The organism is Pseudomonas sp. GW822-FHT06D10, from assembly GCF_058799535.1.
In genome coordinates this window covers 167,824-222,574 of the sequence record NZ_JBXALN010000007.1, presented here as the reverse complement: position 1 = coordinate 222,574, position 54,751 = coordinate 167,824, and the positions used below count along the sequence as shown (strand labels likewise).

The following is a 54,751-nucleotide window of genomic DNA, read 5'->3' as shown; positions in this document are numbered from 1 at the left end:
GGGATGGTCGGCAGATGGTCAGTTGTGGCCAGCCCTGCAGTTTCAGCGCTTCTTCCATTTCACCTTTGACCCGGTTGTAGAAGATCGACGACTTGGGGTCGGCGCCCAGGGCGCTGATCACGATCAGGTGCCGTGCGCCCAGCTCCCGCGCGCGTTTGCCGAAGGCCACCACCATGTCCAGGTCCACCGCACGAAAAGCGGCTTCGGAACCGGCCTGCTTGAGGGTGGTACCCAGGCAGCAGAAGGCGATTTCCACTTTGCCGCTGAGTTGCGGCAGGAATACGGCGGGGTCGCCGACCGGGTTTTCCAGGCGTGGGTGTTCGCTCAGTGGGCGTCTGCTGGGTGCCAGAACACGGATAATGGTGGGCTCGTTGAGCAGACGATCGAGCAGTTGCTCCCCGGTCAGGCCGGAGGCGCCGGCGAGCAGGATATGCTGAGGCGTCAAGTACATGGTCATTCCCCCTTGATACTGTTTCAGCTTAGTTGCTCTGTGCTTCCTTGCTGCTTATAGAGACACTCTGCAGGGCCTTTCGTGCCTGCTGTTTGCGCAATTGTTGCCAATGGGCAATGACGCCTCTGGGCGCCCAGATCTGCGGTTCCGACGCTTCGAAGCCGTCTGCCTGCTCACGCTCGGCAACTATGCCCCGGGCCAGCTTGAATGCATGCTCAAGGTCGTCGGTCTGGTTCAGCGCCTGGGCGAACAGGGCATCGCCAAAGTAGGTGAAGTCGGCCTCTTCCGAGCAGCCGAAGGACACCCGGTCTGCCTGGGATGCGGTCATGATCAGGGTTCGCTCATCCTTGAGGGCCGGAATGAAGCCGCCGGAGTAGCAGGAAGAGATGACGATGATCTTGTCGCGGTTCTTCAGCGGGGCCAGGGCGGTGGCCAGTTCATCGGCGGGCAGGTCTGCCAGCTCCAGGCGCGGCTGGTCCAGCACCAGTTCGTGGGCGCTGGTGCCGTGGCTGGTGAGGTAGATGAACACCAGGTCTTCCGGGCCGCTGCGTTCGGCCAGGGTCTGGGCGGCGCGGCGCAGGTTTTCCCGGGTGGCCATGGGCCGGTTCATCAGGTGGTCGCGGTGATTGACCAGGCGGATCTGGCCGTAGGCGCCGAAGCGACTGGCGAGCATGTTGCTGACATAGTCGGCCTCGCGCAGGAACACGCTCTGCTTGCCGTCGCCGGCCAGAGTCAGGCTGTAGAGTTCGATGGCCGGGGTGGAGGCGGGCACCGTATCGAGGGCTTCCTTGAGCAAGCGGCCCTGGACCAGCAGCGCAGTTTCCAGCGGGTCTGGCAGTAGCTTGCCATCGGCGTCGCGAACCCGCAGGCCGTTGTTCCACACACCGCTTTGCACGCTGCCATCGCGCAGTACCAGCACGCCGTGGCCTTGGTAGTTGTCACTGTCGAAGCCGCCAACGTAGAAGCTGCCATCGCTGAGGTTGAGCCGCCCCTCACCGCTGAAGCGCCAGTCGCTGAAGGTGCCGACATAGTGGCTGCCGTCGGCGCCGGTCAGTTCGCCCTTGCCACTCAGGGCGCCTTCCTTGAACTGGCCGATCCAGACGTCGCCGTCGGAGTTTTCGTAGCGGCCCTTGCCGTTGAGCTGGTTGTGCTTGAAGCCGCCGACGTAGATGTCGCCTTCGGCACTGTTGAAGGTGCCGTTGCCTTCCAGCTGGCCGTTGACGAAGTTGCCGGTGAACTGGTTGCCGCTGGCGTCGCTGCGCTGGCCTTCGCCATTGGGCTTGCCCTTGGCGAACTGGCCCTGGTACTGGCTGCCGTCGTCCAGTTCCAGGCGCCCGAGGCCCGAATACAGGTCGGCCTTGAATTCGCCGCGGTAGGTCATGCCGTCTTCTTTGAGGGTGCCTTCGCCATCCCGGCGGCCGAGCTTGAAGCCGCCGCTGTAGCTGCTGTCCTTGGTGGTCAGCGTGCCCTGACCATGGAACAGCCCTTGCTGGAACTGGCCGCGATAGACCTCGCCGTTGCTGCCGTGCCATTCCCCCTGGCCATGCCACTGGCCCTTGTCGAACTGGCCGGCGTACCAACTGCCGTTGGGGTAGTCGATGCGCCCTTGTCCCTGGAGCAGGCCATTGACCAGGTCGCCTCGATAGCGCCCGCCGTCCGGCAGGCGGGCATCGGGCGGCAACAGCGATTCGCCGTCGCCACAGGCACTGAGCAATAGGGTCAAAACCAGGGGTGCAAGTGGGCGCATAACGGGTTCCGGATAATTAGGGGACCGAGTATGCCGCAGCGGTGTGTCTTATATATAGAGAGGTTGAGCGAAACAGCGTGAGCTGTTTCGCATCGGAGGGATTTCAGACGAAACAGAGCGACAGCGGCTCGGCGATATAGGCCGGTTTTTCCTGGCCGTCGATTTCCAGGGTGGCGGTCGCCTTGAGCAGCCACTGACCGGGTTTCTTTTCGGTGACTTCAGTCAGGTCGACCTTGAGCCGCACCTTGGAATTGACTGGCACCGGCTGGATGAAACGCACGCTGTCCAGGCCGTAGTTGACCACCATCTTCAGGCCCTGGGGCAGCACGAGGATGTCTTCCATCAGTTTGGGGATCAGCGACAGGGTCAGGAAACCGTGGGCAATGGTGCTGCCGAACGGGGTCTGTGCGGCCTTGACCGGATCCACGTGGATGAACTGGAAGTCACCGGTCGCCTCGGCGAAGAGGTTGATGCGCTCCTGGTCGATGGTGAGCCATGGGGAACGTCCGAGTTCCTTCCCGACATAATCTTTGAGCTCTGCAACAGGAACATGGGGCATTGAGACTCTCCTTGGATCAACGATTTATTAGTATTCGACGTTGTGTGGTGCGCTCTGAAACTTCCACTTTAGATCATCATGGCGATCCTTCCCGGTAAACATCCATGCTTTTGGCGAATGCCGGTTCATAGCACCTGCGTGCTTATAATGCGCGACGGGATCTGGCTGGAGAGGCGGTATGTTGTTACGCGGTTTGACATGGCTGGTGCTGTTCCAATTGCTCGGAACGGCGCTCAATCACCTGCTGTTGCCCGTGCTTCCCGGGCCCATCATCGGCCTGTTGCTGCTGCTGGTTTTCCTGGTGGTGCGCGGTGAAGTGGGCGAGCCGCTGAATCTCGCGGCTGGCAGCCTGCTGCGTTACCTGCCGCTGCTGCTGGTGCCGCCTGCGGTGGGGGTCATGGTCTATGCCCGGGACATCGCCGCGGACTTCTGGGCCATTACCGGCGCGCTGGTGTTGTCCCTGGTGATCTCGATGGCTTTTGTCGGCGTGCTGATGCAGCGCCTGGTCAAGCGCCAGGGCCGGCAGGAGGACAGTCAATGATCTTCGATTGGCAGGGGGCCTGGGCCGCGGTGATCCATCACCCGCTGTTTGGCATCGGCATCACGCTGGGTGCCTATCAACTGGTGCTGGCGGCGTTCGAGAAGACCCGCTGGATGTTCCTGCAGCCGGTGCTGGTGTCCATGCTACTGGTGATCGGCGTGCTGCTCGGCTGCGGCCTGAGCTATGCCGAGTACCGCAAGAGCACCGAAATCCTGAGCATTCTGCTGGGCCCGGCGACGGTAGCCCTGGCGGTGCCGCTGTACCTCAACCTGCGACGGATCCGCCAATTGTTCTGGCCGATATTGGCTACGCTGGTGGTGGGCGGCGTCGTGGCTACCAGCCTGGGCGTACTGCTGGGATGGTGGTTTGGTGCCGAGCACATGATCCTAATGACCATGGCGCCCAAGTCGGTGACCTCGCCCATTGCCATGCTGGTGGCCGAGCAGATTGGTGGCGTGGCGGCGTTGGCGGCGGTCTTCGTGCTGATTACCGGAGTGATCGGAGCGATATTTGGCCCGGGCCTGCTCAACCGTTTGGGGGTGCATGGCCCGGAAGCGCGAGGCATGGCCCTGGGCATGACCGCCCACGCAGTGGGCACCTCGGTGGCCTTGCAGGAAAGTGAGGAGTGCGGCGCCTTTGCGGCGCTGGCGATGAGTCTGATGGGCGTGGCCACGGCGGTGTTGCTGCCGTTGGCGGTGTCGTTGCTGGTTTAAGGAAGGAAGTATGAACCTGGCGCTTTTTCCTCTGAATACCGTGCTGTTTCCCGATTGCATTCTCGATCTGCAGATTTTCGAGGCGCGTTATCTCGACATGATCGGGCGCTGCATGAAGCAGGGCTGCGGGTTTGGGGTGGTGTGCATCCTTGAAGGGGAGGAGGTCGGTACGGCCGCCCAGGGCTATGCGCAAATTGGCTGTGAAGCCTTGATCACCGACTTCCACCAGCAGGACAACGGGCTGCTGGGAATCAGGGTCAAGGGCGGTCGGCGTTTTCGCATTCTGCAAAGCGAAGTGCAGAAAGACCAACTGACGGTGGCCCGGGTGCAATGGCTGGAAGAGGCCCCCGAGCAGCCGTTGCAGGATGAGGATGCGGACCTGATTGCGCTGCTCAAGGCCTTGGCCGAGCATCCGATGGTCGAGGCCCTGGATATGGGGGTCGAGGCTACGGGGCAGCTGTCACTGGCCAATCAGTTGGCCTACCTGCTGCCTTTTTCCGAACAGGACAAGGTCGACCTGCTGCAACTGGATGACCCGCAGCAGCGTCTGGATGCCATCCAGCAGTTGCTGGACGAGCTGCAAGGCGAACTCTTCGCCTGAGCCGCAGCCTGTAGTGACGGCCGCAGCTTGCCTCTGGCGCCTTTAATAGGCGTACCGCAGCAGGGCGTGAGGCAAGTGCCGTGTCGCCATGTATCCGCACATCAACAGCATGACCGGCAGTAGTAGCCACCAGGCCCTGGCCGGCATCGGCTTGAGCGGGCCTTGCCATTGGCTCAGGGACAGGCTGGCGGCGCAGACACAGGCCGCGAGTATGGCGCCGGCGAGAATGTCGGTTGGCCAATGGGCCCCCAGATAGACCCGGGACAAGGCAATGGAGGCCGCCGGCAGGCAGCCCAGCAACAGCCAGGTCAGGCGCATGCGGGGTGGCTGGCCACGGCCGGCCAGAACTGCCAGGGTCAAGAACAGGGCGAAAGAGCCGGAAGAGTGACCGCTGGGCATGCTGAAACTGGTGAGAGGCTCGCTCAGCACTTCAGGGCGTACCCGTGCGAAGAACCATTTGCTGCCGGTGTTGGCCAGGGCAGTACACAGCAGGGTCGCTCCGGCGAACGCGGCCTGGCGCCATTGGCGCAGGGCCAGGAGCAGCAGGGTCAGCACTGCGCTGAGGATGAACATGGCGCGGAACTCGCCGATCTGGGTGACCATGACCATGATCTTGTCCAGAGCCGGGTCCCGGTGCTCCTGTACCAGGGCGATCAGGCCCTGGTCGAACTGCGTCAGGTACGGATAGCCGATGAACAGCCCTGCCAGAATCAGCAGGCTCAGGCCGGACATCAACAGGGTTGCCCGGCGATGACGCCGCAGGCTGCTGTTGACACTCAGGCCGACAAGCACCACCAGGCTGCCAATGACGATGCCCGCCTGGGGCCAGAAGCCTTCGGGCAGGGGCAGGCGAATCGCCGCACCCGTGGCCCAGCCCGGCAGCAGATAGGCCAACGACCAGCCCGCCGCCGCCAGCAGGCTGACAGCGAGGAAGCGTGGGAACGGCATGTCGAACATTCCAGCCACCATCGGCAGCATTGGCCGTAGCGGGCCGATGAAGCGGCCCACCAGCAGGCTGGCGATGCCATAGCGCTGGAAGTAGCTTTCCGCACCGCTGATCCATTCAGGGTGGTGACGAAGGCCGGGCAAGCGGCGAATGCCTTGGTGGAAATGCCGTCCCAGCAGATAGGACATCACGTCCCCCAGCAATCCGCCGGCAGCACCCAGGAGCAGGGTTTCCCCCAGTGACAGGGCGCCATTGCCGGCCAGTACCGCAATCGCGAACAGCAGGACCGTGCCCGGCACGATCAGGCCCACGATCGCCAGGCATTCCATGCAGGCCACGATGAACACTGCGACTGCCAGCCATTGGGGGTTGCTGGTTAGCCAGGCGGTCACGCTGTCGAGCCATGGGCCCATAAATTCAACTCCGTTGTTGTTTTTTGCAGAGGTGGGACGGTGGCGTCAGCCGAGCACCAGGTAGTCGCGCCCTTCGACCTGGCCGCGACGCATTGGGTTGCGCGTGCAGTAGGGGGCGTAGGCGGCATCGACAAAGCGATACATCAGGTGTTCGTCACGCCCATGGGGGATGCCCAGGCGGGTGGTCTGGAGGATGTGTGGCACGGCGGCGCCCACATCTTCGACGAAGAGGATCTCGTGATCGAAGCGTTTCGCATCCCAGACCGGAACCTTCAGGCCCAGGGCCTTGCACAGCAGGGTCTGGCCGGCGCAGAGCTTTTGCGCGGGGCGCGGCCGGCCACTGGCGTCCGGATTGTTAAGCAGCATCTGCGCCAGGCTGGCAGGGCCGGAGACTTCATCGACCCAGGGATAGGCGGACTTGATCAGTACGGCATTGCCAGGGCCCCGGGCGCTGAAGTTCAGGGAGTCGCCGCCGCGGGCGTAGTACATATAGATGTGGCCGCCGTCCAGAAACAAAGCCTTACGCTTTTCTGTGTAGCCGAGGGAGGCGTGGCTGCCTTTTTCCTCGCAGTAATAGGCTTCGGTTTCGATAATGCGCGCGGACAGCCACAGATCGCCGACTTTATGGCGGATGACTTTGCCCAACAGTTCGCGGGCCAAAAGCTCGGCATCACGGTCGAAAAAGCCGTCCGGCAGGGCTTTTGGCAGTTTTGCAGAGGTCAGAATGGACATGGTGGCGAAGGGTTATGGCGGAAAAGGTGACGCAATGGTAACAACTCCAGGCTTAATTCAGGCTGAACGCTGGGTATTTGCACTCCATTTCGACCATCCGCCCGTGACCGCTGTCCGTGGGCCGGCGCGACAGCTATAATCAGCCGCTTTCCTCTTTGCCAAGACCACACCAGACCATGACTGAGTCCGTTCTTGACTACATGACCCGCCTGGGTCGCGCTGCCCGCCAGGCTTCCCGGGTGATCGCCCGTGCCACCACCGCGCAAAAGAATCGTGCGCTGCTGGCGGCTGCCGATGCGTTGGACGCGGCACGACCGGAACTGACTGCGGCCAACGAGCAGGACCTGGCCAACGGCCGGGCCAATGGTCTGGAGCCGGCTCTGCTGGATCGCCTGGCGCTGACCCCGGCGCGTATCGACGAAATGATCGAAGGCCTGCGTCAGGTGGCCAAGCTGCCTGACCCCATCGGTGAAATCCGCGACATGCGCTACCTGCCGTCGGGTATTCAGGTGGGCAAGATGCGCGTGCCCCTGGGGGTGATCGGCATCATCTACGAGTCGCGCCCGAACGTGACCATCGATGCGGCCAGCCTGTGCCTGAAGTCGGGTAACGCCACCATCCTGCGCGGCGGTTCCGAGGCGATCCATTCCAACCGCGCCATCGCCACCTGCATTCAGCAGGGCCTGGCGGCGGCCGACCTGCCGCCTCACGTGGTGCAGGTAGTGGAAACCACCGACCGCGCTGCGGTTGGAGCGCTGATCACCATGCCCGAGTTCGTCGACGTGATCGTGCCCCGTGGCGGCAAGAGCCTGATCGAGCGGGTCAGCCGTGACGCCAAGGTGCCGGTGATCAAGCACCTGGACGGCGTCTGCCACGTGTATATCGATGTCGCGGCGGACTTGGACAAGGCCATTCGCATTGCCGACAACGCCAAGACCCAGCGCTATGCACCGTGCAACACCATGGAAACCCTGCTGGTTCATTCCGCCATTGCCGAGCGCGTATTGCCGCCATTGGCCGCGATCTACCGCGACAAGGGCGTCGAGCTGCGTGGCTGTGCGCAAACCCGCGCACTCCTCGGTGCCGGTGTGTTGGAAGCCACCGAAGAAGACTGGCGCACCGAGTACACCGCGCCGATCCTCTCGATCCGCGTGCTGGACAATCTGGAGCAGGCCATCGAGCACATCAATACCTATGGCTCGCACCACACCGACTCGATCGTCACCGAAAACTTCAGTGACGCCCGGCGCTTCCTTAACGAGGTGGATTCCAGTTCGGTCATGGTCAATGCCTCGACGCGCTTTGCCGACGGCTTCGAGTACGGCCTGGGCGCGGAGATCGGCATTTCCACCGACAAGCTGCACGCCCGTGGCCCGGTTGGGCTGGAAGGGCTGACCAGCGAGAAGTACGTAGTCTTTGGCGACGGTCACGTGCGTACTTGATGGGCAAACGTATCGGTCTGCTGGGCGGCACCTTCGATCCAGTGCATATCGGCCACTTGCGTGGCGCGCTGGAGGTGGCGGAATCCATGCAACTCGATGAGCTGCGCCTGGTACCCAGTGCCAGGCCGCCCCATCGGGATACACCGCAGGTGTCGGCTCTCGATCGTCTGGCGATGGTCGAGTGTGCGGTGGCGGGCGTTTCACCCCTGGTGGTGGACGACCGTGAGCTGAAACGGGACAAGCCGTCCTACACCATCGACACCCTGGAACAGATGCGGGCCGAGCTGGCCGCAGATGACCAGTTGTTTCTGTTACTGGGCTGGGACGCGTTTTGCGGCCTGCCCACCTGGCATCGTTGGGAAGAGTTACTCCAGCATTGCCACATCCTGGTGCTGCAACGCCCGGATGCCGACAGCGAACCGCCGGATGCCTTGCGCAACCTGCTGGCAGCGCGTTCGGTGAGCGACCCTTTGGCCCTGCAAGGGCCTGGGGGACACATTGCATTCGTCTGGCAGACGCCGCTCGCGGTGTCCGCCACCCAGATCCGTCAACTGCTGGCCAGCAGTAAGTCGGTACGTTTCCTGGTGCCTGACGCGGTCCTGGCCTATATCGATGCACACGGGCTTTACCGTGCGCCGAACTGAAGGAGCGCTGCCGGCCTGTGCTGAGCGGCGTTCCAAACATACGAGCTAAACGAGTTTTATATGACTAACCAAGTAATGAAAGGCGAAGATCTGGTCAAGGTGGCTGTCGCCGCGCTGGAAGACGTCAAGGCCCAGGACGTCCTGGTGATCGATGTTCGCGACAAGCAGAGCATCACTGACTACATGATCATCGCTACCGGTACCTCCAACCGCCAGATCGGCGCGATGCTGGAAAAGGTCCGTGAAATGGTCAAGGCCCAGGGCGTGCGCCCATTGGGTGAAGAAGGCAAGGGCGACAGTGACTGGGTGCTGCTGGACCTGGACGACGTGATCGTGCACATGATGACCGCCTCGGCTCGTCAGTTCTACGACCTGGAGCGTCTGTGGCAGGGCGCCGAGCAGAGCCGCGCGGCCGATGGCAAGCACCACAGCCCGGAGCATGGCCACGAGCACTTCACCAAGCTCAACAAAGACCAGCAATAAGGGACGGCTGTGCGCCTGCGTCTGATCGCTGTCGGTTCACGCATGCCCAAGTGGGTGGAAGAGGGTTGGCACGAGTATGCCAAGCGTCTGCCATCCGAGCTGGCGTTGGAACTGGTGGAAATTCCGCTCAATACCCGGGGCAAGAACGCCGACGTGGCTCGCTTCATCCGTCAGGAGGGCGAGGCCATGCTGGCCAAGGTCGGGCATAACGAGCGCATCGTCACCCTCGAGGTGCATGGCAAACCCTGGAGCACCGAGCAACTGGCGGTGGAACTGGATCGCTGGCGTCTCGATTCGCGCACCGTGAATTTCATGGTCGGCGGTCCGGAAGGGCTGGCGCCGGAGGTCTGTGCGCGGGCGGATCAGCGCTGGTCGCTGTCGCCGCTGACCTTGCCGCACCCGCTGGTGCGGATTCTCATCGGTGAACAGCTGTATCGCGCCTGGACCGTGCTGTCCGGGCACCCTTACCACAAGTAGCCCGCGCCCCTCATGTCCCAGCCGATCCGCATCAAGGACCACGAAAAAGACGCCCGTCTGGTGCGTGGCCGTGTCGTGTTCGGCGCCATCATGGTGGTTTGCCTGATCGGTGTGCTGATTGCCCGGCTGTATTACCTGCAGGTGATCCAGTACGACTATCACTCCACCCTTTCGGAGAACAACCGGGTCCACGTGCAGCCGATTCCACCGACTCGCGGGTTGATTTTCGACCGCAATGGCGTGGTGGTGGCGGACAACCGGCCCAGCTTCAGCCTGAGCATGACCCGCGAGCGCTCTGGCGACTGGCAGCAGGTGCTCGACGTGATCGTCGAGGTGCTGGAGCTGACTCCGGAAGACCGGGTGCTGTTTGAAAAGCGCATGAAGCAGGGGCGTCGGCCTTTCGAGCCGGTGCCGATCCTGTTCGAGCTGACGGAAGAGCAGATCGCCCGGATCGCGGTGAACCAGTTCCGCCTGCCCGGTGTGGAAGTGGTGGCCCAGTTGGTCCGGCATTACCCCCAGGGCGCGCATTTTGCGCACTCCGTGGGCTATATGGGGCGGATCAACGAGAAAGAGCTCAAGTCCCTCGATCCGGTGAACTACAGCGGCACCCACCATATCGGCAAGACCGGCATCGAGCGCTTCTACGAGCCTGAGCTGCACGGACAGGTGGGTTACGAAGAGGTCGAGACCAATGCCCGTGGCCGGGTGCTGCGGGTGCTCAAGCGCACCGACCCGATTCCCGGCAAGGACATTGTCCTGAGCCTGGACATCAAGTTGCAGGAAGCCGCGGAACTGGCCCTGGGCGGGCGCCGTGGCGCGGTGGTAGCCCTGGATCCGAGTACCGGTGAAGTGCTGGCGATGGTCAGCCAGCCTAGCTTCGACCCCAACCTGTTCGTCACCGGCATCAGCTTCAAGGCCTATGCCGAGCTGCGCGATTCCATCGACCGGCCGCTGTTCAACCGGGTGCTGCGGGGCCTCTATCCGCCGGGTTCGACCATCAAGCCGGCGGTGGCCATTGCCGGGCTGGATGCCGGTGTGGTCACGGCTTCGACCCGGGTCTACGACCCGGGCTACTACCAGTTGCCCAACTACGACCACAAGTACCGCAACTGGAACCGTACCGGTGACGGTTATGTCGACCTGGATACCGCGATCATGCGGTCCAACGACACCTATTTCTACGACCTGGCCCACAAGCTGGGGATCGACCGGCTGTCCGCCTACATGAGCAAGTTCGGTATCGGCCAGAAGGTCTCTTTGGACATGTTCGAGGAGTCGCCGGGCTTGATGCCGACCCGCGAATGGAAGCGCGCCACCCGGCGCCAGGCCTGGTTCCCGGGGGAGACCCTGATTCTCGGGATCGGCCAGGGATACATGCAGTCCACGCCGTTGCAACTGGCCCAGGCCACCGCCCTGGTCGCCAGCAAGGGCAAGTGGAACCGGCCGCACCTGGCCAAAAGCATCGAGGGCGAGAAGCCGGTGGATCACAACCCGATGCCGGACATTGTCCTGCGTGACCCCTCGGACTGGACGAAGGTCAACCATGGCATGCAGCAGGTGATGCACGGTGCCCGGGGCACCGCGCGCAAGGCTGCGGCCGGTTCGCCGTACCGGATTGCCGGCAAGAGTGGTACCGCCCAGGTGGTGGCGATCAAGCAGGGCGAGAAGTACGACCGCTCCAAGGTCCAGGAACGGCATCGTGACCACGCCTTGTTCGTCGGCTTCGCGCCGGCGGAAAACCCCAAGATCGTGGTCTCGGTCATGGTCGAGAACGGTGAGTCGGGCTCCGGCGTCGCGGCACCGGTAGTGCGTCAGGTGATGGATGCCTGGCTTCTCGGCCAGGACGGCCAGCTCAAGCCCGAGTTCGCCAGCCCTATCAGCGCGGAGGCTACGGCCCGTGAAGAGTAATTTTGACCGCATCCTCTCCAGTGAGGATGTGATGCGCCGTCGCGCGACGCTGTTGCAGCGCCTGCATATCGATGGCCCGCTGCTGGTGCTGCTGCTGACCCTGGCTGCCGGCAGCCTGTTCGTGCTGTATTCCGCCAGCGGCAAGAGTTGGGACCTGCTGGCCAAACAGGCCACTTCATTCGGTATCGGCCTGGTGTCGATGATCGTCATCGCTCAGTTCGAGCCGCGCTTCATGGCCCGCTGGGTGCCGCTGGGCTACGTGTTCGGCGTGGTGCTGCTGGTGGTGGTAGATGTCATGGGCCACAACGCCATGGGAGCGACCCGCTGGATCAACATCCCCGGGGTGATCCGCTTCCAGCCATCGGAGTTCATGAAGATCATCATGCCGGCGACCATCGCCTGGTACCTGTCCAAGCGCACCCTGCCACCCCATCTCAAGCATGTGGGGATCAGCCTGGTGCTGATTGGCATTCCGTTCATCCTGATCGTGCGCCAGCCTGACCTGGGTACGGCCTTGCTGATCCTGGCCGGCGGCACCTTCGTGCTGTTCATGGGCGGCCTGCGCTGGCGCTGGATCCTCAGCGTGCTGGCGGCTGCGGTTCCCGTGGCCATCGCCATGTGGTTCTTCATCATGCACGACTACCAGAAGCAGCGGATCCTGACGTTCCTCGACCCGGAGAGCGATCCGCTGGGCACCGGCTGGAACATCATCCAGTCCAAGGCCGCCATCGGCTCCGGTGGGGTGTTCGGCAAGGGCTGGCTGCTGGGCACCCAGTCGCACCTGGACTTTTTGCCGGAGAGCCACACCGACTTCATTATCGCTGTCATGGGCGAGGAGTTCGGCCTGGTGGGCATCTGTGCGCTGCTGCTGATCTACCTGCTGCTGATCGGGCGCGGGCTGGTGATCACCGCCCAGGCCCAGACACTGTTTGGCAAATTGCTCGCGGGCAGCCTGACCATGACGTTTTTTGTTTACGTTTTCGTCAACATCGGTATGGTCAGTGGCTTGTTGCCGGTCGTAGGGGTGCCGTTGCCGTTCATTAGCTACGGAGGAACTTCGCTGGTGACGCTACTGTCAGCGTTTGGGGTTTTGATGTCGATCCATACCCATCGCAAGTGGATCGCGCAGGTTTGATTAAGGTGAAGAATTCAATGCAAGCAATGCGTGGCTGGGCCGCTCGGCATGCGCCGTGGGTCGGTCTGGTAAGCATCCTTGGTGCAGCGCAGCCCGCGTTCGCCGGTGATTACGAAGGTTCGCCCCAGGTGGCCGAATTCGTGGGCGAAATGACTCGGGACTATGGTTTTGCCGGGGAGCAGCTGATGGCTGTGTTCCGCGAGGCCGAGCGCAAGCAGTCGATTCTTGACGCCATTTCGCGGCCCGCCGAGCGGGTCAAGCAGTGGAAGGAATACCGGCCGATGTTCATCACCGACGCGCGCATTGCCCGCGGTGTGGATTTCTGGCGCCAGCATGAAGCGGTGCTGGCCCGCGCCGAGCAGGAATATGGCGTACCGGCCCAGGTAATTGTCTCGATCATCGGCGTTGAAACCTTTTTCGGTCGAAATACCGGGAATTACCGGGTGATCGACGCATTGTCCACCCTGGGGTTCGATTATCCGCCCCGTGCCGAGTTCTTCCGCAAGGAACTGCGCGAGTTTCTGTTGCTGGCGCGTGAGGAGCAGGTCGATCCATTGAGCCTCAAGGGTTCCTACGCCGGAGCCATGGGCCTACCACAGTTCATGCCCAGCAGCTTTCGGGCTTATGCGGTGGACTTCGACGGTGACGGCCACATCAATATCTGGACCAACCCCGATGATGCCATCGGCAGTGTGGCCAGCTATTTCAAACGCCACGGCTGGGTGGCCGGCGAACCGGTGGTCAGTCGCGCCGATGTGCGTGGCGATCGGGTAGATGAAGGCTTGACCACCGGGATCGAACCGACGAAAACCGTCGGGGAGTTGCGGGCCCTGGGCTGGTCGAGTCATGATGCGCTGCGCGATGATATGCCGGTCACCGCTTTCCGTCTGGAAGGTGACAATGGCCCGGAATACTGGATGGGCCTGAAGAATTTTTACGCGATCACTCGCTATAACCGCAGCGTGATGTACGCCATGGCCGTACATCAGTTGTCTGAACAGCTGGTCCAAGCACGGGGCGTCAAGTAATGCTGGCAATGCCAATTCGCAAACCCCTGAAGCTGGTGGCTTTTGCCGCGTTGTCCTTGCTGGTGGTCAGTTGCTCGACGAGTCGCTCGCCGCAGCAGAAATCTTCCACCGCTGTGCGTTCCATGCCGGGCCTGGACGTCAACCGCGCCCACAAGGATGGCGCACCGTGGTGGGATGTCGACGTTTCGCGCATCCCCGATGCGACCCCGACCCTGCATACCGGCCCCTACAAGGCCAACCCCTACACGGTACTGGGCAAGACCTATTTCCCCATCCAGGAATCGAAGAACTACGTGGCCTCCGGCACGGCGTCCTGGTATGGCACCAAGTTCCACGGCCAGAACACCGCCAATGGCGAGGTCTATGACCTGTACGGCATGAGTGCCGCGCACAAGACCCTGCCGTTGCCCAGTTACGTGAAGGTCACCAACCTGGACAACAATCGCAGCGTGATCCTGCGGGTCAACGACCGTGGGCCGTTCTATTCCGACCGGATCATCGACCTTTCCTACGCCGCGGCCAAGAAGCTCGGCTATGCCGAGACCGGCACCGCCCGGGTCAAGGTCGAGGGCATCGATCCGCAGCAATGGTGGGCTCAGCGTGGCCGTCCGGCGCCGCTGATGCTCAACGAGCCGCAAGTGGCGCAGAATAGCGCGCCGGTGGTCACGGCCTCGGCCGGCACTGTCGAGCAATGGACCCCGCCGCCCCAGCAGCACGCGGCGGCTGTGGTTCCCGTACAAGTGAAAAACACGGCAGCAGCTTCTGGCCAGTATCTGCAGGTGGGCGCCTTCGCCAACCCTGACGCTGCCGAGCTGTTGAGGTCGAAATTGAGTGGCATGGTGAGCGCCCCGGTGTTCATCAGCTCGATCGTCCGCAATCAACAGACGCTGCATCGGGTCCGCCTGGGGCCATTCGGCACGCCGGGTGAGGCCCAGCAAGCGCAGAACAGCGTACGCCTGGCGAACCTTGGGCAGGCCAGCGTGGTCTCTGCCGAGTAAGAATACTGAAGATTGAAGATCCGCTTGCGGTATTGGGGGGTGGGTCCTGGTTGTTGGCTCGTCGAACAACAAAAGCCCGGCAAGGGTCAGTGAGTGAACAACTGCACACGCGACAGCCCTTTAGAAGGCTGTCTGAAATAGTTTTGCCCGCAAGGGCAAGTTTCCATTAGCAACTTCGAGAGACGGATGAACATCACCACCTTTGCCAAACGCCTGTGCCTGCTTGTCCCGCTGATCATCACGCCCGCCGCCTGGGCGGTCGAAGCGATGCCGTCGCCACCGCAACTGGCCGCCAAATCCTATGTGCTCATGGACGCCAGCAGCGGTAACGTGCTGGTGGAGAACAATGGTGACCAGCGCCTGCCGCCGGCCAGCCTGACCAAGCTGATGACCGCCTACATCGCGACCCTGGAAATCCGTCGCGGCCAGATCGGCGAGAACGATCCGGTGACCGTCAGCGAGAACGCCTGGCGTACCGGCGGCTCGCGGATGTTCATCAAGGTGGGTTCGCAAGTCACCGTCAGCGACCTGCTGCACGGCATCATCATCCAGTCGGGCAACGACGCCAGCGTCGCGGTTTCCGAGCATATCGCCGGTAGCGAAGACGCGTTCGCCGACATGATGAACAAGACGGCTACCGACCTGGGCATGAGCAACAGCCACTTCATGAACCCTACCGGCCTGCCGAACCCAGAGCACTACTCGTCGGCCCACGACATGGCGGTGCTGGCTCGCGCGATCATCCACGAAGACCCTGCGCACTACGCGATCTACTCGCAGAAGGAGTTCTTCTGGAACGGCATCAAGCAACCCAACCGCAACCTGCTGCTGTGGCGCGACAAGACCGTTGATGGCCTGAAGACCGGCCATACCGACGAAGCCGGCTACTGCATGGTGTCCTCGGCGGTGCGTGATGGCATGCGCCTGATCGCCGTGGTGTTCGGAACCAACAGCGAACAGGCTCGTGCTGCTGAAACCCAGAAGCTGCTGACTTACGGTTTCCGTTTCTTCGAAACCCAGACCTTCTACCAGAAGGGCACCGAGCTGGCCCAGGCCCAAGTCTGGAAGGGCACCACTCATCAGGTCAAAGCCGGTCTGGCCGAAGACCTGACCATGACTATGCCTAAAGGCCAATTGAAAAAGCTCGCCGCCAGCATGACCATGAACCCGCAACTGATCGCGCCGATCGCCAAGGGCGACGTGATTGGTAAAGTCGAAGTGAAACTGGACGACAAGGTGGTGCACAGCGCTGATCTGATCGCCCTGGAAGCGGTCGACGAAGGTGGTATCTTCCGTCGCATGTGGGATAGCATCCGTCTATTCTTCTACGGCTTGTTCAACTGATATTGTCGACCTGCGTGGCCCTCGTTCCCCAGTGGAGCGGGGGCCATGTCCGTCGTCCGGCTATACGAGGCCGTTACCGCCATGACAGACACTGACGTTAAGTCGCACAAGATTGAGTTTCCCGTCGATGACTATCCGATCAAGGTGATCGGTGACACGGTTGTCGGCTTCAAGGACACCGTGATTGAGATCCTTGCCAAGTACGCCAAGCTGGACATCAAGTCCCTGGCCGAGCGTCAAAGCAGCAACGGCAAGTACACCACCGTACAACTGCACATCACCGCCACCGGTGAAGACCAACTGCGTGATATCAATAGTGCCCTGCGTGCTACCGGTGTCGTCCACATGGTGCTGTGATGCCACAGACGCTGGGCTTTCGTGAGCTTGGCCAGATGGCTTACGAGCCGGTCTGGCAAGCGATGCAGCGCTTTACCAATGAACGCGGTACCGATGCACCGGATGAAGTCTGGCTGGTGCAGCATCCACCGGTATTCACCCAGGGCCAGGCCGGCAAGGCCGAGCACCTGTTGCTCCCGGGGGATATCCCCGTGGTGCAGGTGGACCGCGGCGGCCAGGTGACCTATCACGGCCCTGGCCAACTGGTGGCCTACCTGCTGCTGGATGTGCGCCGATTAGGTTTCGGTGTGCGGGACCTGGTCAACCGCATGGAGCACTGCCTGATCGAGCTGCTGGCCAGCTACGGCGTGCCGGCGGCGGCCAAGCCCGATGCACCGGGCGTCTACGTCAATGGGGCGAAAATCGCCTCCCTGGGCCTGCGTATCCGTCACGGATGCTCTTTTCACGGTCTGGCCTTGAACGTGGACATGGATTTGCAGCCGTTTCGACGGATTAACCCCTGTGGTTATGCCGGGTTGGCGATGACCCAGCTGAGCGACCATGCAGGGCCGATTGAATTTGCCGAGGTAAGTGCCCGGCTGCGTGCGCAGCTCGTCAAACACCTCGACTATGCTGAGCAGACGACCCTAACGGGCGGAATCGACTGATATGACTACTGCGCAAGACGCTGTTCAAACCCTGATCCCGACGCTGGATATCTCCGAGCGAGCGGCCCGTCCGAAAGTTGAAACCGGCGTCAAATTGCGCGGTGCGGAAAAGGTCGCGCGCATTCCGGTGAAGATCATTCCGACTACCGAACTGCCGAAGAAACCGGACTGGATTCGCGTACGCATCCCCGTCTCCCCGGAAGTCGATCGGATCAAGCAGCTGCTGCGCAAGCACAAGCTGCACAGCGTCTGCGAAGAGGCGTCCTGCCCGAACCTGGGCGAGTGCTTCTCCGGCGGCACCGCGACCTTCATGATCATGGGCGACATCTGCACCCGTCGCTGCCCCTTCTGTGACGTTGGTCATGGCCGTCCGAAGCCTCTGGATGTCGACGAGCCGATGAACCTGGCGGTGGCCATCGCCGATCTGCGCCTGAAATACGTGGTGATCACCTCGGTGGACCGCGATGACCTGCGTGACGGCGGTGCCCAGCACTTTGCCGACTGCATCCGTGAAATCCGCAAGTTGTCGCCGAACGTGCAGTTGGAAACCCTGGTTCCCGACTACCGTGGCCGCATGGATGTCGCCCTGGAAATCACCGCAGCCACGCCGCCGGACGTGTTCAACCACAACCTGGAAACCGTGCCGCGCCTGTACAAGGCCGCCCGTCCTGGCTCGGACTACCAGTGGTCGCTGACCCTGCTGCAGAAATTCAAGCAACTGGTGCCGCATGTGCCCACCAAGTCCGGGCTGATGCTGGGCCTGGGTGAAACCGATGACGAAGTCATCGAGGTCATGAAGCGCATGCGCGAGCACGACATCGACATGCTGACCCTTGGCCAGTACCTGCAACCGTCGCGCAACCACCTGCCGGTCCAGCGCTTCGTGCACCCTGACACCTTCGCCTGGTTCGCCGAGGAAGGTTATCGGATGGGGTTCAAGAACGTTGCTTCCGGCCCGCTGGTACGTTCTTCGTACCATGCCGACGAACAAGCGAAACTGGCCAAGGCAGGCCTGGTTTCCTGATCTGCCTGCCCGCAAGGCGCATGTCTTGCGGGCAGTTCCCCGGCTCTTTCGAGCACTTTCGCAGCGCCCGCCGCTTTTTAAATCCCGCCTCTTCTGTTTGACACCATTCATGGCTACTGTGCTTGGGTGAATTCACACAGGGAGAATCTGCATGCCTATCCAACCGACTGCTGCGCTGAACGCCCACCTGCCGGTGCCGGCGCTGGCCGCAGAAGGCGTTATCGGCCTTATTGCACCTGCCGGTCCCGCAGCGCTGGATACTGAAAAAGCCCACCAATGGATGCGCTCCAGGGGATACAGCCTACGGATCTTCCCGGGTGTCGGGTTGCAGGAGGGGTACCTGGCCGGTAGCGACGAAGCGCGCCTCAAGGACCTGCATGAGGCTTTCGCCGACACGGGCATAGACGCCATTCTGTGCCTGCGTGGCGGCTACGGCAGCCCCCGCCTGCTGGACAAGATCGATTTCGATCTGTTGCGGCGCAATCCCAAGCCCTTTGTCGGCTACAGCGATATCACCGCCCTGCACCTGGCGATCAACCGTTATGCCGGATTTGTGAGCTTTCACGGGCCGATGCTCAACGCCGACCTGTTGGGCGACAAGCAGGCGCCCACCGAGGCCTCCTTTTTCAATCTGCTTCGAGGCCAGGCCCGGGCTGGCAGCCTGCTGCCCCATCCCGTGGCCTTCCCCTTGACCACCATCGAGCCGGGCATTGCGCTGGGCTCCCTGCTGGGCGGGAACCTGTCGCTGATCGCCAGTACCCTGGGCACCCCGTATGAGATCAATACCGACGGCATCATCCTGTTTATCGAGGATGTCAATGAGCCGCTGTACCGCATAGATCGCCTGCTCAATCACCTGCGCCTGGCCGGCAAGCTGGAAAATCTGCGTGGGGTATTGGTGGGGGATGTGGCCGGTGTGGATTTTGCGGCGTTGTGCGCTTTGCTCAAGCAGACCTTCGAACCGCTGCGGATTCCGGTGCTGGCGGGATGGCGCAGTGGTCACTGCGACCCCAACCTGACCTTGCCCATGGGCGCGTTGGTCAGGCTGGATGCGGGAGCCAGGGAAGTGACCCTGGCGCAGGATGTGGTCTTCAAGTAATCGCAGGGCCGGCGAGGGGAGTGTTTCCACTGCGCCGGACCGGCTCCTAACGATTGCGCAGGCTTTCCAGCAGCTTGTGGGTCGGATAGCCATCCGCGGGCCAGCCCAGTGCCTGTTGGGCATTGCGAATGGCCTTGCGGGTGTTGGCGCCGATGATGCCGTCGGGATTACCGGCGTCATAGCTGTTGGCTCTGAGCAGTGTCTGTAGCTCGATGCGCTCGGAGCGGCTCAGGGGCAGGTCGTCCTTGGGCCAGCTGCCGCTGATCTGGCCGGCTCCGCCGAAGCGTTCGGAGAGCAGGTTCACCGCCAGGGCATAGGACGAGGAGTTGTTGTATTTGAGCACTGCCCGGAAGTTGTCCAGGATCAGGAACGCCGGGCCGCGGTAACCCGCTGGCAAGAGCAGTGAGGCCGACAGGTGTTCCGAGCCGTAAGGCAGGGCCTTGCCATTGGCAGGAGTCATGCCCAGGCGCATCCATTCGCCCACGGTCTTGCGGGTGGAGGCGTCGGCCAGGGCGTAGTCGAAACCACTGTTGAGCTGTACTTCAAGACCCCAGGGCTGTCCTTGCTGCCAGCCGGAACTCTGCAGATAGTGCGCGGTGGAGGCCAGTGCATCGGCCGGGCTGTTCCAGATATCCCGGCGGCCATCGCCGTCGAAGTCCACGGCGTGGGTGTTGTAGGTGGTGGGAATGAACTGGGTCTGGCCCATGGCTCCGGCCCAGGAGCCGAGCATTTTCTCGGGCTGTATATCGCCATGCTGGATGATCTGCAGCGCAGCGATCAATTGGCTGTTGGCAAACGCCGGGCGCCGACCTTCATAGGCCAGGGTGGCCAGGGAGCGAATGACCGATTTGTTGCCCTGGAAGTCGCCGAAATTGCTTTCCATGCCCCATACCGCCACCAATGCCTGGCGGTCGACGCCGTAGCGCTGTTCGATCCGTTGCAGGATGTCGCTGTACTGCACCAGCAGTGCCTGGCCCTTGCGTACCCGGACCGGGGACAGCGCCCCCTCCAGGTATTCCCATACTGGGCGGCTGAACTCGGGCTGGCTGCGGTCGGCCTTGATCACGCTCATGTCCGGTGTCACGCCGGCAAAGGCGCGATCAAATACTTCGGCACGGATACCGGCGCCCAAGGCTTCGGCACGGAAGGCGTTCAACCATTGGTCAAAGGTCTGGGTGGGCTGGATATCCAGGTTGTCGACGGTCAGGGGCGCGACAGTGGCAGGTGCGGCAAGAGGGGCTGCCTGGAGGTTGGGCAGTGGCTGGGCGTCGGCGGCGGTGGGTTTTTCCGCGCAGGCGACTAGCAGAATAAGGCTGGAGGCAGCGATCAGTTGGCGCATGTGCCAACGACGGGAAAGACAAAAGGGCATGCACGGGTCCAGAGAGAATAACAATCAGGTGCAGACCTTATCATGCCGGCGGGGTTCTGGGCTTCAGGCAGCCAGAAAGTAAGAAGCCTCCCAGCTTTTAGACTGGAAGGCTTCGCGGCGGTAGCTGCCTTTGCCCTTGGCCGGGCGTTCCTGACGGCTGCGGAACAGTGGCTGGGCGACGATGGATTTGGCCTTGTTGGGGCCATGCTTGGATGGCTTGCTCATGCTCAGTACTCACTTTGGGAGGGAGGTGTTGCGGCGCAGATCATCGGCCAGAGTCGGGCCGCTGTCCAGCATCATGGATGCAGAAAATTGTAAGCGTGACGGGGTGGCAGCTTTACTCGGCCGCAAGCGCCAGGCGCTGGCCGGCCATCAGCAGCGATAAGCGGCTCAGGCTGCTCCAGGGCGAGCCACTGGCCTGTCCCTTGATCTGCGCATCAATGCGCTGGGCATCGAGCAGCAGTTGGCCCCAGCGTTGTGCGGAGTAGCGCTGCAGGGCTTTGCTCATCAGGGGTTTGCGTTTGTCCCAGACGGGCGGGCGAGCCTGGCTGAAGACCTTGTCCAATGGCACGCCCTGGCTGAACTGCAGGGCCAGGTTGGCCAGCAGGCGCAGTTCCCGGGACAGTGCCCAGAGAATCACCGGTGGTTCCACGCCTTCGCCGCGCAAGCCTTCCAGCATGCGCAGGGCATGGGCCGCCTCACCATTGAGGATGGCGTCCACCAGGCCGAATACGTCGAAGCGGGCACTGTCGGCCACCGCCGCCTGGACCGTTTCGACGGTAATCTGCCCGCCCTCGGCCATCAGCTTGAGCTTCTCGATTTCCTGGGCTGCGGCCAGCAGGTTGCCTTCGACCCGGGCGGCGATCAATTCGACGGCATCCTGGCTGGCGGACAAGCCGGCCTGGGACAGGCGCTGGCGAATCCACTGCGGCAGCTGGTTGGCATCCACCGGCCAGATCTGTACGAACTGAGTCTGGACACCCTCGACCAGAGCCTTGCCCCATTTGGTTTTCTGCGCGCTGCCATCGAGTTTGGGCAGGCTGATCAACAGCACTGTGTCTTCGGCAGGCCGCGAACAGTATTCGATCAGCGCTGCTGCGCCTTTGTCACCAGGCTTGCCCGAGGGCAGGCGCAATTCCAGCAGGCGTTTTTCGGCGAACAGCGACATGCTGGCGCCTGCTTGCAGCAGGGTGCCCCAGTCGAAGCTGGCATCGGCGCTGAATACCTGGCGCTCATCGAACCCCTGCTGGCGTACGGCAGAGCGAATGGCGTCGGCGGCTTCCTGGCAGAGCAGGGGATCATCGCCGCTGATCACGTAGATCGGCGCGAGAGTGCCTTGCAGGTGTTTGCCGAGTTGTGCAGGGGCGAGTTTCATAGGCGGGTGCCAGGGGGGCGCCGGAGCGCCCCGCGTGGCTTACTGGTTCGGCAGTTCCATAGGGGACTGTTGCGGGGTTTCCGCCTCAGCCTTGCGTGCGGCTTCCAGGGCGTCGGCTTCTGCCTTGGCCTTGGCTTCGGCGGTCGCCTGCAGCTGGGCAAGCTGGTCCGGGGTCAGCAATTGCAGACGGATCAGCATGCGCTGGATCAGGTCGCGACGCATTTCCTTGCGGGTCTCGGAAGACTCCTGGTCGGAACCGGTGATGTTGTTGCCGTCGTGCAGGAAGACTTTCTGCACTTCCAGTTTGTCGTCCAGCAGGTGCAGGTTGTCGTGAGTCAGGATCTCATACTTGAGCGTGGTGCCAATCTCGTACTCGGCCGAGCTGCCACCGCCGGTGTAGCTGAGGGTACGCTGGGAGTTCTCCTCGCTCAGCAGCACCAGCTTGTAAGGTGCGCCGGCGTGCACTCGCACACCGCTGCTTTCCAGCTGTTGCTTGAGCATCTTGATGGTGGTGCCGTAGGCGTCCCGGGCGCTCAGGTCCAGTTCCTTGATGGACAGCTCCTGGGTTCCAGTACCGCGCAGCTGGAAGCCACAGGCGCTCAGCAGCACGGCCAGGCCCATCACCAGCAGATTACGTTTGATCATGTATTGCTCCCCTTGAAACCAGATGGGCCAACCTTGTGGCCCTGGAGGTTTTATTCGGCGCCCGATCCTGGACCGGGCGCCTGATCCAATTAGCTGGCGACGATGTTGACCAGTTTGCCCGGCACCACGATGACCTTGCGAATCGTCAGGCCTTCGGTGAAGCGCAGTACGTTCTCGTTGCTGCGAGCGGCCGCTTCGACTTCTTCACGGCTGGCGCTGGCTGGCATCTCGATCTGGCCACGCAGTTTGCCGTTGACCTGGATCACCAGTTGCAAGCTGTCCTGCACCAGCGCGCTTTCGTCCAAGGCTGGCCAGCCGGCATCGATGATCGCGCCGCTTTGACCCAGTTGGCCCCACAGCTCATGGCTGATGTGTGGAGTGATCGGGGCGAGCAACAGGGCTACGGTCTGCAAGCCTTCCTGCAGCAGTGCACGGTCCTGCTCGCTGCCTTGCGGCGCTTTTTCCAGGACGTTCATCAGAGTCATCACCTGGGCGATGGCGGTGTTGAATTTGTGATGCTGACCCACGTCCTGGCTGGCCTGCTTGATGGCCAGGTGGATTGCACGGCGAATGGCTTTCTGTTCGTCGCTCAGTGTCGCTACATCCAGAGCCCCCGGCAGCCCCTGGCTGACGTGGGCCTGGGCCAGGCGCCAGACGCGCTTGAGGAAGCGGTGCGCGCCTTCAACGCCAGAGTCGGACCATTCCAGGCTCATGTCGGGCGGCGAGGCGAACATCATGAACAGGCGGCAGGTATCGGCGCCGTATTGTTCGATCATCGATTGCGGGTCGACGCCATTGTTCTTCGACTTGGCCATCTTCTCGGTGCCGCCGATCTCCACCGGCAGGCCGTCGGAGATGAGTTTGGCGCCAATGATCTTGGCCTTGCTGTCACGCTCCAGCTCGACATCCGCCGGGTTGTACCAGGTGTAGCTGCCATTGGCTTCGCGACGGTAGTAGGTCTCGGCAATCACCATGCCCTGGGTGAGCAGGTTCTTGAACGGCTCGTTGGAACTCACCAGGCCTTCGTCACGCATCAGCTTGTGGAAGAAACGCGCGTAGAGCAGGTGCAGGATGGCGTGTTCGATACCGCCGATGTACTGATCCACCGGCAACCAGTGGTTGGCCGCGGCCGGATCTACCAGGCCGCCTTCATAGTGCGGCGAGGCGTAACGGGCGTAGTACCACGAGGACTCGACGAAGGTGTCCATGGTGTCGGTTTCACGCTTGGCAGGTGCTCCGCATTTCGGGCAGTTGCACTCGTAGAACTCGGGCATGCGCGCCAGTGGCGAACCGGCGCCATCAGGAACCACGTCTTCCGGCAATACCACCGGCAACTGCTCTTGCGGGACGGGTACATCGCCGCAGCTGTCGCAGTGGATGATCGGGATCGGGCAGCCCCAGTAGCGCTGGCGGCTGATGCCCCAGTCCCGCAGGCGGAACTGGGTGCGCGATTGGCCGAGGTTCTTCTTCAGCAGCGCCACTTCGATGGCATCGAACGCGCCAGGGAAGTCCAGGCCGTTGAGCTCGCCGGAGTTGATCAGCTCGCCATGCTCGCCGTAAGCGTCCTGCCAGGGCGCCGGAGTTTCATCGCCAGCGCTGGTGCGTACCACGGCCTTGATCGGCAGGTTGTACTTAGTGGCGAACTCGAAGTCGCGCTCATCGTGGGCCGGTACGGCCATGACTGCGCCGTCGCCGTAGTGCATGAGCACGTAGTTGGCGACCCAGACCGGGAGTTTTTCGCCGGTCAACGGGTGCTCGACGAACAGCGAAGTCGGCAGGCCTTTCTTTTCCTGGGTCGCCATGTCGGCCTCGGCGACGCTGCCACCCTTGCATTCGGCGATGAAGGCCTGCAGTTCGAGGTTGTCCTGCGCCGCCAGGGTGGCCAGCGGGTGCTCGGCTGCCACGGCAACGTAGGTCGCGCCCATCAGGGTGTCTGGACGGGTGGTGAAGACTTTCAGGGTCCCGGCTTCGCCGATGGAGGCCTGGTCGTAGGGAAATTGCACTTCCATGCCACGGGACTTGCCGATCCAGTTGCGTTGCATGGTCTTGACCTGCTCGGGCCAGCCCGGCAGTTCGTCGAGGCTCTCCAGCAGTTCATCCGCATAGGCGGTGATCTTGAAGTAGTACATCGGAATTTCGCGCTTTTCGATCAGCGCGCCGGAACGCCAGCCGCGGCCGTCGATCACCTGTTCGTTGGCCAGCACGGTCTGGTCGATGGGGTCCCAGTTCACGGTGCCGTTCTTGCGGTAGATCACGCCTTTTTCGAACAGACGGGTGAACAGCCACTGTTCCCAGCGGTAGTAGTCCGGCTTGCAGGTGGTGACCTCGCGGGACCAGTCCACCGCCAGGCCCAGGCTGCGCAGCTGGGTCTTCATGTAGGCGATGTTTTCGTAGGTCCACTTGGCGGGAGCCACGTTGTTTTTCATCGCGGCGTTTTCCGCCGGCATGCCGAAGGCGTCCCAACCCATGGGTTGCAGAACGTTCTTGCCTTGCATGCGCTGGTAGCGGGAGATCACGTCGCCGATGGTGTAGTTGCGCACGTGCCCCATGTGTAGCTTGCCGCTGGGGTAAGGGAACATCGATAGGCAGTAGTAAGTTTCCTTGCCTGGCTGTTCACTGACTTCAAAGGACTTTTGCTCGTCCCAGAACGACTGGGCGGCGGCTTCGATTTCACGGGGCTGATAGTGTTCGTGCATGGCTACTTTTGTACTGAATAGGGGTGGCCTAATCCTCTTCAACGCAACTTCGGGTGGCGATGACGCCAAATGCGGCGTTTTTCAGTGCCCGATGGAGCTGGAAGTGGAGTTACAGGAAGCGCCGTAGCATACATGACCGCACTCTGCCGAGGGAAACCCTGATTGCTCGGGCGGGCCGTTGGTCGCGGCGGCGCGTCGCTTTCGGCTGTCCGACTAAGCTCAAAAAGGGGAGTGAGTCTTATCTTCGATGAGGTGAACGGATGCTTGAATCGCAGCGAAAAGCAACAGAACCGGAGGTGTATGAAAGGCTCCTCAATCGACTGGCTCTGGCCCTGGATGCGGCAAAAACGGCGGATCGACTGCGCAATGAGCGGCCTATCGAGCTGGAGCTGCGGGGTTTGAGCCGGGCGGAGTTTGAATTGATCAGGGCTTATCTGGCCCGCCATCAACGTGAAATGCAGATCAATCCAATGGGCAGTCTGCAACACCAGGAGGTGCCTCGTTCGGCCAAGATCATTTGGCTGAAGGATCAGGCGCCCCTCAAGGCATCGGTGGAAGTCCGATCTCAGCAGTTCAAGTAGGTCCCAGGGCCCCTTATCGGGTTGAGCGAGGTCGCGGCCGAGGACCTCGGGAGCAAAAATACCAGGCATTGGTTGTTGCTGGGCAGGTATCCCCTTTAGGCTTCGGGCATCTTGTTGGAGATGCTCGATGCCTTTTCGCTATTTCATCAAACAGTTGCTGCTGCCGCCCGGCATTCTATTGCTGTTGCTGCTGCTTGCCTGGGGCTTGCGCCGTTCCCGGCCACGGCTGGCAGGTTGGTGTTTTGCCTTGGGGCTGGGCGGTTTCTGGCTGATGAGCCTGCCGGTCATGGTGGAGTGGGGGGCGCGCAGTCTGGAGCGCCTGCCGCCTTTGCCGCAAAGCCAATGGGCGAGCCTGGCCGAGCAGGCGGATGTGATAGTGGTGCTGGGTTCGGGGCGGGAGCGGGGCGATCCGGCGTGGGGCTCCGATCAGCCCACCGGCGTGGGCCTGGAGCGCGAACGCTATGCCGCGCGTCTGGCCAAGGCCTCCGGGCTGCCGGTGCTGACCAGTGGCGGCCTGCATTACGGTACGCCGCCCACCGAGGCTGCGTTGATGGCGCAATCCCTGCTCGATGACTTTGGCGTGACGGTGCGCTGGCAGGAAGGCCGCAGCCGCACTACCTGGGAGAACGCGCAGTTCAGCGCCGAGGTCCTGCTGCCATTGGGGATCAAGCGTGTGGTGGTGGTGACCCAGGCCTGGCACATGCCCCGCTCGGTGTGGAGTTTCGAGCACGCCGGGTTTGAAGTGGTGCCTGCGCCCGTGGGGTTCCTGGGAGTGGATAACGCCCGTCCGCTGGGAGGCTGGATGCCCGAGTTCAAGTCGATCTGGCAGAGTGGCCAGTTGCTCAACGAGGCAGTGGGCCAATTGGGCTACCGGTTGTTCTATCGCTGATGGCAATCCGGCACCCTCGGGAGCCGGATTGCCAGCGAGGGCCCTCAAACGGTCTTGGCAATACGGCTGGCCAGCAAGGCCCAGCCAAATAGCAGGGTGCAGAGCACCACCAGCGGCCAGGAGCGCCATTGCAGATACGGCGTCAGGTTGTGCATGGGCACGACCTCGCCGTACAGAATGCCGCGTTCGAACTGGGGAATCTGCACCGTGATCCTGCCGAACGGATCGATCAGCCCGGTGACGCCGTTGTTGGTCGCGCGAATCATCCAGCGCCCGGCTTCCAGGGCGCGCATCTGTGCCATCTGCAAGTGTTGCAGGGGGCCGATGGAAGTGCCGAACCAGGTGTCATTGCTGATGGTCAGCAGCAGGTCGCTACGGGCCGAAAGGCTGGCGGCGAATTCGGGGTAGACCACTTCGTAGCAGATGAACGGCGCTATCTGATAGCCCTTGGCCTGCAGCAGCGGCTGGTCGGCCGGGCCGCGGGCGAAGTCCGACATCGGCAGGTTGAAGAAGTCGATCAGGCCGCGCAGCACTTCCTGCAGGGGCACGTACTCGCCAAAAGGCACCAGCTTCTGCTTGAGGTAGGTGCCGTCCCCTTCGCCGGTCACGGTGATGCCGTTGAAGTAGCGTTTTTCATGGCGTACCAGTTGGCGCACCGGAACGCCGGTAATCAGCGCGGAATGACGGTCGGCGGCAAAGTTGCCCATCATCGTCAGGTAGCCTTCGGCCGACTCCTTGAGCACCGGTACTGCGGTTTCCGGCCAGACCAGCAGGTCTACGCGCTTGCTGCGAAAACTCATGTCGCGATACAGCGCCAGCTGGGCGTTGAGCTCGGCCGGGTCCCACTTCATGCTCTGTTCGATATTGCCCTGGATGGCGGCGACCGATAGCGGCTCTCCGGCCGGGCTGGTCCAGGCATGGCCTTTCAGGGCCAGGCCCACGACCCAGGGGGTTGCCAACAGGAGCAGGCCCGCAACGATGAAGGCTTTGCGCCCGGCCTTGATCAGTCGCGGCAGGTTGTAGAGCAGCGCTGCGGTGAGGGCCAGGGAGAAGGAGATCAGCCAGATGCCACCCAGCGGCGCGAGCCCGGCCAGTGGGCCGTCAAGCTGGCTGTAGCCGGAATACAGCCAGGGGAAGCCGGTGAGGAACCAGCCACGAAAGGCTTCCTGGCCCAGCCACAGGGCCGCAAATGCCAGGGCGTCCGCCAGCGGCGCTTCATTGCGTCGCAACCAGCGGGCCCAGAGCCAGGCAGGCAGTGCGAAAAACCAGGCGATGGCGGCGATGAAGGCCAGCATCAGCAGGCCGGCAAGCAGAGCCGAGGCGCCGCCATAGGTGTGAATGCTGACGTAGATCCAACTGGTGCCGGCCCCGAACAGGCCGAAGCCGAAGCACCAGCCGCGGCCCAGGGCCTGGCGCGGTGTCAGCTCGCGCAGCCCGGCATAGAACAGGCCGACTGCCAGCAGCGCCAGAGGCCAGATGTTGTAGGGGGCCAGGGCCAGGGTGGTGATGGCGCCGGCGATCACGGCCAGCAGGTTGCCGGGCCAGCCGGGGCGGGTTGAGCGCTGCAAGAGGCGTTTCATCAGCTCTTTCCTGTGTCGTACCGGGCGAGGCACGAGGAGAATGGTTGGGTTGTTTCAGATGAGCGTCGAGTCACGCAGCGCTGCTCGGCCGATGCGTCCCCGCACTGTATCGCCTGAGGCCGGGCAAGTGGCCTCAAGACGATATCGCGGTGCGGGGGAGGGCAGATGACCCGTTTCCTCAGCGGGAAATGGGGGTCAGGCGCAGCAGATGAATCCGCCGGCTGTCGGCGTTGAGCACGCGGAAGCGATAGGCGCCGATTTCAGTGATTTCGTTGCGTTTTGGCAAGTGGCCGAACGCACTCATGACCAGGCCGCCTACGGTGTCGAATTCGTCGTCGGAAAAGTCGCTGTCGAAAAACTCGTTGAAGTTCTCGATGGGCGTCAGCGCCTTGATCAGGAAGTCGCCGCTGGGCAGTGGCTTGATGTAGCTGTCTTCCTCGACGTCATGTTCGTCCTCGATGTCGCCGACGATCTGTTCCAGCACGTCTTCGATGGTCACCAGGCCCGCCACGCCGCCGTATTCGTCGATGACGATGGCCATGTGGTTGTGGTTGGCGCGGAACTCGCGCAGCAGCACGTTCAGGCGCTTGGACTCTGGGACGAAGGTCGCCGGGCGCAGCAGGTCCTTGATGTTGAAGCTGTCACCGTTCTCCTTGAGGATCAGCGGCAGCAGGTCCTTGGCCAGCAGGACGCCCATCACGTCGTCATGGCTTTCGCCGATCACCGGGTAGCGCGAGTGCGCCGAATCGATGACTGCGGGCAGGAACTCCCGAGGGGTCTGGGTCGCCTTGATGCTGATCATTTGCGAGCGCGGAACCATGATGTCCCGGACTTGCAGGTCAGCGACCTGGATGGCGCCTTCGACGATGGCCAGCGCTTCGCTGTCCAGCAACTTGTTCTGATGGGCTTCGCGCAGCAGCTCCAGCAGCTCCTGGCGGTTTTTCGGCTCATGGGCAAAAGCCTGGGTCAGTTTGCCCAGCCATGACTTTTGCCCGTTGCTCGATCGATCTTCGCTCATAGCGATTGCTCTGAATCCTTGGTTGTTACAGGGGGTTGTTGATCAGCTTTCGTCGTCTGCATAAGGGTCCGGATGGCCCAGTTCTGCAAGCAACGTTCGTTCCAGCGCTTCCATTTCTTCGGCTTCGTCGTCATCTATATGGTCGTAGCCCAACAGATGCAAGCAGCCGTGAATCACCAGATGGGCCCAGTGGGCCTGAAGTTCCTTGCCTTGTTCAGCCGCTTCGCGCTCGACCACCGCAATGCAGATCACCAGGTCCCCCAGCAATGGGATATCCAGCAGCTCATCCGGTACATCGGCAGGAAATGACAGCACATTGGTGGCGTAATCCTTATGACGCCAGGTGTGGTTCAGCTCACGCCCTTCTGCTTCGTCCACCAGGCGGATGGTCAGTTCCGAATCGGCGGTGCGCTGGCGCAGGGCCAGCTCGCACCACTGGCGGAACTGTTCATCGCTGGGGGCCGGCTGTTGGCTGGCGCGCTGCAGGTCAAGCTCAAGCATCGTGGCGGTTGCCTCGGTCTGCGGCAGCCTTGGCGGCCTCGTCGGCAGCGTGCAGTTCGAAGCGCTCATAGGCTTCGACGATGCGTTGCACCAGCGGATGGCGCACCACGTCCTTGGGCATGAAGTGAGTGAAGCTGATACCAGGCACATCCTTGAGTACGTTGATCACATGGGCCAGGCCGGACTTGGTGCCCTTGGGCAGGTCGACCTGGGTGATGTCGCCGGTGATCACCGCAGTGGAGCCGAAACCGATCCGTGTCAGGAACATCTTCATCTGTTCCACGGTGGTGTTCTGGCTCTCATCGAGGATGATGAAGCTGTTGTTCAAGGTGCGGCCGCGCATGTAGGCCAGGGGCGCGATCTCGATGACCTGGCGTTCGATGAGCTTGGCCACGTGTTCGAAGCCGAGCATTTCATACAGGGCGTCGTACAGCGGGCGCAGGTAGGGGTCGATCTTCTGGGCCAGGTCGCCGGGCAGGAAACCGAGCTTTTCGCCGGCTTCCACCGCCGGGCGCACCAGCAGGATGCGTCGCACCTGCTCGCGTTCCAGGGCGTCCACGGCGCAGGCCACGGCCAGGTAGGTCTTGCCGGTACCGGCCGGGCCAATGCCGAAGTTGATGTCGTTGCCGAGGATCTCTTTGACGTAGCGCTGCTGATTCAGGCCGCGGGGGCGAATCATGCCTTTCTTGGTGCGCAGGGCCACGGCGGCATCGGCTACCGAAGGGTTGTCCAGCTCTTGCACGGCAGACTCCTGCAAGAACAGGTGGACCAGGTCCGGCGACAGCTCGGTGCCCTTGGTTTCCCGGTAGAGACGGCGCAGAAGGTTTTCCGCGGAGGTGGTTTGCTTGGGTTCGCCGATCAGTTCGAACTGATTGCCGCGGTTGCGGATCTCGATCGTCAGGCGCTGTTCGATCAAGCGCAGATGCTCGTCGAATTGCCCGCACAGATTGGCGAAGCGGCGAGCCTCGAAGGGCTCGAGGATGAAACGATGAGGTTCTATGGGTGCGTTCAAGGTCGTTTTTAGCCGCCCAACGGCAATTAAGATGAATTCAAGGATAACGCCAGCAGCCTGGGTGCGAAAGCTCTTATGCGGAGCAAGGGCTGCTGGGGCTTTTCCCTGCCAGGTTATTGCAGCAGGGAGCCGCGCAGCGAGTGAGGCTGCGCCGAGTCGATGTACACGTCGGCGAACTGGCCGATCAGCGTGGGATTGTCACAGCGGAAGTTGACGATGCGGTTGTTCTCGGTCCGTCCCTGCAGTTCGCCCGGGTCTTTCTTCGAGTAGTCGGTCACCAGGATGCGCTGGGTAGAGCCGACCATTTGTCGGCTGATTTCAAAACCTTGCTGGTTGAGGCGGTGCTGCAAGGCGTTGAGCCGTTCCTTTTTCACCGCCTCCGGTGTTTCGTCGGCCAGGTCGGCGGCCGGTGTTCCCGGCCGTTGGCTGTAGACGAAGGAGTAGGAGAAGTCGAAACCGACGTCTTCGATCAGTTTCATGGTCTGCTGGAAATCCTTCTCCGTCTCGCCTGGGAAGCCGACGATAAAGTCCGAACTGATACAGATTCCCGGAACAGCCGCCCTGAGCTTGCGCAGCTTGGACTTGTACTCCAGGGCGGTGTGATTGCGCTTCATGGCCGCGAGGATCCGGTCCGAACCGGATTGCACCGGCAGGTGCAGGTGCTTCACCAATTCTGGTACTTCGGCATGAGCCTGGATCAGGCTGTCGGAGAACTCCAGCGGATGTGAGGTGGTGTAGCGGATTCGCTCGATGCCATCGATCGCGGCAACCACACGAATCAATTCGGCCAGGTCGGCCATGCGCCCGTCGTGGGTTTGGCCGCGATAGCCGTTGACGTTCTGGCCCAGCAGGGTCACCTCGCGGACGCCGTTTTCCGCCAGGTGGATGATCTCGGCAATCACATCGTCGAAGGGCCGGCTGACTTCTTCGCCGCGGGTGTAGGGCACGACGCAGAAGGTACAGTACTTGCTGCAGCCTTCCATCACCGAGACATAGGCGCTGGGGCCATCGATCCGGGGCTCGGGCAGGTGGTCGAACTTTTCGATTTCCGGGAACGAGACGTCGACCTGCGGCAATTTGGTGATGCGCGCGACGTCGATCATTTCCGGCAGGCGGTGCAGGGTCTGCGGGCCGAAGACCACGTCCACATAGGGGGCGCGGTCGCGGATGGCCGCGCCCTCCTGGCTGGCCACGCAGCCGCCTACGGCGATCACCATGTCCGGATTGGCCAGTTTGAGCTCACGCCAGCGCCCGAGCTGGGAGTACACCCGGTCCTGGGCGCGTTCGCGAATGGAGCAGGTGTTGAGCAGGATGACGTCCGCATCTTCGGCGCGTGCGGTGACTTCCAGGGCCTGATGTTCGCCCAGCAGGTCCACCATGCGCGAGCTGTCGTACTCGTTCATCTGGCAACCGTGGGTTTCGATGTAAAGCTTCTTGGCCATGGACGGGATCATCACGTGATTCAAAGAACCGCGCATTATAGGGGCCATGCCCACAGGTTCCTAGGGTTGTGCATCGGGTAGCTATGCTATAGTTCGCGCCCTATTTTTGTCCCCTGATGTGTTACCCGCCCGCCATGACCAAACGTGAAGCTCCAATCTACAAGGTGATTTTCCTTAACCAGGGCCAGGTGTTCGAAATGTACGCCAAGCAGATCTATCAGAGTGATCTGTGGGGTTTCCTGGAAGTGGAAGAGTTCGTCTTTGGCGAGCGCACGCAAGTGGTCGTTGACCCGAGCGAGGAGAAGCTCAAGGCCCAGTTCGAAGGTGTAGTGCGCAGCTTTGTGCCGATGCATTCGATCGTGCGCATCGATGAAGTCGAGCGCCTGGGTACGCCGAAGATCAGCGAGGCCCGCGGGGTGAGCAACGTCATGCCGTTCCCGATGCCGATGCCGGAAAAGTAAGCCTGGCCGATTCCGTCTTACCGGGAGGGCGGTTGTCTGTGTGGAAGCCGGCTCACCGGCGACTGAGGCGCAAATGCCTACGGCAGGGGCGAGAAAGGTGAACGCCCATCGGCGCTCTGCAGTTCCATCAGGTATTTGCGGAAAATCTGTCCCAGTACCTGGGTCGCAACTTCCAGTTCGTCGCGCTGCATGTGCTCGGCGACTTCGTCGGCGGTGTCCAGGGCGTCTTCGGCGCCATTGACCGCAGCCATCTTCAGCACGATGTAAGCCTGGACGTTATTGGCCGGCACGCCTTCGCCGTGGAAGAACATGGTGCCCAGCTTGAATTGCGCCTGGGCATGGCCTTGCAAGGAGGCCTTTTCGAAGTAGCTCAGGGCTTGATTGAAATCTTGCGGCGCACCTTTGCCCTCGTAGTAGAACTCACCCAACTCGTATTGCGCCTCGGCATCCCCCTCGTCGGCGGCCTTCTGGCAGGCGGTGAGGGCCTCGGCCTGGTCCTGAGCCTGGGGATCGAGGGTGCAGCGACCCAGCGCCGGGATCAACAACGAGTTGCCACCTGCTTGTGCATGCGCGAGCAGGGGCTGAAGGAGCAACAGGCAGCCCAGTGTCAGGGCGCGGCCGGTGCGGTTCATGGGAATCGACTTACCTCTGAGGGGCGCGGGGCCCAGCGTGGGGCCCAATAAGCGCGCATTATGAAATAAGCAGGGCCCACCTTACAAAGTCTTTACTCGTTTTTCTGCTGCGTGGGCGCTATATCCCAAGGATTCATCAGCATTTCCAGGTTTCACTGGAGAAAATTCAAGTAAAGACTACAACGGGCGTGATTTTTCACACGCCCGCCGTTCAGCGCTTACTTCAGGGCGGCGAATGCCCGCTCTGCCGCATCCAGCGTCAGTTGCAACTCGGCCTCGCCGTGGGCGATGGAGGTGAAGCCCGCTTCGAAGGCACTCGGCGCCAGGTACACGCCGCCTTCCAGCATCAGGTGGAAGAAGCGCTTGAACAGGTTGGCGTCGCTGGCCATCACATCGTCGAAGGTGACGATGTCATCGGCACCGCTGAAGTACAGGCCGAACATGCCGCCAGCCTGGGTGGTGACGAACGGAATGCCTGCTGCATCGGCGCGTTGTTGCAGGCCTTCGAGCAGACGGCTGGTGTAGTCGCTCAGTTCGGCGTGGAAGCCCGGGCGGCTGATCAGGCGCAGAGTGGTCAGGCCAGCGGCCATGGCCAGCGGGTTGCCGGACAGGGTGCCGGCCTGGTAGACCGGGCCCAGGGGCGCGATGTGCTCCATGATCTTGCGCTTGCCGCCGAAGCAGCCTACCGGCATGCCGCCGCCGATGATCTTGCCGAAGGTCGACAGGTCGGGTGTCACGCCGTAATGGGCCTGAGCGCCACCGAGGGCAACACGGAAACCGGTCATCACTTCGTCGAAGATCAGCACTACGCCGTGCTGATCGCAGAGGCGACGCAGGCCTTCGAGGAAACCCGGTGCCGGGGGTACGCAGTTCATGTTGCCGGCCACTGGTTCAACGATGATGCAGGCCACTTCCTGGCCTACTTCGGCGAGCATTTTTTCCACCGCCGCAATGTCGTTGAAGGGCAGGGTCAGGGTGTGCTTGGCGAAAGCCGCGGGCACACCGGCGGAGCTCGGCACGCCTTGGGTCAGGGCGCCGGAGCCAGCCTTCACCAGCAGGCTGTCGGAGTGGCCGTGGTAGCAGCCTTCGAACTTGATGATGCTGTCCCGGCCGGTGAAGCCACGGGCCAGGCGAATGGCACTCATGGTGGCTTCGGTGCCCGAACTGACCATGCGCACCATTTCCATCGACGGCACGATGGAGCACACCAGGTCGGCCATTTCGGTTTCCATGGCGGTCGGTGCGCCGTAGGACAGGCCGTGTTCCAGTTGCTTGCGCACGGCGTCCAGGACATCAGGGTGGCTGTGGCCAAGAATCATCGGGCCCCAGGAGCCAACGTAGTCGACATAGCGCTTGTCGTCTTCGTCGGTGACGTAGGCACCTTCTGCGTGTTTGAAGAACAGCGGGGTGCCGCCCACGCTCTTGAAGGCGCGGACAGGCGAATTGACGCCACCCGGGATGTGTTTCTGGGCGTTGGCAAACAGGGTTTCGGAACGAGACATGATCGGGCTCTCAAAAATCAGCTGTTGAATAGGGCGTTGAAGGCGCGGGCGCGGCGGGTCACTTCCTCGGCGCTCTCGGCGCCGAACAGGCCGTGGACCACCGCCAGCAGGTCGGCGCCGTGGTTCACCAGTGGCGCGGCGTTGTCCAGGGTGATGCCGCCGATCACGCAGATCGGCAGGTGCAGGCTGGCCCGGGCCTGGTCCAGCAGCTCCAGGCTGGCCGCAGGCGCGCCGGGCTTGGTGGTGGAATTGAAGAAACGGCCGAAGGCGACATAGCTGGCGCCTTCCTTGGCGGCTTGCTCGGCCAGTGGCAACTGGCTGTGGCAGGTGGCACCGATGATCGCCTGGCGGCCCAGCAAGGCCCGGGCCGGGGTCAATGGGCCGTCAGTCTGGCCCAGGTGCACGCCGGCACCGATACGCGCCGCCAGCTCGGCATCATCGTTGATGATCAAACGGGTCTTGTAGCGCTCGCACAAGGCCAGCAGGGTTTCGGCTTCCCGCAGTCGGCGGGCCTGGTCGTCGCTTTTGTCGCGGTACTGCAACAGCGTGACACCGCCTTCCAGCGCCGCCTCCACGTACTTCAGAAACTTGCCGGCCAACAGTTGGCTGTCGGTGATGGCGTACAGACCACGTAGTTTCATTGAGCAGGCCTCATGACATTACGAGCAGAAATCCAGCGGCAAACGGCGCGGAACGAACTGGCCACGGCCAAGCTGTTCGGCATCGCGCAGGGTGCGCCAGGTGTAATCCAGGGCGGACTTCACCGCACTGGCCAGGTGTTCACCTTGGGCCAGGCGGCCGGCCAGTGCGCTGGCCAGGGTGCAGCCGGAGCCGTGGTAGCTGCCCGGCAAGCGCTGGCAGGTATAGGTTTCGCGCAGGCCGTCACGGCTGTACAGGCGATTGTGGACTTCGTGTTCATCGCCGTGGCCGCCGGTGATCAGCAAATGCTTGACGAAGGGCAGGAGTTTTTCGGCGCATTGGTCGGCGCTGCCTTCAGGCAGTTCCGCGAGAATTCGGGCTTCGGGAAGGTTGGGGGTGGCAATGGTTGCCAGGGGCAGGAGGCGCTCGCGCATGGCGTAGCCGACCTCATCCTTGCCCAGCCGGCCACCGCCGCCGGCGCGCAACACCGGATCGCAGACCACTGGCAGGTGCGGGTGGGCCTGGAGCAGCTCGACCACGGTGTCGACCATCTCCAGGGAACCGAGCATGCCCAGCTTGACCGCCGCTACCGTGGAGTCGTTGAGCACGGCATTGGCCTGGGCCAATACCCACTCGCGATCCAGGACGCGGAAGTCGCTGACATTGACCGTGTCCTGCACGGTCAACGCGGTGACAGCCGGAGCTGCATGACAACCCTGAGCCAGCAGGGCTTCGATATCTGCCTGCAGGCCGGCGCCACCACTGGGGTCGTGGCCGGAGAGACAGAGGACAACGGGGCGAGAGCTGTAGATATTCATGGGCGGCGAGCTTACCACCAAACGTTTTTTTTCGCGGCGCTCGACATATAAGAGCGGGGCGATCTGGCGCCGGCCAGCCCACTTGACCGAAGCAACAGCTCTAGCCCGCTGGATTGCGCTGAAAGCCCCGTTCTAGAGCCTTTAGACTAAAACTTACAATGGTGTTCAATGGCCATCAGCGGCTATGCTAGAGTGGATTCAAATCAATAACAGGTCATGCCGGTTCTACGTCTGCTCAAGGGAAATGGGGGACTTCCTGACACCACCGGACAAGCCACGCTGGGGCTTTATGCACTATTTGCTGATGTTGCTGTTGAGCTTGCCGATGCTGGCTGGCGCCGCCGAGTTCGACGAGTTCACTCAACGCCTGTCCTTGGGCCGAGTGATGCAAGTACTCGAAGACGCGGGGGGTGAGGCGACCATTGCCGATGTCAGCTCGGGGCCTCTGGCTGAACAATTCAAACCCCACGATAAAGACACCCTCAACGCCGGTTATTCGCGCTCGGCGTTCTGGCTGAAGATCGACCTCGACTACCGCCCCGCCAACCCGAGCGCACAACGCAGCTGGTTGCTGGAGTTGGCCTATCCGCCTCTGGACCACCTTGAACTGTACGTCCCTGACGAGTCTGGTGGTTATCGCCTGGCGGGTCGTACCGGGGATGCCTTGCCCTTCGACAGTCGAGAGATTCGCCAGAACAACTACCTGTTCAACCTGAATTTTTCTCCCCACGAGCACAAGACCGTCTACCTGCGGCTGGCCAGCGAAGGCTCGATCCAGGCGCCGGTGAGCCTGTGGTCCAGCAGTGCTTACCTGGAAGCCCAGCCGGTGCGGTTGTATGTGCTCGGGCTGATTTACGGCGTGCTGCTGGGGATGCTGGTGTACAACCTGTTCATCTACCTCAGCGTGCGGGACACCAGCTACCTCTACTACATCTTCTATATCGCTTCCTTCGGTCTCTATCAGCTGTCGGTCAACGGCGCCGCAGTGGAGTACTTCTGGCCCGACAGCCCCTGGTGGGCCAATGCCGCGACACCGTTCTTCATCGGTTCGGCAGGTTTGTTCGGCAGCCAGTTCGCCCGCAGCTTCCTGCAGACTTCCCGCCACAGCCCCTGGGTCGACCGTGTGCTACTGGCCTTGATGGCCTTTGGCGCGCTGGTCATGGCGCTTTCACTGATGACCAGTTATGCCCTGGCATTGCGCCTGGCCACCACCCTGGCCCTGGTGTTCACCGTGGTGATCTACGTGGCCGGGATTGTCGCCTGGTGTCGAGGCCTGCGCGTGGCACGCTATTTCATCATCGCCTGGTCGGCCTTTTTGTTTGGAGGGGTGATCAACACCTTGATGGTGCTGGGTTACCTGCCGAATGTGTTCCTGACCATGTACGCCAGCCAGATCGGCTCGGCGATCGAAGTGGCGTTGCTGTCCCTGGCACTGGCCGATCGCATCAATGCCATGCGTGAGCAACAGGCCCAGACACTGCTCGAAGCCGGGCAGAAGCTTGAAGTGCTGAACCAGCAACTGGCCCACAGCAACCGGCTCAAGGACGAATTCCTGGCCACCCTGACCCATGAGCTGCGGACCCCGATGAACGGCGTCATCGGCTCTCTGGAACTGATGCAGACCCTGGAGCTGGATCCGGAGCTGGAGCAATACCAGCAGACAGCGGCCGGCTCGGCGCGGGACATGATGCGCATGGTCAACGGCATTCTGACCCTGACCGAGCTGCAGGCCGGCAAGCTCAGTGCCCAGCGTCAGCCGTTCAGCCTGCGCTCCCTGCTGACGACACTGCAGACCCAATACGGCGCCAGTGCCGCCGCCAAGTCGCTGGCTTTCCAGATCGACTTGAGCGCCGGGCTGCCCGATCGCTTGCAGGGCGATCGCTGCAAACTCAGCCATTGTCTGGAGTGCCTGCTGGACAATGCCATCAAGTTCACCCCTTCGGGCAGCGTGGTGCTGCGGGTGCTCACGCGTTCCGTGTCGGCGCAGCGGGTCAGCCTGAGTTTCGAGGTGATCGACAGCGGTATTGGCTTCGTCAACCTGGATGAAGCGACCCTGTATCAGCGTTTCTTCCAGCTCGATGGTTCCATGACCCGTGAATATGGCGGGCTGGGTATCGGCCTGGCGATCTGTCGGCAGTTGGTGGAGTTGCTGGGCGGGCAATTGACCCACGAATCCACGCCAGGCCGAGGCAGTTGTTTCCGCCTGCTGGTGGAGTTCGACGCCCAGGAACCCGCCCCGCGCTCGCCGGCGGCAGTGGCGCGACGCTTGCCCCGGGACTGCACCGTGCTGCTGGTGGACGACAACGACGTCAATCAGTTGGTGGTCAGGGGCATGCTGCTCAAGCTGGGCTACCAGGTGCGCACCGCCGGTAGCCCTACTGATGCCCTGCAATTGCTCGGGCGTGAGCTGGTCAGTGCGGTGTTGATCGATGGCGAGATGTCCACGGCGCAACTGGGGGCGTTTCGCTTGCAGGCCCAGGCGCTGCCCGGATATTCCCAATTGCCCATCCTGCTGGCCTGCGTGCCCGGCAAAGAGGGCTGCCCGGCGGGGGCTGGCTCCGACTATCTGGCTAAACCGGTGAAGTTCGAGGCCTTGCAAACGGCATTGTCGAGATATGTGCTCTCTGTGGAACAGGGCGAAAGCGCCGACATTTAGGCAGGTATGCCACTTTGTTCGGGGTGGGGGCGGTGCTTAACTGGGGTCTTGGCACACCCTGAAGGAGCCCCGCGATGAACCTCCACCAGTTCGCTGAAACCCACGAAGTCACCAACCAGCCGCCAGCTTTGGACGGCGCCAATCTCTATCGGATCGACCTGCCGCTGCAGCAATGGATGCGCCGTTTCGATGCCGGTTGGGCCGAGTCGCGGGTCGACGCCTATGGCGCCCTGGCCGGTGGTCCGTTGATGGAGGCGGGGTTCCTGGCCAATCAGAACAAACCGGTATTTTCCAGCCACGACCGCTTTGGCCATCGGATCGATCTGGTGGAGTTTCATCCCGCCTATCACCAATTGATGCAGGCGGCGATCGAAGCCGGCCTGACTTCGCTGCCCTGGACCGATCCGCAAGCGGGGGCCCACGTTGCCCGCGCCTCCATGACCTATCTGCACAGCCAGGCCGAGGCCGGCAGCGGATGCCCGCTGACCATGACCTTCGCCTGTGTACCGGCCTTGAAGCTGCAACCGGATATCGCCGACCAGTGGCTGCCCAAGATCCTTGCCACCCGGTACGACCCGCGCAATGTCGGCATGCAACACAAGGCCGGGCTGACCATCGGCATGGCGATGACCGAGAAACAGGGCGGCACCGATGTGCGTGCCAACACCACCCGGGCCTACCCGGTGGGGGCTGGCGGCCCCGGGCAGGCGTACGAGCTGGTGGGCCACAAATGGTTCTGTTCGGCGCCGATGTGCGATGCCTTCCTGACCCTGGCCCAGACCGACAAGGGCCTGACCTGCTTCCTCCTGCCCCGGCACCGTCCCGATGACACGCGCAACCAGTTCTATATCCAGCGCCTGAAGAACAAGCTCGGCAACCTTTCCAACGCTTCCAGCGAAGTGGAGTTCCGCGGCGCCCTGGCCTGGATGATTGGCGAGGAAGGCCGCGGCGTGCCGACCATTATCGAGATGGTGGCCATGACCCGTTTCGATTGCATGGTCGGCTCCAGCTCCCTGATGCGCCAGGCCCTGACCCAGGCCAGCCATCACTGTGCCCATCGCACCGTGGGCGGGAGGGTGCTCAGCGAGCAGCCCCTGATGCAGAACGTGCTGGCCGACCTGGCCCTGGAAAGCGAAGCGGCCCTGGCCCTGAGCATGCGCATGGGGCGGGCCCTGGATCATCTGGACGATGCCCAGGAGGCGAAGTTTTCCCGGCTGGTGACGGCGGTGGGCAAGTACTGGATCTGCAAGCGGGCCCCGGCGATGATCAACGAGGCGGCGGAGTGCATGGGCGGTGCCGGTTATGTCGAGGACAGCATCCTGCCACGGCTGTACCGCGAGGCGCCGGTGAACTCCACCTGGGAAGGCTCCGGCAACGTGCAATGCCTGGATGTGCTGCGAGCCTTGTCGAAGGAGCCGGGCGTGCTGGACGCCTTGTTCGCCGAATTGGGCGATGGCCATGGCGACAAGCGCCTGGCCGCCCATATCAACGGGCTGAAGGAGAGCTTCAAGGACACCGGCGACATTCAATACCGTGCTCGTCAACTCACCGAGGACATTGCCCTGGGCCTGCAGGCCAAGCTCTTGCTGGAAGCCGGCAACCAGGTGGTCAGCGACGCCTTTATCGCCAGCCGCCTGGGCGGCCAGGGCGGGCGGGTCTACGGCACCTTGCCGCGTGGCCTGGACGTGGCAGCCATTGTCGCCCGCTCCTCCCCTCAGGGCTTCTGACCCTCCCTGGCGCCGGCTTCCCGGCGCCTGCGGTGATTACGCTGTTCCCGTGGGACGGTCTTGCAGGCAAGATGAACGCCTGCAAGTTCAGAACACAGGATGCTTATCGTGACCGAAGCTTTTATTGTCGTTCAAACCGCCGAGCAAGCCGTGGACCGGCTTGCCGCCCTGCATGAGCGGGCCACCACGGCGCTGAGCCAGGCGCTCAAGCGTTATCTCAAGGACCGGGTCGAGCCGGATGCCGAGCAACGAGCACTGTTTCGCTACCCTGAGTTGCGCCTGACCTACCACTGCCACGGCGAAGTCCCACAGACCACAAGGGCCTATGCCAAGGTCCAGTTGCCGGGCACCTACAGTGTCACCGTGACCCATCCTGCAGCCTTCCGTAATTACCTGCTCGAACAATTGGTGCCGTTGATGCACGACTTCACCGTGACGGTGGAAGTGGGCGTCAGTGAGCAGAACATTCCTTATCCCTATGTCGTGGAGCAGGGCGACGAGCTGGCAGGTTCCGGCGTGACCGCTGCGGCGCTGGCGCGGGTGTTCCCGAGTACCGACCTGTCGGCCGCCACCGACGGCATCGCCGATGGCCTCTACGATTGGGAAAATACCCATCCGCTGCCCCTGGCGCTGTTCGATGCCGCGCGAGTGGATTTCTCCCTGCGGCGCCTGGTGCACTACACCGGTAGCGACTGGCGTCATGTGCAGCCGTGGATCCTGCTGACCAACTATCACCGCTATGTGGACCAGTTCATCGTTCATGGCCTGGAGCAGTTGCGCAGCGATCCGCGCTTTGTGCGCATGGTCCTGCCGGGCAACGTGATCATCGAAAAAAGCATGGATCACGGCGAGGCCTCGGCCATCGCCGCCGGTGTGGTCTGGCACCGCTACCAGATGCCGGCCTACCACTTGCAGGCCAGCGATGGCCACGGTGTGACCCTGGTGAATATCGGTGTCGGCCCGTCCAACGCCAAGAACATCACCGACCACCTGGCGGTGCTGCGTCCGCATTGCTGGCTGATGATCGGCCACTGCGGCGGCCTGCGGCAGTCCCAGACCATTGGCGACTACGTGCTGGCCCACGCTTATATGCGGCGCGACGGCATTCTCGACCGCGTGGTGCCGCCGAACATTCCGATTCCGGCCCTGGCCGAAGTCCAGTTGGCGTTGCAGCAGGCGGCGGCCAATGTCACCGGGGAAAAGGGCGAACAACTGAAGAAACGCCTGCGCACCGGCACCGTGCTGACTTACGACGACCGCAACTGGGAGTTGCGTTGGGCCGAGGAACGCCCGCTGATCAACCTGTCCCGGGCCGTGGCGGTGGACATGGAAAGCGGCACCATCGCCGCCCAGGGGTATCGCCTGCGAGTGCCGTACGGCACCTTGCTGTGTGTCTCGGACAAGCCATTGCACAGTGAAATCAAGTTGCCGGGCGCGGCCAACGCCTTTTATGAGCGTGCGGTCAGCCAGCATCTGAAGATCGGCATCGAAGCGGTGGACCTGATGCGCAGCGAGCTCAACTCCCTGCACTCGCGCAAACTGCGCAGCTTCGACGAGCCGCCTTTCCGCTAAGCGTTTAAGCCATGGTCATTTGGCGGTCAGGCCACTAGCATTGTCGGTCCTGATCGCTGAATGTTCCTGCTCCCATGTCCCGTCCGCCCCGTCCCGCTTCCCGCCGTCCTGGCGCCAAACCGTTTTCCTCCTCTCCCGCCAAGCGTGTGGCCAAGGCCGCGCCGGTCGAGCCGAAGCTGATCCTGTTCAACAAGCCTTTCGATGTGCTGACCCAGTTCAGCGATGGCGAGGGGCGGGCCACGCTCAAGGACTTCATTGCAGTTCCCGGGGTCTACCCGGCCGGGCGCCTGGATCGCGACAGTGAAGGGTTGCTGCTGTTGACCAATGACGGGCAGTTGCAGGCGCGCATCGCCGATCCCAAGCACAAGCTGGCCAAGACCTATTGGGTGCAGGTCGAGGGCGAGCCCAGTGCCGAACAGCTGCAGCGCTTGCGCGAAGGTGTGCAGTTGAATGACGGCATGACCCTGCCGGCCGAGGCGCGCCAGCTCGAAGAACCGACGCTATGGCCGCGCAACCCGCCGGTGCGCTTTCGCAAGAGCGTGCCCACCAGTTGGCTGGAGCTGGTGATACGCGAGGGGCGCAACCGCCAGGTAAGGCGCATGACCGCTGCGGTGGGGCTACCGACCTTGCGCCTGGTGCGGGTCAGGATCGGCGACTGGACCCTGGACGGCCTGGAGCAGGGCCAGTGGAAAGAGGTGGCTGCGCGCTTATAAGGCGCCGGACTCGATCAGGCCGATCACCACGCTCTTGATGATGAATGCTGCAACGCCCAGGCCCAGCACGAAGAACAGGATGAACGAGCCGAAGCGCCCGGCCTTGGACTTCTTGGCCAGGTCCCAGACGATGAAACCCATGAAAATGATCAGAATGCTGACCAGGCCGGTCATCATCCACTCTTCGAATACTGCTGGGTCCATCACTCATCTCCAGTGCAGGCAGGGCAAAAAATGCCGGGCGAGTATACGCCAACGCCCGCGGCCCAAGCATTGATCTGCATGCGTTATGTCGCCACAGCGGGGGCCGGGATTCAGTTGCGCAGGTGGGTCAGCGGCAGTTCGGTGCTGTTGAGCACCTGATTGAGCACGAAGCTCGAACGCACGCTGGTCACGCCCTCGATACGGGTCAGATGGCCGAGCAGCAGCTTCTGGTAATGGTCCATGTCCGGTACCACCACCTTGAGCTGGTAGTCGGCATCGACCCCGGTCACCAGGCTGCACTCCAGCACCTGGGGCAGGCTGCGGATCGCGGCTTCGAAATTCTCGAAGCGTTCCGGCGTGTGCCGGTCCATGCCGATCAGGACATAGGCGGTCAGGCTCAGACCGAGCATCTTGCGGTCCAGCAGGGCGACCTGGCGGGAAATGTAGCCATCGTCCTCCAGCTGCTTGACCCGGCGCGAGCAGGGCGAGGGTGACAGGCCGATGCGCTCGGCCAGTTCCTGGTTGGAGATACGGGCGTCGCGTTGCAACTCCGCCAAAATGCTCAGGTCGTAGCGGTCGAGTTTGCTCATCAATCGGGCCTTTGTCGTAACTATTGCGTTGAATTATCTATCTTGAGTTAAAAATTGCGCAAGTGGTGTTTTTACAAGCAATCTTCGCAATCCTCTGTCTTCGCTGCGCGCCTATTCTTATCACCAGAATCACTGCCCGGACATAGAGTCCACTGCGGCCCGCCGAATCAGGCCTGCCGCGGCCGCCAATCCCACAGGGTTGAGCCGGCCCCCGGGCTACACACTGTCCAGAAGACGGAGTGAGGTGAGCCGGCGTCAAAAGCGCCGAGCACGGACAAAATCTCAAAGGGCGGCCGACGGGCCGCCCTTTTTTATTGCCTGCGAAATAAGTCTCGTGACTGATAACCTGATGCAGAACCGCCCATGGCTTTTTCAGTCTTATGTACAGGCCCCCCCTATCCGCAGTGAGGAATAGCATGAAGTCGCGCATCTGGCGTATGGCAGGTGTTGGTGTGTTGTGCCTGAGCGTCAACGCTCAGTTGCTCGCCGATGAGCGAGACGAGAATCGGCCGCCTGCGCAGCATGGCGCTCCCGGGGGCGAGCAGCGAGAGCATCAAGGCCAGGGCCGCCCGGAAAATGCCCCGCCGCGGCCCGCCAATGTTCCCAACCGTCCACCACCCAGTGCGCAGCCACAGCGGCCGCAGAATGAAATCATTCGCGGCGATAACAGCCGTCAGTTTGAGCACAACGGCCAGAACCCGGGAGGGCAGTGGCAGAACCGGCCTCAGCACGATCCCAATCAGCAGGTTCGCCCGGCCCCTGTGCCACAACCCCAGGTGCAGCAGCCAAACAACCTGCCGATCCAGGGCCGCCCCGACACCGTGCGCCAGACCCAGGAGCCACAGCGTGGCTACTATCAGGACATTCCCCGGCGCAACGACTACAACCAGCATTGGCAGGCTGGCGGCCCGGGCTCTCGGCCAGGTGGCGGCCATCCCAACGACTACCGCTGGCCGGGCCGCCCTGATGGCCATGGCAATGGCTGGGGCCCCGGGCCGCAGTACCGCCCCGGGTATGTGATCGACCGCTTCCCCGGGCGCAATGACCGGGTCGCCTATCGCGGCCAGGATTACTTTTTCTCTGGTGGTTACTGGTACCGCCCGCAAGGCCCGCGCTATGTGGTGGTGCGCCCGCCCTATGGCATTCGCGTGACGTACCTGCCCGACTATGCGCGGGAAGTCTGGATCGGCAGCGCGCTGTTCTTTCTGGCGGCAGGGGCCTACTACACCTACGAAGCCAACACCCAGCAGTACGTGGTGGTCGAGCCACCTGCCGGCGTGCCGGTTGCGGACCCGCAGCAGAGCGGCAATGGCTATGACGTGCTGGCCTACCCGGTCAACGGCCAGTCGCCGCAGCAGATCGACCAGGACCGTTACGACTGCTATCGCTGGGCGGTGCAGCAGAGCGGCTTCGATCCTGCGAGCGTGACCTATCAGCCGGCCCCGCAAGTGGTCCAGGCCTACCGCCAGGCCCAGGGCAACTGCTTGAGCTCACGGGGCTATCAGGTGACCTACTGAGCCCTGGCTGCCTTCACCACTTCCTGCGGGTCGGCGTGCACCAGCACTTCGGCCCGTGGATAGGCCTTCTGGATGGCATCGGCGGCCTGGTCGCTGATGCCATGGGCCACCGAAAGGGTCAGTTCCCCGGGTAATTCCAGGTGCAGTTGGACAAACCAGTGGCTGCCGGAAATCCGTGTGCGCAGGTCATGGGCCCCCAGTACTCCCGGCACACTGCACGCCAGCTCCAGCATGTGCTGGCTGACGTCCGGTGGCAGCTCCTGGTCCATCAGCACCGAGAAGCTCTCCCGGGCGATCTGGATCGCGCTCCAGAGAATGTAGACGGCAATCCCCAGGCCGAACCAGGCGTCCACCTGATGCAGGCCGAACGCCGCCAGCACCAGGGCCAGCAGGATGCTGCCGTTGAGCATCAGGTCGGAGCGGTAGTGCAGGGAGTCGGCGCGCACTGCATTGGATCCGGTCGCCCGGATCACCCGGTGCTGCAGGAGCAGCAGGGCGATGGTCAGCGCCAGCGACAGGACGATCACCCCGATGCTCAGCCAGGGCGCGCCTACCGGTTCCGGATGTTGCAGGCGTTGCGCCGCCTGGAAGGCAATCAGAACCGCGCTGCCGGCGATGAACAATGCCTGGGCCATGCCCGCCAGGGACTCGGCCTTGCCGTGGCCATAGCGGTGGTCGTCGTCTGCCGGGCGCAGGGCGTAATGCACTGCCAGCAGGTTGAGCAGCGAGGTGAAACCGTCCAGCACCGAGTCGGTGAGCCCGGCGAGCATGCTCACCGAGCCGCTGAGCCACCAGGCGACAGCCTTGGTCACGATCAGTATGCCCGCCACGGTGACCGAGGCGCGGGTGGCCAGGCGCAGGAGGCGGGCGTGTTCCGAGTTGGCGGTCATTGATGGCGGGTTCCTGGGTAAAAGTGATCAGGCAGCAGGTTGCAGGCCGTACAGCGCCAGTTGCTGCACGCTGCCCTTGTGCTGGATCAGGCGTGGGTCATCCAGGGGGAAACTGCCCCCCAGTTCGCTTTCCAGGATGGCCTGCAGCTTGCGGTTGTCGACTTTACCGTCGGCGCCGATGGCCTGTTGCAGTTTTTCCGGCGCGATCTGCGCGGTCTTGCCCGGCTCCAGGTAGATGGCCCCGGTGGCGAAGTCGACGCCGAAGGCGATCAGCCCCGGGATCACGTAGAACAGCAGGCCAACCGCATCCAGCACAGCCACCAGGGGATCGATCTTGCCGTCGATCTGGCCGCGCCGGTCGGGGAAGAAGATCGAGCCGCAGGCGGTGAGTTGGGTCAGCAGGGTGGCCACCAGAACGCCGCCGATGACACGGTGGGAAATACGCATGGAAATCTCCTAGCAAGCACGAAAGCAACGAGGGATGAAGCGGGGTGTTGAGTCTTGTCGATCAGCACTCAGACCATGATTAACCCCAGGCAGTTCGCCGTTATACTCGCGCCTCTGTTTTGGAGCCAGCATGAATTCTTTGCCAATTGATGAAGTTTTGCCTGCACTGCGTACCGCCCTGGCGACACGCCATGAAGCGGTGCTCGAAGCCCCGCCCGGTGCCGGCAAGACGACCCGCGTGCCCCTGGCGCTCCTGGACCAGGACTGGCTGGCCGGACAGACCATCCTCATGCTCGAGCCCCGGCGCCTGGCCGCCCGGGCCGCCGCCGAGCGCCTGGCCAGCGAGCTGGGAGAGAAAGTCGGCGAGACCGTGGGTTATCGCATCCGCCTGGACAGCAAGGTCGGCCCGCGTACCCGCATCGAGGTGGTCACCGAAGGCATCCTCACCCGGCGCCTGCAGGATGACCCGGCCCTGGAAGGCGTCGGCCTGCTGATCTTCGATGAATTCCACGAACGCAGCCTGGACGCCGATCTGGCCCTGGCCCTGAGCCTCAATGGCCGCGAGCTGTTTCGTGACGAGCAACCACTGAAGATCCTGCTGATGTCGGCGACGCTGGAAGGCGAGCGCCTGTCGACGCTGCTCGGCGATGCGCCGATCCTGCGCAGTGAAGGGCGCATGTTCCCGGTGGCCCAGCGCTGGGGCCGACCCTTCCAGCCCGGTGAATTCATCGAGCCAAGGGTGGTGCAGACGGTGCTCGAGGCCCTCAACGATGAAAGCGGCAGCCTGCTGGTGTTCCTCCCCGGCCAGGCGGAGATCCGCCGGGTGCACCAGCAGTTGGCCGAAGCCTTGGGCGAGCGCAGCGAGATCCTGCTCTGCCCGTTGCATGGCGAGCTGGACCTGGCAGCCCAGCGCGCAGCCATCGACCCGGCGCCGTCGGGCAAGCGCAAAGTGGTGCTGGCCACCAACATTGCCGAAACTAGCCTGACCATCAATGGCGTGCGGGTGGTGGTGGATGCCGGGCTGGCGCGGGTACCGCGTTTCGATCCCGGCAGCGGCATGACCCGCCTCGATACCCAGCGTATCTCCCGGGCCAGCGCCACCCAGCGCGCCGGGCGTGCCGGGCGTCTGGAGCCCGGCGTGTGCTACCGCTTGTGGTCGGCCGATCAACAGGAGCAACTGGCCGCCTATGCCAGTGCGGAAATCCTCCAGGCGGACCTGGCCGGATTGGCCCTGCAACTGGCGCGCTGGGGCGTGACGCCAAATCAACTGGTATGGCTGGACGCTCCCCCCAGTGCCGCTTATGCCCAGGCCCAGGACTTGCTGGTGCGCCTGGGGGCGTTGAATGACGATGGCAGCCTGACCCGCCACGGCCAGGCCATGGCCGAGTTGCCGGCTCACCCGCGCATTGCCCATCTGCTGCTGCGCGGCCAGTCCCTGGGGTTGGCGCCGATGGCTTGCGATGTCGCGGCGCTGCTGGGGGAACGGGATATCCTGCGCGGCGCCGGCGCCGACCTGCACAGCCGCCTGGTGCTGCTTGGCGGGGAAGAGCGTGCCGCTCGCGGAGCCCAGGGCGGGGTGCAGCGTGCCCGACAACTGGCGCGCCAGTACCGGGGCTATCTGCGCGGGCAGCCCGAGGCTGCGGTGGCCGACCCGGAGCACCCGCGCTGGCTCGGCGCCCTGTTGGCCCTGGCCTATCCCGATCGGGTGGCCCAGCAGCGGCGCCCCGGCGGTGCCGAATACCGCCTGGCCAACGGCCGCGCGGCGCTGTTCAGCGAAACTGACAGCCTGATGAAGCAACCCTGGCTGGTGATCGCTGACCTGGGCAGCCGCCAGGGGCAGCGCGAGGAGCGCATCTACCTGGCGGCGGATTTCGATCCGGTGTTGTTCGATTCGGTACTGGCGGAGCAGGTGCGGCAAGTCGATCAGCTGGATTGGGACGAGCGCGAAGGCGTGTTGCGGGCCGAACGCCAGCGCAAGGTCGGCGAACTGGTGCTCAGCCGCGAACCGCTAAGCGGGCTGGATGAGTCCGCCCGCACTCAGGCCCTGGTCAATCTGGTCCGGCGCAAAGGCTTGGAGCTGCTGCCCTGGACCCCGGAGCTACGCCAGTGGCAGGCCCGGGTAGCGTTGTTGCGCCAGTTGGACCTGGAGGCCACGGGCGCCAGCCAATGGCCGGATGTCAGTGACGGGGCCTTGCTCAAGGGGCTGGAGCAGTGGTTGCAGCCCTACCTGGGCAAGGTCTCGCGGCTCAGCCACTTCGCCAACCTGGAACTGGCCGGAATTATCCACAACCTGCTGCCCTGGCCACTGCCTCAGCGCCTGGATGAGCTGGCCCCCCATCACCTGACGGTGCCTTCCGGGTCGTCGATTCGCCTGGACTACAGCGAGCATCCACCCATCCTGGCGGTACGCCTGCAGGAGCTGTTCGGCCTGGCGCAAACACCGCGCATTGCCGGTGGCCGCCAGGTGGTCAAGTTGCACCTGTTGTCTCCGGCACGACGTCCGGTACAGGTCACCCAGGATCTGGCGAACTTCTGGCGCAGCACCTACGCCGAGGTGAAAAAGGACCTCAAGGGCCGTTACCCCAAGCACTACTGGCCGGATGACCCGCTGATCGCCGAAGCCACGGCGCGGGTCAAACCGCGCAAATAACCCGAACTCCCGTACTGCCCTGTAGCCGCTGCCGAGCGTGCGAGGCTGCACCCGGGGGCGCAGCCCCCGCAAAACGGACGCCTCGGTGTGTCAGGCGGAATCTGGGCCAAGCCGTTGCCAGCGCTACACGCTCGATCGCCGCCTCGGCAGCGGCTACAGGTGATGGGTGCCGCTCTGGGGTTTATTGCGCCGGCAAGAGGAACCGGGCCAGCACCGGCAGGTGGTCGGAGATGCGCAAGGTATCGTCCTGGCGCACCCGGGATTCGACTCGCTTGAGCCGCGGGCTGTAGAACAGGTAGTCCACCGTGCGATCCGGGCCGTCGAGGCTCGGGTCGTTGGGGTAGTGGGTCAGCCAATGTGCGCGGTCGACGCCGCTGGCCTGGGTGTTGCTGGGGATCATCGGGTATTTGTCCCACAGCAGGTGCAGCGGGCTGTCGGCACTGTAGGGCGCCCGTTGCACGTCGCTCAGTCGCTGGTACTGGCCCAGGGGCAACAGGTTGAAATCCCCGCCAATCAGCCAGGGCGTGCCGCGGCCTTCGAGTTTATCCAGGACTTTGCCAATGGCTGCGACCTGCCTTGATTGCGTCTGGCCAGGCGTGCGAGCACGTTCCAGATGGGTATTGAGCACCGCCACCTGGCCGCCGTCGTTCAGGGGCAGGTAGCTCAGCAGCAGGGCCTCCCTGGGCTGGAACTGCCGGCCGATGAAGCCGTGTTCGGCTGTGGGCAGTTGCAGGCGTTCGGCGTGATCGATGCGATAGCGGCTGAGGGTGGCCAGTTGTCGGCCGACACTGCCGAAAATATGCGGCGATGGTACGAAATCGGCTTTCCAGTCGTAAGCCTGGGTGCTGCAGGGGTAGAGATCGGTAAGGCGTTCCTGCAGGAGTTTGAGCTGGTCCTGGTAGGCGCTGGCCTTGGCACCGTTGTCCACTTCCTGCAGCAGCACCAGGTCCGGTTGTTCGTCGCGGATCACGCGAGCCACTTCGTCGAGGCTGAAGGCCATGTCCTCCAGGGTCGGCTGCTCGTCCTCGCCCTGTGCCTGGTCGTTCCAGAACACATAGCGCTTGCCCGCCAGGTACTGCAGGTTCCAGGTCATCACTTTCAGGGCCTGGCCCGGCACCAGCGGCGCGGCCTGGGCGCTGCAACTGACAGCGAGGCTTTCCTTGGCTTCCGGGCGCCAGGTCAGGCTGTAGACCAGCCCGGCCAGCACCAGACCGATCAACAACAGGCTCAACAGGGTGATGCGAAGTAGACGGATCATCGGCTCGGCTTATGGCGTTGCAGGATGGCCCCGGAGCATAACCGAGAGCACGGCCGTCACCCAAGGGGCAGAGCGGCCGGGGGAGGATTCAGCGCTTGTCCGGCTGCTCGCTGATCAGCATGAACAGGCGGAACAGCACCACGCTGGTGAACAGCTGCAGGAAGCTGTAGGCGCTATCGATGGCCAGGGACAGCAGCGGGTTCAGCGGTTCGGAATAGGCCGCTTCACTGGCACCCTTGAGCAGCCACAGCGGGGTCATTACCGCCAGGATGCACACCAGGATCCGCAGGAAGTGCCCACGGCTGAGGCGGAAACTTTCACTGATGGCCGCCAGCGGCGCCATGCCCTTGAGCACCAGCAGGTACTCGGCGAAAGCCAGTACCACCATCAGCCACAGCCCCGGCAGGAAATACAGCGACAACCCCAGCAGGATCAGCAGGGTGCTGACCGCCGTCAGCAGGGCAAAACGCGGCCACAGGGTCAGGGCCATGGCCAGCAGGTCCCGGGTACGCGGCGACTCGCCCCGGGTGCGGGCGTCGAGAAACAGGATCAGCGCACCGGTGTACAACGGATACACCAGAAGGCCCACCACCACGCTGTAGCCCGGGAAGGTATCGGGGCCCAGGGCACTGTTGACCCCTTGCTGCAGCAAGGCTTCGAGAATCACCAGCGGCAGGCACAGCTGGGCGATCTGCCCGAGGTTGCGCTGGAAGAAATACAGAGAGTCACGCAGTACATCTAACGGATTCATTCGATGAGATCGCAGTTGAAGAAGCGGTTGCACACTTTAACCGATGCAGGCCCCGCCCGAGCAAACGTAAACCTTGGGTAAAGACCATTGAAAGTCGTCGCACCAGCCCCATAACTGGTGCGTACCACCGCTCTGTCCGAGCGGCGGACCAGATTTCTACCGGCAATCTAAAGAGGTCGCCATGAACAACCAAGAGCAAACCCTGATCGATGGACTGTTTTCACGGTTGCAGCAAGCCGAAACGGATTCAGCCCCGCGCGACGCCCAGGCAGAGGCGCGGATCAAGGAGCATCTGACCCGCCAGCCTGCGGCCGGGTATTTCATGACCCAGGCGATCCTGGTGCAGGAGGCCGCACTCAAGAGCCTCAACGAGCAGAACCAGCAGCTGACCCAGCAAGTCCAGCAATTGCAGGCTGACCTGCAACAGGCCCGGGCCCAGGCCAGTGCTCCGGCACCGGCGGCCAGTGGCGGTTTCCTGTCGAGCATCTTCGGCGGTTCCCGCGAGCCACAGCCGGCACCGAGCCAGAGCGCACCGCCACCGTCGTCCGGTGGTGGCTGGCGTGAACCGGCGCGTTCTTCCTTTGGCGCCCCCGCGCAACAGAACTTCGGCGCGCCGCAGCAGAATTACGCCGCACCGCCACAGAACTATGCACCGCAGCAGGCACCGGCGGCGGGTAGCAGTTTCCTGGGCGGCGCCTTGAAAACTGCCGCCGGCGTTGCGGGCGGGGTCATGCTGGCCCAGGGCATCAGCAGCCTGTTCCATAACAACCAACAGCCCCAGGAAATCGTCGAAGTCATCAAGGAAGAGCCGGCGCCGGCCAGCGACAACAGCGGCTGGGGCAATGACGAGCAGCGCCTGGCCAACAACGACTCCTGGGGCAACAACGACCAGGGTGGCTTCAGCAACGCCGACTACGACAACGACGACAGCTCGTTCTTCTCCGACGACGACTCCTTCGTCTGACCTGCGTCGGTCCGGGGCAAACACCTGCCCCGGACCGATTATTCGCGGAACAATCCCTGCGACTGGCATACTGGGCGACTTTTCGGGGCCCTAGGCCCGATCCAGCCCCTGCGCTGCTGCGCCATGAGGATTAGCGGTGAAGAAAATCGCTGTGTTCGCCGATGTCCAGAACCTCTACTACACCGTTCGTCAGGCCTATGGTTGCCACTTCAACTATGCGGCGCTGTGGGCGGATATCAGCAAGCAAGGGCAGATTGTCGAAGCCTATGCCTATGCCATCGACCGTGGTGACAGCAAGCAACAGCAGTTCCAGCAGATCCTGCGCAACCTGGGCTTCACGGTAAAACTCAAGCCCTATATCCAGCGCAGCGACGGCTCGGCCAAGGGCGACTGGGACGTGGGCATCACCATCGACATCATGGACGCTGCGGCCCATGTCGACGAAGTGGTGCTGGCTTCTGGCGACGGTGATTTCGACCTGCTGCTGGAGCGCATCATCCACAAGCACGGGGTCAGCGCGGTGGCCTATGGCGTGCCGGGGCTGACCGCCAATTCGCTGATTCGCGCGGCTACGCGCTATGTACCGATCGAAGGCGCCTTGCTGCTTAAAAGCTGATCAATTTTCATACGGAGCAGGACAGGTTTGGAACGCATTGCCGTCATCGACTTTGAAACCACCGGGATCTCCCCGAGCAGCAGTTGCCGGGCCACGGAAATAGCCGTGGTGATCCTTGAGCAGGGGCGCATCGTCGAGCGTTACCAGAGCCTGATGAACGCCGGCGTGCGGGTGCCGGCCTTTATTGAGCAACTGACCGGCATCAGCAATGCCATGTTGCGCAGCGCACCCCCGGCAGAGCAGGTGATGAACGAGGTCAACGAGTTCGTCGGCATCACGCCGTTGCTGGCGCACAACGCGGCCTTCGACCAAAAGTTCTGGGATTTCGAGCTGGGCCGGATCAAGCGCACCCGCCTGCAGAACTTCGCCTGTTCGCTGCTGCTGGCGCGGCGCCTGATGCCGGCGGCTCCTAATCACAAGCTGGGCACCCTGACTTCATTCGCCGGCCTGCCGCACACCGGCCAGGCTCACCGCGCCATGGCCGACGCCGAAATGGCCGCCAACCTGGTGGCGCATCTGGCCGGCGAACTGAGGCACAAGCATGGCCTGCGCGAGCTGTCCCATGACTTCCTGTGCAAACTGCAGAAGGTTCCCGCGGCCAAAGTCCCCGAACACCTCAAGCGCCACCGCGGGTTCTGAGGCCCGAGGTTCATTTGCTTTCCAGTTGCCCCAGGGGCACGCGCCGTTCAATGGCGCTGGAGAGCACGATGGAGGTCTTGCTGAAACCGAACTGGGCCACGCGGTTGATCAACTCCTCCAGCTCCGGCATCGATCCCACTGCGGCCTGCATGATCACGCAGGGGTCGCCGGTGACCCGGTGGCACTCGGTGAGCTGGGGAATCTTGATCAGTTCGTCATAGGCCTTCTGGTTGCCGTGCTGGGCCAGGCGCAGTTCGATCACGCACTGGATCGGCAAGCCGACCTTGGCCATGTCGACTTTGGCCTGGTAGCCGGTGATCACTCCGCTGGCCTCCAGCTTGGCCACGCGTTCGGCCACCGCCGGTGCTGAGAGATTCACCTTGCGTGCCAGTTCGGCGTAACTCGCCCGGCCATTTTCCAGCAGGCTGGCCAGGAGCATGCGGTCGTACTTGTCCATGGAAGGCTCTCGATCTATCCAGCTTTCGAAAGCACGGTATATAGCCCTTATCTCCATCTTTTGGAAAGTGTACGGGCGTTATAAACAGGTTTTGTAACTTAAGTTCCCTGGGCCGAGTTTCTAGAATAGACCTCCCCCTGCCTGCCTCAGAGCCGCCCCCCATGCCTGGCCAAAGCCGTTTTCCGCTGCCGTTGATCGCCGCCTTTTTTGCCCTCTACGTGATCTGGGGCTCGACGTACCTGGTGATTCGCATCGGCGTCGAATACTGGCCGCCACTGATGCTCGGCGGCATTCGCTTCATCATCGCCGGTAGCCTGATGTACGCCTTTCTGCGCTGGCGCGGGGTGCCGGCGCCGACCTGGGCGCAATGGAAGGCCGCAGGGATCATCGGTGTGCTGCTGTTGAGCTGTGGCAATGGCGCGGTAACGCTGGCCGAACACTCCGGGGTGACCTCCGGCGTCGCGGCGCTGGCGGTGGCCACGGTGCCTTTGTTCACCCTGCTCTGCGGGTATTTCTGGGGCGCACGCAACACGCGCCTGGAGTGGGCCGGGATCGTCCTCGGGATGATTGGCATCGGCATGCTCAACCTGGGGTCCAACCTGCAGTCGAGCCCGATGGGCGCCGCCTTGCTGCTGTTCGCTGCGGCGGCCT

55 protein-coding genes (2 of these 55 running past the window's edge) are annotated in these 54,751 nt (G+C 62.9%); 29 read left to right on the top strand and 26 right to left on the bottom strand.

All coding sequences use genetic code 11. The features are described 5' to 3' along the window. The 3 genes from AC1RL5_RS23785 to AC1RL5_RS23775 all read right to left on the bottom strand — a co-directional run. Window positions 1–451: the 5' portion of an oxidoreductase gene (locus AC1RL5_RS23785; RefSeq protein WP_072453046.1), read on the bottom strand. 191 nt of this gene lie to the left of the window's left edge; 451 of the gene's 642 nt are visible here — the first part of the coding sequence; it begins with the start codon at window positions 449–451; its stop codon lies beyond the left edge, outside the window. 28 nt (window positions 452–479) lie between these two features. Next, window positions 480–2,198, bottom strand: a complete 1,719-nt coding sequence (locus AC1RL5_RS23780; RefSeq protein WP_011063681.1) for a C13 family peptidase — start codon at window positions 2,196–2,198, stop codon at window positions 480–482. Between the two features lie 103 nt (window positions 2,199–2,301). Further along, a complete protein-coding gene (locus AC1RL5_RS23775; RefSeq protein WP_015637175.1) occupies window positions 2,302–2,757 on the bottom strand; it encodes a MaoC family dehydratase in 456 nt (151 codons plus the stop codon). Between the two features lie 178 nt (window positions 2,758–2,935). On the opposite strand from AC1RL5_RS23775, the gene AC1RL5_RS23770 reads away from it, so the two are divergent. Genes AC1RL5_RS23770 through AC1RL5_RS23760 form a run of 3 tightly spaced genes read left to right on the top strand, consistent with a single transcriptional unit; the run spans window position 2,936 to window position 4,612 of the window. Then, window positions 2,936–3,298: a CidA/LrgA family protein gene (locus tag AC1RL5_RS23770; RefSeq protein ID WP_011063679.1), complete on the top strand. Its 363-nt coding sequence runs from the start codon at window positions 2,936–2,938 to the stop codon at window positions 3,296–3,298. Then, window positions 3,295–4,011, top strand: a complete 717-nt coding sequence (locus AC1RL5_RS23765; protein ID WP_011063678.1) for an LrgB family protein — start codon at window positions 3,295–3,297, stop codon at window positions 4,009–4,011. Before AC1RL5_RS23770 ends, AC1RL5_RS23765 begins: the two co-directional genes overlap by 4 nt. A gap of 10 nt (window positions 4,012–4,021) precedes the next feature. Next, window positions 4,022–4,612 carry an LON peptidase substrate-binding domain-containing protein gene (locus AC1RL5_RS23760; RefSeq protein WP_492590123.1) on the top strand — a complete coding sequence of 197 codons (591 nt, stop codon included), beginning with the start codon at window positions 4,022–4,024 and terminating at the stop codon, window positions 4,610–4,612. Between the two features lie 42 nt (window positions 4,613–4,654). Here the strand turns inward: AC1RL5_RS23760 and AC1RL5_RS23755 are convergent, their stop codons facing one another. Together AC1RL5_RS23755 and AC1RL5_RS23750 are read right to left on the bottom strand one after the other, a co-directional pair. Beyond that, window positions 4,655–5,971, bottom strand: a complete 1,317-nt coding sequence (locus AC1RL5_RS23755; protein WP_492590121.1) for a bifunctional DedA family/phosphatase PAP2 family protein — start codon at window positions 5,969–5,971, stop codon at window positions 4,655–4,657. 45 nt (window positions 5,972–6,016) lie between these two features. Next, a complete protein-coding gene (locus AC1RL5_RS23750) occupies window positions 6,017–6,703 on the bottom strand; it encodes a DNA-3-methyladenine glycosylase (protein WP_011063675.1) in 687 nt (228 codons plus the stop codon). A gap of 176 nt (window positions 6,704–6,879) precedes the next feature. On the opposite strand from AC1RL5_RS23750, the gene AC1RL5_RS23745 reads away from it, so the two are divergent. The 13 genes from AC1RL5_RS23745 to AC1RL5_RS23685 all read left to right on the top strand — a co-directional run bounded on the left by AC1RL5_RS23745 (window position 6,880) and on the right by AC1RL5_RS23685 (window position 19,289). Continuing rightward, on the top strand, window positions 6,880–8,145 hold the full coding sequence (locus AC1RL5_RS23745) for a glutamate-5-semialdehyde dehydrogenase (protein WP_011063674.1): 1,266 nt from the start codon (window positions 6,880–6,882) through the stop codon (window positions 8,143–8,145). Then, window positions 8,145–8,789, top strand: a complete 645-nt coding sequence (nadD, locus tag AC1RL5_RS23740; RefSeq protein ID WP_492590119.1) for a nicotinate-nucleotide adenylyltransferase — start codon at window positions 8,145–8,147, stop codon at window positions 8,787–8,789. Before AC1RL5_RS23745 ends, nadD begins: the two co-directional genes overlap by 1 nt. Before the next feature lie 60 nt (window positions 8,790–8,849). Further along, window positions 8,850–9,272: a ribosome silencing factor gene (gene rsfS / locus AC1RL5_RS23735; protein ID WP_015637171.1), complete on the top strand. Its 423-nt coding sequence runs from the start codon at window positions 8,850–8,852 to the stop codon at window positions 9,270–9,272. A 9-nt stretch (window positions 9,273–9,281) separates the two neighbouring features. Beyond that, window positions 9,282–9,749, top strand: a complete 468-nt coding sequence (gene rlmH, locus AC1RL5_RS23730) for a 23S rRNA (pseudouridine(1915)-N(3))-methyltransferase RlmH (protein ID WP_011063671.1) — start codon at window positions 9,282–9,284, stop codon at window positions 9,747–9,749. Between the two features lie 12 nt (window positions 9,750–9,761). Continuing rightward, window positions 9,762–11,657, top strand: a complete 1,896-nt coding sequence (gene mrdA / locus AC1RL5_RS23725; protein WP_011063670.1) for a penicillin-binding protein 2 — start codon at window positions 9,762–9,764, stop codon at window positions 11,655–11,657. A gap of 31 nt (window positions 11,658–11,688) precedes the next feature. After that, window positions 11,689–12,792, top strand: a complete 1,104-nt coding sequence (gene rodA / locus AC1RL5_RS23720; protein ID WP_015637169.1) for a rod shape-determining protein RodA — start codon at window positions 11,689–11,691, stop codon at window positions 12,790–12,792. Between the two features lie 17 nt (window positions 12,793–12,809). After that, entirely contained in the window at window positions 12,810–13,820 is a 1,011-nt protein-coding gene (mltB, locus tag AC1RL5_RS23715; protein WP_492590117.1) for a lytic murein transglycosylase B, read from the top strand. Further along, window positions 13,820–14,818, top strand: coding sequence for a septal ring lytic transglycosylase RlpA family protein (locus AC1RL5_RS23710; protein WP_011063667.1), 999 nt, complete (start codon window positions 13,820–13,822; stop codon window positions 14,816–14,818). The genes mltB and AC1RL5_RS23710 overlap by 1 nt, the downstream gene beginning before the upstream one ends. Window positions 14,819–15,004: 186 nt before the next feature. Beyond that, window positions 15,005–16,162 (top strand): D-alanyl-D-alanine carboxypeptidase family protein, encoded by a 1,158-nt coding sequence (locus tag AC1RL5_RS23705; protein ID WP_011063666.1) that lies wholly within the window; start codon window positions 15,005–15,007, stop codon window positions 16,160–16,162. An 81-nt stretch (window positions 16,163–16,243) separates the two neighbouring features. Then, window positions 16,244–16,519 carry a DUF493 domain-containing protein gene (locus AC1RL5_RS23700; RefSeq protein ID WP_011063665.1) on the top strand — a complete coding sequence of 92 codons (276 nt, stop codon included), beginning with the start codon at window positions 16,244–16,246 and terminating at the stop codon, window positions 16,517–16,519. Next, on the top strand, window positions 16,519–17,166 hold the full coding sequence (gene lipB, locus AC1RL5_RS23695; RefSeq protein WP_011063664.1) for a lipoyl(octanoyl) transferase LipB: 648 nt from the start codon (window positions 16,519–16,521) through the stop codon (window positions 17,164–17,166). The genes AC1RL5_RS23700 and lipB overlap by 1 nt, the downstream gene beginning before the upstream one ends. 1 nt (window position 17,167) lies before the next feature. Further along, the gene (lipA, locus tag AC1RL5_RS23690; RefSeq protein WP_011063663.1) at window positions 17,168–18,190 is read left to right on the top strand and encodes a lipoyl synthase; all 1,023 of its coding nucleotides are present in this window, start codon (window positions 17,168–17,170) and stop codon (window positions 18,188–18,190) included. Window positions 18,191–18,341: 151 nt separating this feature from the next. Beyond that, the gene (locus AC1RL5_RS23685; protein WP_492590115.1) at window positions 18,342–19,289 is read left to right on the top strand and encodes a S66 peptidase family protein; all 948 of its coding nucleotides are present in this window, start codon (window positions 18,342–18,344) and stop codon (window positions 19,287–19,289) included. 46 nt (window positions 19,290–19,335) lie between these two features. Here the strand turns inward: AC1RL5_RS23685 and AC1RL5_RS23680 are convergent, their stop codons facing one another. From AC1RL5_RS23680 to leuS, 5 genes are all read right to left on the bottom strand, one after another. Next, window positions 19,336–20,658 carry a lytic murein transglycosylase gene (locus AC1RL5_RS23680; protein ID WP_072452903.1) on the bottom strand — a complete coding sequence of 441 codons (1,323 nt, stop codon included), beginning with the start codon at window positions 20,656–20,658 and terminating at the stop codon, window positions 19,336–19,338. A 63-nt stretch (window positions 20,659–20,721) separates the two neighbouring features. Then, window positions 20,722–20,883: an alternative ribosome rescue factor ArfA gene (arfA, locus tag AC1RL5_RS23675; protein WP_015637164.1), complete on the bottom strand. Its 162-nt coding sequence runs from the start codon at window positions 20,881–20,883 to the stop codon at window positions 20,722–20,724. 112 nt (window positions 20,884–20,995) lie between these two features. Beyond that, window positions 20,996–22,033 (bottom strand): DNA polymerase III subunit delta, encoded by a 1,038-nt coding sequence (holA, locus tag AC1RL5_RS23670; RefSeq protein ID WP_072452905.1) that lies wholly within the window; start codon window positions 22,031–22,033, stop codon window positions 20,996–20,998. Window positions 22,034–22,072: 39 nt separating this feature from the next. Further along, window positions 22,073–22,678 (bottom strand): LPS-assembly lipoprotein LptE, encoded by a 606-nt coding sequence (locus tag AC1RL5_RS23665; protein WP_072452915.1) that lies wholly within the window; start codon window positions 22,676–22,678, stop codon window positions 22,073–22,075. An 89-nt stretch (window positions 22,679–22,767) separates the two neighbouring features. Continuing rightward, window positions 22,768–25,374, bottom strand: coding sequence for a leucine--tRNA ligase (gene leuS, locus AC1RL5_RS23660; protein ID WP_492590113.1), 2,607 nt, complete (start codon window positions 25,372–25,374; stop codon window positions 22,768–22,770). Window positions 25,375–25,634: 260 nt separating this feature from the next. Between leuS and AC1RL5_RS23655 the strand changes: the two genes are divergently transcribed. Then, window positions 25,635–25,955, top strand: coding sequence for a hypothetical protein (locus AC1RL5_RS23655; protein WP_072452917.1), 321 nt, complete (start codon window positions 25,635–25,637; stop codon window positions 25,953–25,955). 127 nt (window positions 25,956–26,082) lie between these two features. Continuing rightward, window positions 26,083–26,844 (top strand): YdcF family protein, encoded by a 762-nt coding sequence (locus AC1RL5_RS23650; RefSeq protein ID WP_072452918.1) that lies wholly within the window; start codon window positions 26,083–26,085, stop codon window positions 26,842–26,844. A gap of 44 nt (window positions 26,845–26,888) precedes the next feature. On the opposite strand, the gene lnt is transcribed toward AC1RL5_RS23650, so the two are convergent. The 5 genes from lnt to miaB all read right to left on the bottom strand — a co-directional run bounded on the left by lnt (window position 26,889) and on the right by miaB (window position 32,397). Next, entirely contained in the window at window positions 26,889–28,412 is a 1,524-nt protein-coding gene (lnt, locus tag AC1RL5_RS23645; RefSeq protein ID WP_072453048.1) for an apolipoprotein N-acyltransferase, read from the bottom strand. Window positions 28,413–28,602: 190 nt separating this feature from the next. Next, on the bottom strand, window positions 28,603–29,442 hold the full coding sequence (locus AC1RL5_RS23640; RefSeq protein ID WP_011063653.1) for a CorC family transporter: 840 nt from the start codon (window positions 29,440–29,442) through the stop codon (window positions 28,603–28,605). Between the two features lie 42 nt (window positions 29,443–29,484). Further along, on the bottom strand, window positions 29,485–29,943 hold the full coding sequence (gene ybeY, locus AC1RL5_RS23635; protein WP_011063652.1) for an rRNA maturation RNase YbeY: 459 nt from the start codon (window positions 29,941–29,943) through the stop codon (window positions 29,485–29,487). Then, entirely contained in the window at window positions 29,936–30,955 is a 1,020-nt protein-coding gene (locus AC1RL5_RS23630; protein WP_011063651.1) for a PhoH family protein, read from the bottom strand. The genes ybeY and AC1RL5_RS23630 overlap by 8 nt, the downstream gene beginning before the upstream one ends. A 113-nt stretch (window positions 30,956–31,068) precedes the next feature. Beyond that, window positions 31,069–32,397 carry a tRNA (N6-isopentenyl adenosine(37)-C2)-methylthiotransferase MiaB gene (miaB, locus tag AC1RL5_RS23625; protein WP_011063650.1) on the bottom strand — a complete coding sequence of 443 codons (1,329 nt, stop codon included), beginning with the start codon at window positions 32,395–32,397 and terminating at the stop codon, window positions 31,069–31,071. A 134-nt stretch (window positions 32,398–32,531) separates the two neighbouring features. Between miaB and AC1RL5_RS23620 the strand changes: the two genes are divergently transcribed. Beyond that, on the top strand, window positions 32,532–32,858 hold the full coding sequence (locus tag AC1RL5_RS23620; RefSeq protein ID WP_007927079.1) for a DUF1820 family protein: 327 nt from the start codon (window positions 32,532–32,534) through the stop codon (window positions 32,856–32,858). A 77-nt stretch (window positions 32,859–32,935) separates the two neighbouring features. Here AC1RL5_RS23620 and AC1RL5_RS23615 read toward each other — a convergent pair whose 3' ends face one another. The 4 genes from AC1RL5_RS23615 to AC1RL5_RS23600 all read right to left on the bottom strand — a co-directional run bounded on the left by AC1RL5_RS23615 (window position 32,936) and on the right by AC1RL5_RS23600 (window position 36,449). Continuing rightward, window positions 32,936–33,490 carry a tetratricopeptide repeat protein gene (locus tag AC1RL5_RS23615; protein ID WP_011063648.1) on the bottom strand — a complete coding sequence of 185 codons (555 nt, stop codon included), beginning with the start codon at window positions 33,488–33,490 and terminating at the stop codon, window positions 32,936–32,938. Window positions 33,491–33,708: 218 nt separating this feature from the next. Further along, on the bottom strand, window positions 33,709–34,992 hold the full coding sequence (hemL, locus tag AC1RL5_RS23610) for a glutamate-1-semialdehyde 2,1-aminomutase (RefSeq protein WP_011063647.1): 1,284 nt from the start codon (window positions 34,990–34,992) through the stop codon (window positions 33,709–33,711). A gap of 17 nt (window positions 34,993–35,009) precedes the next feature. Then, window positions 35,010–35,633: a thiamine phosphate synthase gene (thiE, locus tag AC1RL5_RS23605; protein ID WP_011063646.1), complete on the bottom strand. Its 624-nt coding sequence runs from the start codon at window positions 35,631–35,633 to the stop codon at window positions 35,010–35,012. Between the two features lie 18 nt (window positions 35,634–35,651). After that, on the bottom strand, window positions 35,652–36,449 hold the full coding sequence (locus tag AC1RL5_RS23600; RefSeq protein ID WP_011063645.1) for a hydroxymethylpyrimidine/phosphomethylpyrimidine kinase: 798 nt from the start codon (window positions 36,447–36,449) through the stop codon (window positions 35,652–35,654). A gap of 289 nt (window positions 36,450–36,738) precedes the next feature. On the opposite strand from AC1RL5_RS23600, the gene AC1RL5_RS23595 reads away from it, so the two are divergent. From AC1RL5_RS23595 to AC1RL5_RS23580, 4 genes are all read left to right on the top strand, one after another. Next, on the top strand, window positions 36,739–39,105 hold the full coding sequence (locus AC1RL5_RS23595) for a hybrid sensor histidine kinase/response regulator (protein ID WP_072453050.1): 2,367 nt from the start codon (window positions 36,739–36,741) through the stop codon (window positions 39,103–39,105). Window positions 39,106–39,179: 74 nt separating this feature from the next. Continuing rightward, entirely contained in the window at window positions 39,180–40,832 is a 1,653-nt protein-coding gene (locus AC1RL5_RS23590) for an acyl-CoA dehydrogenase family protein (protein WP_065363626.1), read from the top strand. A 99-nt stretch (window positions 40,833–40,931) separates the two neighbouring features. Further along, window positions 40,932–42,404, top strand: coding sequence for an AMP nucleosidase (amn, locus tag AC1RL5_RS23585; RefSeq protein ID WP_015637154.1), 1,473 nt, complete (start codon window positions 40,932–40,934; stop codon window positions 42,402–42,404). A gap of 146 nt (window positions 42,405–42,550) precedes the next feature. Continuing rightward, window positions 42,551–43,117, top strand: coding sequence for a pseudouridine synthase (locus AC1RL5_RS23580; protein ID WP_161466734.1), 567 nt, complete (start codon window positions 42,551–42,553; stop codon window positions 43,115–43,117). Here AC1RL5_RS23580 and AC1RL5_RS23575 read toward each other — a convergent pair. Further along, a complete protein-coding gene (locus AC1RL5_RS23575) occupies window positions 43,112–43,321 on the bottom strand; it encodes a DUF2788 domain-containing protein (protein WP_003228500.1) in 210 nt (69 codons plus the stop codon). The genes AC1RL5_RS23580 and AC1RL5_RS23575 overlap by 6 nt on opposite strands. A gap of 110 nt (window positions 43,322–43,431) precedes the next feature. Beyond that, window positions 43,432–43,911, bottom strand: coding sequence for an Lrp/AsnC family transcriptional regulator (locus tag AC1RL5_RS23570; RefSeq protein ID WP_011063640.1), 480 nt, complete (start codon window positions 43,909–43,911; stop codon window positions 43,432–43,434). Between the two features lie 416 nt (window positions 43,912–44,327). Here AC1RL5_RS23570 and AC1RL5_RS23565 point away from each other — a divergent pair, with 416 nt between their 5' ends. After that, entirely contained in the window at window positions 44,328–45,428 is a 1,101-nt protein-coding gene (locus tag AC1RL5_RS23565; protein ID WP_011063639.1) for a DUF6515 family protein, read from the top strand. Here AC1RL5_RS23565 and AC1RL5_RS23560 read toward each other — a convergent pair. Together AC1RL5_RS23560 and AC1RL5_RS23555 are read right to left on the bottom strand one after the other, a co-directional pair. After that, on the bottom strand, window positions 45,422–46,318 hold the full coding sequence (locus AC1RL5_RS23560) for a cation diffusion facilitator family transporter (protein WP_019093824.1): 897 nt from the start codon (window positions 46,316–46,318) through the stop codon (window positions 45,422–45,424). The genes AC1RL5_RS23565 and AC1RL5_RS23560 overlap by 7 nt on opposite strands. Window positions 46,319–46,345: 27 nt before the next feature. Continuing rightward, on the bottom strand, window positions 46,346–46,765 hold the full coding sequence (locus AC1RL5_RS23555; protein ID WP_011063637.1) for a hypothetical protein: 420 nt from the start codon (window positions 46,763–46,765) through the stop codon (window positions 46,346–46,348). Between the two features lie 130 nt (window positions 46,766–46,895). Here AC1RL5_RS23555 and hrpB point away from each other — a divergent pair, with 130 nt between their 5' ends. Further along, window positions 46,896–49,415 carry an ATP-dependent helicase HrpB gene (gene hrpB / locus AC1RL5_RS23550; protein WP_072452922.1) on the top strand — a complete coding sequence of 840 codons (2,520 nt, stop codon included), beginning with the start codon at window positions 46,896–46,898 and terminating at the stop codon, window positions 49,413–49,415. A gap of 181 nt (window positions 49,416–49,596) precedes the next feature. Here hrpB and AC1RL5_RS23545 read toward each other — a convergent pair whose 3' ends face one another. Together AC1RL5_RS23545 and AC1RL5_RS23540 are read right to left on the bottom strand one after the other, a co-directional pair. Continuing rightward, window positions 49,597–50,673: an endonuclease/exonuclease/phosphatase family protein gene (locus tag AC1RL5_RS23545; protein WP_015637151.1), complete on the bottom strand. Its 1,077-nt coding sequence runs from the start codon at window positions 50,671–50,673 to the stop codon at window positions 49,597–49,599. Window positions 50,674–50,761: 88 nt separating this feature from the next. Then, the gene (locus tag AC1RL5_RS23540; RefSeq protein ID WP_019093827.1) at window positions 50,762–51,424 is read right to left on the bottom strand and encodes a YciC family protein; all 663 of its coding nucleotides are present in this window, start codon (window positions 51,422–51,424) and stop codon (window positions 50,762–50,764) included. Window positions 51,425–51,605: 181 nt separating this feature from the next. On the opposite strand from AC1RL5_RS23540, the gene AC1RL5_RS23535 reads away from it, so the two are divergent. From AC1RL5_RS23535 to AC1RL5_RS23525, 3 genes are all read left to right on the top strand, one after another. Continuing rightward, a complete protein-coding gene (locus AC1RL5_RS23535; protein ID WP_072452924.1) occupies window positions 51,606–52,388 on the top strand; it encodes a DUF2076 domain-containing protein in 783 nt (260 codons plus the stop codon). Window positions 52,389–52,524: 136 nt separating this feature from the next. Further along, window positions 52,525–53,004, top strand: a complete 480-nt coding sequence (locus AC1RL5_RS23530) for an NYN domain-containing protein (RefSeq protein ID WP_011063632.1) — start codon at window positions 52,525–52,527, stop codon at window positions 53,002–53,004. A 27-nt stretch (window positions 53,005–53,031) separates the two neighbouring features. Then, window positions 53,032–53,643 carry a 3'-5' exonuclease gene (locus AC1RL5_RS23525; RefSeq protein WP_011063631.1) on the top strand — a complete coding sequence of 204 codons (612 nt, stop codon included), beginning with the start codon at window positions 53,032–53,034 and terminating at the stop codon, window positions 53,641–53,643. 10 nt (window positions 53,644–53,653) lie between these two features. Here the strand turns inward: AC1RL5_RS23525 and AC1RL5_RS23520 are convergent, their stop codons facing one another. Continuing rightward, window positions 53,654–54,100 carry an Lrp/AsnC family transcriptional regulator gene (locus AC1RL5_RS23520; protein ID WP_011063630.1) on the bottom strand — a complete coding sequence of 149 codons (447 nt, stop codon included), beginning with the start codon at window positions 54,098–54,100 and terminating at the stop codon, window positions 53,654–53,656. Between the two features lie 161 nt (window positions 54,101–54,261). Here AC1RL5_RS23520 and yedA point away from each other — a divergent pair, with 161 nt between their 5' ends. Next, on the top strand, window positions 54,262–54,751 hold the 5' portion of the coding sequence (yedA, locus tag AC1RL5_RS23515) for a drug/metabolite exporter YedA (protein WP_011063629.1). The gene runs 419 nt beyond the window's last position; only the first 490 of its 909 coding nucleotides appear in the window; the start codon lies at window positions 54,262–54,264; its stop codon lies beyond the right edge, outside the window.

Excerpts from the sequence above, each read along its gene's own strand:
- amn (WP_015637154.1), top strand. The coding sequence starts at position 40,932 with ATGCTTATCGTGACCGAAGCTTTTATTGTCGTTCAAACCGCCGAGCAA.
- lipA (WP_011063663.1), top strand. The coding sequence starts at position 17,168 with ATGACTACTGCGCAAGACGCTGTTCAAACCCTGATCCCGACGCTGGAT.
- AC1RL5_RS23595 (WP_072453050.1), top strand. The coding sequence starts at position 36,739 with ATGCACTATTTGCTGATGTTGCTGTTGAGCTTGCCGATGCTGGCTGGC.
- AC1RL5_RS23590 (WP_065363626.1), top strand. The coding sequence starts at position 39,180 with ATGAACCTCCACCAGTTCGCTGAAACCCACGAAGTCACCAACCAGCCG.
- AC1RL5_RS23680 (WP_072452903.1), bottom strand. The coding sequence starts at position 20,658 with ATGCCCTTTTGTCTTTCCCGTCGTTGGCACATGCGCCAACTGATCGCT.
- AC1RL5_RS23685 (WP_492590115.1), top strand. The coding sequence starts at position 18,342 with ATGCCTATCCAACCGACTGCTGCGCTGAACGCCCACCTGCCGGTGCCG.
- AC1RL5_RS23780 (WP_011063681.1), bottom strand. The coding sequence starts at position 2,198 with ATGCGCCCACTTGCACCCCTGGTTTTGACCCTATTGCTCAGTGCCTGT.
- nadD (WP_492590119.1), top strand. The coding sequence starts at position 8,145 with ATGGGCAAACGTATCGGTCTGCTGGGCGGCACCTTCGATCCAGTGCAT.
- AC1RL5_RS23705 (WP_011063666.1), top strand. The coding sequence starts at position 15,005 with ATGAACATCACCACCTTTGCCAAACGCCTGTGCCTGCTTGTCCCGCTG.
- AC1RL5_RS23710 (WP_011063667.1), top strand. The coding sequence starts at position 13,820 with ATGCTGGCAATGCCAATTCGCAAACCCCTGAAGCTGGTGGCTTTTGCC.
- AC1RL5_RS23640 (WP_011063653.1), bottom strand. The coding sequence starts at position 29,442 with ATGAGCGAAGATCGATCGAGCAACGGGCAAAAGTCATGGCTGGGCAAA.
- AC1RL5_RS23650 (WP_072452918.1), top strand. The coding sequence starts at position 26,083 with ATGCCTTTTCGCTATTTCATCAAACAGTTGCTGCTGCCGCCCGGCATT.
- AC1RL5_RS23615 (WP_011063648.1), bottom strand. The coding sequence starts at position 33,490 with ATGAACCGCACCGGCCGCGCCCTGACACTGGGCTGCCTGTTGCTCCTT.
- arfA (WP_015637164.1), bottom strand. The coding sequence starts at position 20,883 with ATGAGCAAGCCATCCAAGCATGGCCCCAACAAGGCCAAATCCATCGTC.
- AC1RL5_RS23745 (WP_011063674.1), top strand. The coding sequence starts at position 6,880 with ATGACTGAGTCCGTTCTTGACTACATGACCCGCCTGGGTCGCGCTGCC.
- rodA (WP_015637169.1), top strand. The coding sequence starts at position 11,689 with ATGCGCCGTCGCGCGACGCTGTTGCAGCGCCTGCATATCGATGGCCCG.
- AC1RL5_RS23700 (WP_011063665.1), top strand. The coding sequence starts at position 16,244 with ATGACAGACACTGACGTTAAGTCGCACAAGATTGAGTTTCCCGTCGAT.
- miaB (WP_011063650.1), bottom strand. The coding sequence starts at position 32,397 with ATGGCCAAGAAGCTTTACATCGAAACCCACGGTTGCCAGATGAACGAG.
- thiE (WP_011063646.1), bottom strand. The coding sequence starts at position 35,633 with ATGAAACTACGTGGTCTGTACGCCATCACCGACAGCCAACTGTTGGCC.
- AC1RL5_RS23620 (WP_007927079.1), top strand. The coding sequence starts at position 32,532 with ATGACCAAACGTGAAGCTCCAATCTACAAGGTGATTTTCCTTAACCAG.
- AC1RL5_RS23600 (WP_011063645.1), bottom strand. The coding sequence starts at position 36,449 with ATGAATATCTACAGCTCTCGCCCCGTTGTCCTCTGTCTCTCCGGCCAC.
- AC1RL5_RS23575 (WP_003228500.1), bottom strand. The coding sequence starts at position 43,321 with ATGGACCCAGCAGTATTCGAAGAGTGGATGATGACCGGCCTGGTCAGC.
- AC1RL5_RS23555 (WP_011063637.1), bottom strand. The coding sequence starts at position 46,765 with ATGCGTATTTCCCACCGTGTCATCGGCGGCGTTCTGGTGGCCACCCTG.
- hemL (WP_011063647.1), bottom strand. The coding sequence starts at position 34,992 with ATGTCTCGTTCCGAAACCCTGTTTGCCAACGCCCAGAAACACATCCCG.
- AC1RL5_RS23655 (WP_072452917.1), top strand. The coding sequence starts at position 25,635 with ATGCTTGAATCGCAGCGAAAAGCAACAGAACCGGAGGTGTATGAAAGG.
- AC1RL5_RS23755 (WP_492590121.1), bottom strand. The coding sequence starts at position 5,971 with ATGGGCCCATGGCTCGACAGCGTGACCGCCTGGCTAACCAGCAACCCC.
- AC1RL5_RS23545 (WP_015637151.1), bottom strand. The coding sequence starts at position 50,673 with ATGATCCGTCTACTTCGCATCACCCTGTTGAGCCTGTTGTTGATCGGT.
- AC1RL5_RS23565 (WP_011063639.1), top strand. The coding sequence starts at position 44,328 with ATGAAGTCGCGCATCTGGCGTATGGCAGGTGTTGGTGTGTTGTGCCTG.
- AC1RL5_RS23535 (WP_072452924.1), top strand. The coding sequence starts at position 51,606 with ATGAACAACCAAGAGCAAACCCTGATCGATGGACTGTTTTCACGGTTG.
- AC1RL5_RS23760 (WP_492590123.1), top strand. The coding sequence starts at position 4,022 with ATGAACCTGGCGCTTTTTCCTCTGAATACCGTGCTGTTTCCCGATTGC.
- lipB (WP_011063664.1), top strand. The coding sequence starts at position 16,519 with ATGCCACAGACGCTGGGCTTTCGTGAGCTTGGCCAGATGGCTTACGAG.
- mltB (WP_492590117.1), top strand. The coding sequence starts at position 12,810 with ATGCAAGCAATGCGTGGCTGGGCCGCTCGGCATGCGCCGTGGGTCGGT.
- AC1RL5_RS23540 (WP_019093827.1), bottom strand. The coding sequence starts at position 51,424 with ATGAATCCGTTAGATGTACTGCGTGACTCTCTGTATTTCTTCCAGCGC.
- AC1RL5_RS23775 (WP_015637175.1), bottom strand. The coding sequence starts at position 2,757 with ATGCCCCATGTTCCTGTTGCAGAGCTCAAAGATTATGTCGGGAAGGAA.
- rsfS (WP_015637171.1), top strand. The coding sequence starts at position 8,850 with ATGACTAACCAAGTAATGAAAGGCGAAGATCTGGTCAAGGTGGCTGTC.
- holA (WP_072452905.1), bottom strand. The coding sequence starts at position 22,033 with ATGAAACTCGCCCCTGCACAACTCGGCAAACACCTGCAAGGCACTCTC.
- AC1RL5_RS23750 (WP_011063675.1), bottom strand. The coding sequence starts at position 6,703 with ATGTCCATTCTGACCTCTGCAAAACTGCCAAAAGCCCTGCCGGACGGC.
- leuS (WP_492590113.1), bottom strand. The coding sequence starts at position 25,374 with ATGCACGAACACTATCAGCCCCGTGAAATCGAAGCCGCCGCCCAGTCG.
- AC1RL5_RS23560 (WP_019093824.1), bottom strand. The coding sequence starts at position 46,318 with ATGACCGCCAACTCGGAACACGCCCGCCTCCTGCGCCTGGCCACCCGC.
- mrdA (WP_011063670.1), top strand. The coding sequence starts at position 9,762 with ATGTCCCAGCCGATCCGCATCAAGGACCACGAAAAAGACGCCCGTCTG.
- AC1RL5_RS23665 (WP_072452915.1), bottom strand. The coding sequence starts at position 22,678 with ATGATCAAACGTAATCTGCTGGTGATGGGCCTGGCCGTGCTGCTGAGC.
- AC1RL5_RS23570 (WP_011063640.1), bottom strand. The coding sequence starts at position 43,911 with ATGAGCAAACTCGACCGCTACGACCTGAGCATTTTGGCGGAGTTGCAA.
- AC1RL5_RS23520 (WP_011063630.1), bottom strand. The coding sequence starts at position 54,100 with ATGGACAAGTACGACCGCATGCTCCTGGCCAGCCTGCTGGAAAATGGC.
- hrpB (WP_072452922.1), top strand. The coding sequence starts at position 46,896 with ATGAATTCTTTGCCAATTGATGAAGTTTTGCCTGCACTGCGTACCGCC.
- AC1RL5_RS23770 (WP_011063679.1), top strand. The coding sequence starts at position 2,936 with ATGTTGTTACGCGGTTTGACATGGCTGGTGCTGTTCCAATTGCTCGGA.
- AC1RL5_RS23765 (WP_011063678.1), top strand. The coding sequence starts at position 3,295 with ATGATCTTCGATTGGCAGGGGGCCTGGGCCGCGGTGATCCATCACCCG.
- ybeY (WP_011063652.1), bottom strand. The coding sequence starts at position 29,943 with ATGCTTGAGCTTGACCTGCAGCGCGCCAGCCAACAGCCGGCCCCCAGC.